At 58.6% G+C, this 46,797-nt stretch carries 38 protein-coding genes and 6 pseudogenes; 25 read left to right on the top strand and 19 right to left on the bottom strand.

The window, feature by feature from the left end; genetic code table 11:
- The first annotated feature begins 1,009 nt into the window (after window positions 1–1,009).
- The 9 genes and pseudogenes from CO667_RS36285 (at window position 1,010) to fni (ending at window position 10,810) form a co-directional block, all read left to right on the top strand.
- Window positions 1,010–1,141, top strand: a complete 132-nt coding sequence (locus CO667_RS36285; protein WP_275593058.1) for a hypothetical protein — start codon at window positions 1,010–1,012, stop codon at window positions 1,139–1,141.
- A 200-nt stretch (window positions 1,142–1,341) separates the two neighbouring features.
- Entirely contained in the window at window positions 1,342–2,622 is a 1,281-nt protein-coding gene (locus tag CO667_RS31405; protein ID WP_097622047.1) for a cytochrome P450, read from the top strand.
- 5 nt (window positions 2,623–2,627) lie between these two features.
- A pseudogene (locus CO667_RS36420) lies at window positions 2,628–3,908 on the top strand (cytochrome P450); the annotation flags it as partial.
- Window positions 3,891–4,046 (top strand): annotated as a pseudogene (locus CO667_RS36415) (ferredoxin); the annotation flags it as partial. The pseudogenes CO667_RS36420 and CO667_RS36415, both read left to right, overlap by 18 nt.
- A gap of 168 nt (window positions 4,047–4,214) precedes the next feature.
- Window positions 4,215–5,057 (top strand): SDR family oxidoreductase, encoded by an 843-nt coding sequence (locus CO667_RS36410; protein ID WP_054186146.1) that lies wholly within the window; start codon window positions 4,215–4,217, stop codon window positions 5,055–5,057.
- The gene (locus CO667_RS31395) at window positions 5,057–6,400 is read left to right on the top strand and encodes a cytochrome P450 (protein ID WP_097622046.1); all 1,344 of its coding nucleotides are present in this window, start codon (window positions 5,057–5,059) and stop codon (window positions 6,398–6,400) included. Before CO667_RS36410 ends, CO667_RS31395 begins: the two co-directional genes overlap by 1 nt.
- Window positions 6,401–7,222: 822 nt before the next feature.
- Window positions 7,223–8,776, top strand: coding sequence for a hypothetical protein (locus tag CO667_RS31385; protein WP_054186143.1), 1,554 nt, complete (start codon window positions 7,223–7,225; stop codon window positions 8,774–8,776).
- Complete coding sequence (locus CO667_RS31380) at window positions 8,773–9,675, top strand: hypothetical protein (RefSeq protein ID WP_097622045.1); 903 nt, start codon at window positions 8,773–8,775, stop codon at window positions 9,673–9,675. The genes CO667_RS31385 and CO667_RS31380 overlap by 4 nt, the downstream gene beginning before the upstream one ends.
- Window positions 9,676–9,760: 85 nt before the next feature.
- Window positions 9,761–10,810, top strand: coding sequence for a type 2 isopentenyl-diphosphate Delta-isomerase (fni, locus tag CO667_RS31375; protein WP_097622044.1), 1,050 nt, complete (start codon window positions 9,761–9,763; stop codon window positions 10,808–10,810).
- A gap of 191 nt (window positions 10,811–11,001) precedes the next feature.
- Here fni and CO667_RS31370 read toward each other — a convergent pair whose 3' ends face one another.
- Window positions 11,002–11,931 (bottom strand): polyprenyl synthetase family protein, encoded by a 930-nt coding sequence (locus CO667_RS31370; protein ID WP_097622043.1) that lies wholly within the window; start codon window positions 11,929–11,931, stop codon window positions 11,002–11,004.
- A 1,551-nt stretch (window positions 11,932–13,482) separates the two neighbouring features.
- On the opposite strand from CO667_RS31370, the gene CO667_RS31360 reads away from it, so the two are divergent.
- Together CO667_RS31360 and CO667_RS31355 are read left to right on the top strand one after the other, a co-directional pair.
- Entirely contained in the window at window positions 13,483–13,962 is a 480-nt protein-coding gene (locus tag CO667_RS31360; RefSeq protein ID WP_097622041.1) for a helix-turn-helix transcriptional regulator, read from the top strand.
- A 947-nt stretch (window positions 13,963–14,909) separates the two neighbouring features.
- Window positions 14,910–15,416, top strand: coding sequence for a helix-turn-helix transcriptional regulator (locus CO667_RS31355; RefSeq protein WP_063856477.1), 507 nt, complete (start codon window positions 14,910–14,912; stop codon window positions 15,414–15,416).
- A gap of 251 nt (window positions 15,417–15,667) precedes the next feature.
- Here CO667_RS31355 and CO667_RS35110 read toward each other — a convergent pair whose 3' ends face one another.
- Window positions 15,668–15,889, bottom strand: coding sequence for a hypothetical protein (locus CO667_RS35110; protein WP_143540776.1), 222 nt, complete (start codon window positions 15,887–15,889; stop codon window positions 15,668–15,670).
- Window positions 15,890–15,939: 50 nt separating this feature from the next.
- On the opposite strand from CO667_RS35110, the pseudogene CO667_RS36055 reads away from it, so the two are divergent.
- The 6 genes and pseudogenes from CO667_RS36055 to ectB all read left to right on the top strand — a co-directional run.
- Window positions 15,940–16,080, top strand: a pseudogene (locus tag CO667_RS36055) (adenylyl-sulfate kinase); the annotation flags it as partial.
- A 6-nt stretch (window positions 16,081–16,086) separates the two neighbouring features.
- A pseudogene (cysC, locus tag CO667_RS31350) lies at window positions 16,087–16,701 on the top strand (adenylyl-sulfate kinase); the annotation flags it as partial.
- Window positions 16,702–16,885: 184 nt separating this feature from the next.
- The gene (hisC, locus tag CO667_RS31345) at window positions 16,886–17,989 is read left to right on the top strand and encodes a histidinol-phosphate transaminase (RefSeq protein ID WP_088396963.1); all 1,104 of its coding nucleotides are present in this window, start codon (window positions 16,886–16,888) and stop codon (window positions 17,987–17,989) included.
- A gap of 232 nt (window positions 17,990–18,221) precedes the next feature.
- Window positions 18,222–18,528, top strand: a pseudogene (locus CO667_RS31340) (transposase); the annotation flags it as partial.
- Window positions 18,529–18,928: 400 nt separating this feature from the next.
- A complete protein-coding gene (locus CO667_RS31335; protein WP_097622039.1) occupies window positions 18,929–19,747 on the top strand; it encodes a LuxR family transcriptional regulator in 819 nt (272 codons plus the stop codon).
- A gap of 327 nt (window positions 19,748–20,074) precedes the next feature.
- Window positions 20,075–21,349: a diaminobutyrate--2-oxoglutarate transaminase gene (ectB, locus tag CO667_RS31330; RefSeq protein WP_097622038.1), complete on the top strand. Its 1,275-nt coding sequence runs from the start codon at window positions 20,075–20,077 to the stop codon at window positions 21,347–21,349.
- Window positions 21,350–21,677: 328 nt separating this feature from the next.
- Here ectB and CO667_RS31325 read toward each other — a convergent pair whose 3' ends face one another.
- The 15 genes from CO667_RS31325 to CO667_RS31245 all read right to left on the bottom strand — a co-directional run bounded on the left by CO667_RS31325 (window position 21,678) and on the right by CO667_RS31245 (window position 36,678).
- Window positions 21,678–22,616, bottom strand: coding sequence for an SIR2 family protein (locus tag CO667_RS31325; RefSeq protein WP_088396960.1), 939 nt, complete (start codon window positions 22,614–22,616; stop codon window positions 21,678–21,680).
- A 29-nt stretch (window positions 22,617–22,645) separates the two neighbouring features.
- Window positions 22,646–22,858 carry a putative nitrogen fixation protein NifT gene (gene nifT / locus CO667_RS31320; protein ID WP_007636888.1) on the bottom strand — a complete coding sequence of 71 codons (213 nt, stop codon included), beginning with the start codon at window positions 22,856–22,858 and terminating at the stop codon, window positions 22,646–22,648.
- A gap of 4 nt (window positions 22,859–22,862) precedes the next feature.
- Window positions 22,863–23,180: a nitrogen fixation protein NifZ gene (locus CO667_RS31315; RefSeq protein ID WP_007636887.1), complete on the bottom strand. Its 318-nt coding sequence runs from the start codon at window positions 23,178–23,180 to the stop codon at window positions 22,863–22,865.
- Between the two features lie 77 nt (window positions 23,181–23,257).
- Entirely contained in the window at window positions 23,258–23,464 is a 207-nt protein-coding gene (locus CO667_RS31310; protein ID WP_082366400.1) for a 4Fe-4S binding protein, read from the bottom strand.
- A gap of 34 nt (window positions 23,465–23,498) precedes the next feature.
- Complete coding sequence (nifB, locus tag CO667_RS31305; protein WP_097622037.1) at window positions 23,499–24,977, bottom strand: nitrogenase cofactor biosynthesis protein NifB; 1,479 nt, start codon at window positions 24,975–24,977, stop codon at window positions 23,499–23,501.
- Between the two features lie 216 nt (window positions 24,978–25,193).
- Window positions 25,194–26,876, bottom strand: coding sequence for a nif-specific transcriptional activator NifA (gene nifA / locus CO667_RS31300; RefSeq protein ID WP_097622036.1), 1,683 nt, complete (start codon window positions 26,874–26,876; stop codon window positions 25,194–25,196).
- 218 nt (window positions 26,877–27,094) lie between these two features.
- Entirely contained in the window at window positions 27,095–27,394 is a 300-nt protein-coding gene (locus tag CO667_RS31295) for a ferredoxin family protein (protein ID WP_007636883.1), read from the bottom strand.
- 12 nt (window positions 27,395–27,406) lie between these two features.
- On the bottom strand, window positions 27,407–28,714 hold the full coding sequence (locus CO667_RS31290; protein ID WP_097622035.1) for an FAD-binding protein: 1,308 nt from the start codon (window positions 28,712–28,714) through the stop codon (window positions 27,407–27,409).
- A 9-nt stretch (window positions 28,715–28,723) separates the two neighbouring features.
- Window positions 28,724–29,833: an electron transfer flavoprotein subunit alpha/FixB family protein gene (locus CO667_RS31285; protein ID WP_097622034.1), complete on the bottom strand. Its 1,110-nt coding sequence runs from the start codon at window positions 29,831–29,833 to the stop codon at window positions 28,724–28,726.
- Window positions 29,834–29,848: 15 nt separating this feature from the next.
- Window positions 29,849–30,700 (bottom strand): electron transfer flavoprotein subunit beta/FixA family protein, encoded by an 852-nt coding sequence (locus tag CO667_RS31280; protein WP_097622033.1) that lies wholly within the window; start codon window positions 30,698–30,700, stop codon window positions 29,849–29,851.
- A gap of 176 nt (window positions 30,701–30,876) precedes the next feature.
- Complete coding sequence (gene nifW, locus CO667_RS31275; RefSeq protein WP_007636875.1) at window positions 30,877–31,260, bottom strand: nitrogenase stabilizing/protective protein NifW; 384 nt, start codon at window positions 31,258–31,260, stop codon at window positions 30,877–30,879.
- A 348-nt stretch (window positions 31,261–31,608) separates the two neighbouring features.
- Window positions 31,609–32,805, bottom strand: a complete 1,197-nt coding sequence (nifS, locus tag CO667_RS31270) for a cysteine desulfurase NifS (RefSeq protein WP_097622032.1) — start codon at window positions 32,803–32,805, stop codon at window positions 31,609–31,611.
- A gap of 961 nt (window positions 32,806–33,766) precedes the next feature.
- Complete coding sequence (locus tag CO667_RS31260; RefSeq protein ID WP_097622030.1) at window positions 33,767–34,084, bottom strand: iron-sulfur cluster assembly accessory protein; 318 nt, start codon at window positions 34,082–34,084, stop codon at window positions 33,767–33,769.
- 525 nt (window positions 34,085–34,609) lie between these two features.
- Window positions 34,610–36,064, bottom strand: coding sequence for an RNA polymerase factor sigma-54 (gene rpoN, locus CO667_RS31250; RefSeq protein ID WP_097622029.1), 1,455 nt, complete (start codon window positions 36,062–36,064; stop codon window positions 34,610–34,612).
- A gap of 74 nt (window positions 36,065–36,138) precedes the next feature.
- Entirely contained in the window at window positions 36,139–36,678 is a 540-nt protein-coding gene (locus CO667_RS31245) for a peroxiredoxin (RefSeq protein ID WP_037080445.1), read from the bottom strand.
- A gap of 521 nt (window positions 36,679–37,199) precedes the next feature.
- Here CO667_RS31245 and CO667_RS36050 point away from each other — a divergent pair.
- Window positions 37,200–37,484, top strand: a pseudogene (locus tag CO667_RS36050) (cobyrinic acid a,c-diamide synthase); the annotation flags it as partial.
- A gap of 79 nt (window positions 37,485–37,563) precedes the next feature.
- Here the strand turns inward: CO667_RS36050 and CO667_RS31235 are convergent.
- Window positions 37,564–38,286 carry a Crp/Fnr family transcriptional regulator gene (locus CO667_RS31235; RefSeq protein WP_097622028.1) on the bottom strand — a complete coding sequence of 241 codons (723 nt, stop codon included), beginning with the start codon at window positions 38,284–38,286 and terminating at the stop codon, window positions 37,564–37,566.
- 1,095 nt (window positions 38,287–39,381) lie between these two features.
- On the opposite strand from CO667_RS31235, the gene CO667_RS31230 reads away from it, so the two are divergent.
- The 7 genes from CO667_RS31230 to CO667_RS36405 all read left to right on the top strand — a co-directional run bounded on the left by CO667_RS31230 (window position 39,382) and on the right by CO667_RS36405 (window position 45,959).
- Window positions 39,382–40,560, top strand: coding sequence for a cytochrome P450 (locus tag CO667_RS31230; RefSeq protein ID WP_179874258.1), 1,179 nt, complete (start codon window positions 39,382–39,384; stop codon window positions 40,558–40,560).
- 20 nt (window positions 40,561–40,580) lie between these two features.
- The gene (locus CO667_RS31225) at window positions 40,581–40,835 is read left to right on the top strand and encodes a ferredoxin (RefSeq protein WP_007636857.1); all 255 of its coding nucleotides are present in this window, start codon (window positions 40,581–40,583) and stop codon (window positions 40,833–40,835) included.
- Between the two features lie 203 nt (window positions 40,836–41,038).
- Window positions 41,039–41,593: a nuclear transport factor 2 family protein gene (locus CO667_RS31220; protein ID WP_097622026.1), complete on the top strand. Its 555-nt coding sequence runs from the start codon at window positions 41,039–41,041 to the stop codon at window positions 41,591–41,593.
- Window positions 41,532–43,124, top strand: a complete 1,593-nt coding sequence (locus tag CO667_RS31215; protein ID WP_245433383.1) for an SDR family oxidoreductase — start codon at window positions 41,532–41,534, stop codon at window positions 43,122–43,124. The genes CO667_RS31220 and CO667_RS31215 overlap by 62 nt, the downstream gene beginning before the upstream one ends.
- Window positions 43,121–43,207, top strand: a complete 87-nt coding sequence (locus CO667_RS36280) for a hypothetical protein (protein ID WP_275593060.1) — start codon at window positions 43,121–43,123, stop codon at window positions 43,205–43,207. Before CO667_RS31215 ends, CO667_RS36280 begins: the two co-directional genes overlap by 4 nt.
- 268 nt (window positions 43,208–43,475) lie before the next feature.
- A complete protein-coding gene (locus tag CO667_RS31210) occupies window positions 43,476–44,540 on the top strand; it encodes an LLM class flavin-dependent oxidoreductase (RefSeq protein ID WP_097622025.1) in 1,065 nt (354 codons plus the stop codon).
- Window positions 44,541–45,623: 1,083 nt separating this feature from the next.
- Window positions 45,624–45,959, top strand: a complete 336-nt coding sequence (locus CO667_RS36405) for a hypothetical protein (RefSeq protein WP_097622024.1) — start codon at window positions 45,624–45,626, stop codon at window positions 45,957–45,959.
- A gap of 474 nt (window positions 45,960–46,433) precedes the next feature.
- Here the strand turns inward: CO667_RS36405 and CO667_RS35675 are convergent.
- Window positions 46,434–46,797, bottom strand: a 364-nt coding sequence (locus tag CO667_RS35675; protein WP_210421756.1) for a hypothetical protein, incomplete at its 5' end; no start/stop codon positions are given.

Raw genomic sequence — 46,797 nt, 5'->3', positions numbered from 1 at the left:
AGGGATTATCGACAGCCAAAGCGTCAAGACCACGGAAAGCGGCGGAATATCCGGCTATGATGCAGGCAAGAAGATTAGTTGAGGCGAGCAATGTGCGGCCATGGTGACTGGACGATCGAAATCGTCAAGCAGGAGGCTTCTGGGGGCATCGTCTGGTTTAGAAAGCACCTCCGACTAAGGCGACTGTTGCCGACCGCCGCTTCTGATTAGATGACATGTTTCCGGAAGAGAACATGCCTCGAAAATTTGAGCGTTTCCCGTTTGCCTTTTGGACCTACGCCGATCGAGAAGCTCGACCGTCTCGGTAAGCGCGGGGGTGGAAACATTGAGAACAACGTCAAAACGAGATGACTGCAAGTTCGCAACTTGCATTTGGCGGAAATAAGCTCCGCAAACTTTATTGCAGTGTTCCGGACGGTGAGTCGAGGCGGGTCCAGTGAGATTTGCCCAGGGCCGGCGCTTTTAACGCGGCGGCCTCGGCGCAGTCGACGACGTTCCCGCCCATCGGACGAAAACTGGCGGGGCAACTTCGACGTCGAAGATGGCGCGGATTGTTGCACGAAAGCCCGCCGCGGGGACATCCCAATGCAGGTCGCCGACTATCGGACGCAGACCGGCGTTAGAGCAGGCTTTTGTCAGACATGTACTCAGCGGTTGTCGGCATTGAGACTGAATGGCGGGAGCTTGACACTACGCGCTGCTACGAAATGCCTGCTGAGCCCACGAATTCACCCCGGCACGCGATTTGCTCTGGTCACGGTATGTCGCCAATCGCAGCGCGATGGTCTTCGGGCGGTGCGTCGCTGTTCGCGTCTCGTGAGGTCCCGATGGTTTGCTGTGGCAATGATAGTGGCTCCGTTGTGACCGGGAAAATCTCAGGAGTGTTGGATGCGATCTAGAGTTCTTCATTTGCGAGCCACAACGATCGCCCACGTCGCGGGCGGTACAGCCAAAGCGGCAGACCTTGAGCCAGGAGGGAAGCCGGGGGTGTGGGACTGGTCTGGAAGTTATGTTTGCGGACGGGTCGGTAGGTGGGTGCGGTCGAACCTGCTGCGCCAATTCCTACGGTCGGGCGACCTATGGCGATACCGACATGTTCGATTTCAACCGGCTGCACAACCCGCACCTGCCGCTCGGCTAAGGGCTGTATCTGTGCCTGGGCGCTGCGCTGGCGCGCCCGGAATTGGGAAGTGCCTTCCCCCCGCCGTTCGTGCGGTCGGAGGATCTGGCGCTGGTAATCGCCGCAGAGGACGTCGTCTACGCGCTGTCTTAGCTCATTTGCTGCCCGCAGTCTGCCCATCATCTTCCGCCCCTTCCAGGCTCAGAGAGTAAAGCGTCACCATGTCCGAACAATCCTTGCCGGCGCTGCCGATGTGGCGGGTCGATCACATCGAGCCCTCGCCCGAGATGTTGGCGCTACGTGCCAAAGGTCCGATCCACCGCGTGCGCCTTCCGTCCGGGCACGAATGCTGGTGGGTGACAGGCTATGACGAGGCCAAGGCGGTGCTGTCTGACGCGGCATTCCGGCCCGCGGGAATGCCTCCGACGGATTTCACCCCGGATTCGGTCATTCTCGGTTCGCCGGGATGGCTGGTCTCGCACGAAGGGGACGAGCATGCTCGGTTACGCACGATCGTGGCGCCGGCCTTCAGCAACAGCAGGGTGAAGCTGCTTACGCAGCAGGTCGAGGCGATCACTGTGCAGTTGTTCGATACGCTGGCGGTTCAGCCCCAGCCCGCAGACTTGCGACGCCATGTCTCCTTTCCGCTTCCGGCCAAGGTAATCAGCGCGCTGATGGGCGTGCCCTTCGAGGAACACGCCTTTTTCGCAGGACTCTCCGACGAGGTGATGACGCACCAGCATGAAAGCGGCCCGCGCAGCGCGTCGGGCCTGGCCTGGGAAGAGCTCCGCGCCTACATTCACGGCAAAATACGGGGCAAGCGACAGGAGCCGGGCGATAACCTGCTGACGGATCTGCTCGCCGCGGTCGACCAGGGCAAAGCGACCGAGGAAGAGGCGATCGGCCTCGCGGCGGGCGTGCTGGTGGCGGGGCACGAGAGCACCGTTGCGCAGATCGAATTCGGCCTGCTGGCCATGTTTCGCCATCCGCAACAGCGCGAACGCCTGGTCCGCGATCCGTCCCTGGTGGACAAGGCGGTGGAGGAGATACTGCGCATGTATTCGCCTGGTGCGGGCTGGGACGGCATCATGCGCTATCCCCGGACCGACGTGACCATCGCAGGCGTGCATATACCCGCGGAGAGCAAAGTACTGGTCGGCCTGCCGGCGACCTCGTTTGATCCGCGCCATTTCAAAGACCCGGAAGTCTTCGACATCGGACGCGACGCAAATCCCCACCTGGCGTTCTCCTACGGGCAGCACAATTGCATCGGGGCGGCGCTGGCCAGGCTGGAACTGAAGGCCGTATTCGGTTCGATCTTCCAGCGCTTTCCCGCGTTGCGCCTGGCCGTGGCGCCCGAAGAACTGAAGTTGCGCAAGGAGATCATCACCGGCGGGTTCGAGGAGATGCCGGTGATCTGGTGCGGACGCCGCCCGGTATCGCAATTTTCTCATTTGACGGCGCCTGGCGCGCGCCGGTCAGATCAGCCACCCGACAGGTAACCAAGATGGACGTGCAAGGAACCAAGGCAGCATGCCACGACGCCTTCGCCGAGCTGGCGTCGCCAGCATGCATCCAAGACCCGTACCCGTTCATGCGGTGGTTGCAAGAGCACGATCCGGTGCACCGCGCGGCGTCGGGCATCTTTCTGTTGAGCCGCCACGCCGACATCTACTGGGCGTTCAAGGCCACGGGCGATGCGTTTCGGGGACCGGCGCCATCCGAACTGGCGCGCTATTTCCCGCGTGCGGCGAGCAGCCTGTCGCTCAATCTGCTGGCGTCCACGCTAGCCATGAAGGAACCACCGACGCATACGCGTCTGCGCCGGCTGATTTCGCGCGATTTCACCGTGGGCCATATCGACAACCTGCGGCCGAGCATCGCGCGCATCGTCGCAGCCCGCCTGGATGGCATGGCGCCCGCACTGGAGCGAGGAGAGGCGGTGGACCTGCATCGGGAATTCGCACTGGCCTTGCCCATGCTTGTCTTCGCTGAATTGTTCGGCATGCCCCAAGACGACATTTTCGAGCTCTCAGCGATCGTCAGCGCCATTCTAGAAGGCCTGAGCCCGCACGCCAGCGATCCACAGCTCGCCGCGGCGGACGTGGCCAGCGCCAGGGTGAAGGCCTATTTCGGCGACCTCATATTGCGCAAGCGCGCCGATCCCTGCCGCGACATCGTGTCGACACTGGTCGGCGCACACAGCGACGATGCCGACACGCTTTCGGACGCGGAGTTGATCAGCATGCTGTGGGGCATGTTGCTGGGCGGCTTCGCCACCACTGCTGCGACTATCGACCATGCGGTGCTGGCGATGCTGGCCTACCCCGAGGAGCGGCACTGGCTGCAGGGAGACGCCGCAGGGGTGGAGGCATTCGTGGAAGAAGTACTGCGCTGCGAGGCGCCCGCCATGTTCAGCTCCATTCCGCGTATCGCCCAGCGCGACATCGAATTGCGTGGCGTGGTGATCCCGAAGGACGCGGACGTGCGCGTGCTGATCGCGGCCGGCAATCGCGACCCGGACGCTTTCGCTGATCCCGACCGATTCGATCCGGTGCGGTTCTACGGCACCAGGCCTGGCATGTCGAACGACGGAAAGATTATGCTGAGCTTCGGCCATGGCATCCACTTCTGCCTAGGTGCGCAACTCGCCAGGGTGCAGCTGGCCGAGAGCCTGCCGCAGATCCAGGCGCGCTTCCCCACGTTGGCCTTGGCCGAGCAGCCGACCCGGGAGCCCTCAGCGTTCCTTAGGACGTTCCGCGCGCTGCCGGTGCGGCTGCACGCGCAGGCGGCGGCTGAGGTTCGCGTCGTGGTCGACCAGGACCTGTGCGGAACCACTGGTCAGTGCGTGTTGACGCTGCCGGGCGCCTTTCGTCAGCGCGAACCGGACGGCGTGGCCGAAGTGTGCATGGCGACGGTCCCGCAGGCGCTGCACGCCGCCGTGCGGCAAGCAGAAAGCCAGTGCCCGGTCGCGGCCATTCGGGTGATCGAAAGCGAAGCCGGCGATAACCACTGCACCAACCCCGGCCCTACGCCCTCTCAGGCAGACGCTGAGCGACATGCAGCGAAGACCTACGCAATCCAGGAGAACATGATGGAACGATTTAAAGGCAAGGTGGCCGTGGTGACCGGCGCCGGCGCCGGGATCGGCAAGGCATGCGCCCTCGCCATCGCACGCGAGGGCGGAAGAGTGGTGGTGGCCGACATTGATGGCCCCGCTGCCATCGCCTGCACCGCACAGATCGCAGCCGAAGCGGGCCAAGCGCTGGCCGTGGCCATGGACATCGCAGATGCGCAGGCGGTGGCAGAGCTTTTCCAAACGGCGAAGCGGCGCTTCGGTGGGGTAGACGTGCTTGTGAACAATGCGAGCGCCATGCATTTGACCCCGCACGACCGCGCGATCCTCGACCTGGACGTGGCGGTCTGGGACAAGACCATGGCGACCAATTTGCGCGGCACGCTCCTCTGCTGCCGGCAGGCCATCCCACAAATGATCACCCGCGGTGGTGGCGCGATCGTGAACATGTCATCGTGCCAAGGGCTCAGCGGCGACACCGCACTGACGTCCTACGCCGCGTCGAAGGCCGCAATGAACATGCTGTCGGCCTCGCTTGCCACGCAGTATGGACACGCGAAGATCCGCTGCAACGCGGTTGCGCCAGGTCTTATCATGACGGAACGCCTCTTCGCCAAGCTGGACGAGTGCATGCAACGGCATCTACACCGGCACCAGCTCCTGCCGCACGTCGGCCGCCCCGAGGACGTAGCCGCGCTGGTCGCATTCCTGCTCTCCGACGAGGCTGCGTTCATCACCGGCCAGGTGTTGTGTATCGACGGCGGCATGTTGTCGCATGTTCCAACCTACGCCGACGGTGGCAACAGCGCGGCTCTGCCGGCCGGTGACGCCGCCGAAGCAGCCGCAACGTCGCACTGGTGATGGACATGCTGCTCAACCCGCTGAACCGCTGGCACCGGCTACGGGACGACATCCCGGTCATGCCTGGCGCTTTCCCCCTGGTCGGGCATCTTCCCGCCATCGTCTGCGATCTGCCGCGCCTGCTGCGGCGCGCCGAAAGGACGCTAGGCAGCCACTTCTGGCTGGATTTCGGCCCGGCCGGACACCTGATGACATGCCTGGATCCGGATGCGCTCGCATTGCTCCGGCACAAGGAAGTGTCCTCGGCACTGATCGAAGAGATGGCGCCCGACATCCTTGGCGGAACGTTGGTCACTTTGGACGGTAGCGCGCACCGGCAGGCGCGCGATGGGATAAATGCGGCGTTTCTGCCCAGGGGTCTGACCGAGGCCGGCATTGGCGAGCTGTTCGAACCAATTATTCGGGCTCAGGTCAGGGCGTGGCGCGACCGCGGTGAAGTCGCTATCCTGCCAGACACCCGCAACCTGATGCTTAAACTCACCTTCAGTCTCATGGGCATCCCCGCCCAAGACCTGTCGGAGTGGCATCGCAAGTACCGGCAACTGCTACAATTGATGGTCGCGCCCCCGATCGACCTGCCGGGGATGCCATTGCGGCGCGGCCGCGCCGCCCGCGATTGGATCGACGCGCAGTCGCGCCAGTTCATCCGGGACGCGCGCGCGCGCGCCGCGCGCACCGGGTTGATCAACGACATGGTGAGCGCCTTCGATCGCAGCGACGGCGCACTCTCCGATGACGTCCTGGTCGCCAATATCCGCTTGCTGCTGCTTGCCGGCCACGAGACCTCCGCCTCAACGATGGCCTGGATGGTGATTGAGCTGGCGCAGCAGCCAGAGCTGTGGGACGCCCTGGTCGAAGAGGCGCAACGCGTGGGCGCGGTGCCGACCGGGCACGAGGACCTGGCGCAATGTCCGGTCGCAGAGGCACTGTTTCGGGAGACGCTACGAATGCATCCGGCTTCCTCGCTCGTACCGCGTCGCGCGATGCAGGAATTACAACTCGGCCAGCGGCACATTCCTGCGGGCACTCATTTGTGCATCCCACTGCTGCATTTCTCGACCTCGGCGCTGCTGCACGAAGCGCCTGATCAGTTCCGTCTGGGACGATGGCTGCAACGCACGGAGCCGATCCGGCCGGTGGACATGCTGCAGTTCGGTGCCGGCCCACACGTCTGCATGGGCTATCATCTAGTATGGCTGGAGCTGGTGCAGTTCAGCATCGCCTTGGCATTGACCATGCAGGAGGCCGGGGTGCGGCCGCGGTTGATGAGCGGCGTCGAAAATGGCCGGCGCTATTACCCGACCGCACATCCGTCCATGACAATCCGCATCGGATTCTCATGAGCTGGGATCGTCTGCCCCGTGTCAGGAGGCAGCGGCGCCGGCGATGGGCGGCATTGCTGCACTCGGCGCGCGCGCCCGGTGCGACGCCGGCAACACCGCGGCTCGCCGCTCGCCGCGGCATTCTCTGTCACGTACAAGGAGATGAACAACATGCAGACGGGTTCCATGCTAAACGACGACCGAACTGGCGTTTCCCCGTTCGGCGGATTGGGCGCGCAGGCGTGCGGCGGAGTGCCGGTGCGCGCGTCCGTACGCATGGTCGCGCTATGCGCCGTCGCGGAGGATGCCGCGCGTTACGCTGTTCCGCGCGCTGGATCGCTATCGCGCCTGTTTCGGATCGTAGGTGGTCGAGGATGACACGCCAGCGGATGACACGACGCTGGGCAAGCCCCCGGCAAGCATGTGGCGGAGAAGAATGCAACCGGCGTGCCGATCACGGAGCTGCATGCAGCGCGCCAGTCAATGCCGGGCCTATGGCCCGAGGCCGAGGAAGCCATCACCCCACTGCGGCCGCGTGCGGAGCGGTTGGCGCAGGCCGTGCAGCGGGCCAAAAGGGTATCTGTTCAAGCACGCGCCGTGCGCATGGGCGCCGGTCGGCACGGAGGCGCCGCCGTACCGCTGCGATCCGCCGGCGGCAGCGCTAGATGCTACATTGTGTCCGATTCCACGGCGCAGATCGCAGCGGTTGCCCACCGCGGTCCGCCGCGCTGTCCGGCGGACCGCCGCCAGCATAGGTGCGCTTCGCCGCGACGGGCCCGCGGCGGTGCCCGGCGTCCGCCCCATCCTGCTTCTCGTCAACTGCCTGCAGAGGGAACATCCCGCATGAATGCGCTGTCCGAACAGATCCTTTCTGAATTGCGCCACCTGCTGAACGAGACGCGCGATGGCGGCAGCGTCAGTCCCTCCGTTTACGACACGGCGCGCGTTTTGCACTTCCGCGGCAACGTCACCGGTCGGCAGAACGCATACGCGTGGCTCATGGCGCAGCAACAGGCTGATGGCGGGTGGGGAAGTGCTGACTTCCCACTGTTCCGCCATGCACCCACGTGGGCGGCGTTGCTTGCATTGCAGCGTGCCGATCCTCTTCCCGGCGCTGCGGACGCAGTTCAGGCTGCAACGCGGTTCCTCGAGCGCCAGCCGGATCCCTACGCAGATGCGGTGCCGGAAGACGCGCCGGTAGGCGCGGAGCTGATCCTGCCGCAGATCTCCGGCGAGGCCGCATCCTTGGTGGACGACGTGGTGTTTCCGCGCTACCCGGCGCTGTTGCCGTTGCGGCAGGCGTGCCTGGCCAAGTTGGGGACGGTGGGACCGCTGCCGAGCGGCCATCCGTTGTTGCACTCCTGGGAAGCCTGGGGCACGTCGCCGACCACGGCATGCCTGGACGACGACGGCAGCATCGGCATCAGCCCGGCGGCAACCGCCGCCTGGCGTGCGCACGCCCTCACACAGGCGAGCGCGCCACAGGTCGGGCGTGCCGACAGGTATCTTCAGGCCGCATCGCGCGCGGCGCGTAGCGGCATCGAAGGTGTCGTTCCTAGCGTCTGGCCGATCAACGTATTCGAGCCATGCTGGTCGCTGTACACCCTGCATCTGGCCGGGTTGTTTTCGCATCCCGCGCTCGCCGAGGCGGTAGGCGTGATCGTCGCGCAGCTCGATGCCTGTCTGGGCGTGCGCGGTCTGGGTCCGGCCTTGCACTTCGCGGCCGATGCGGACGACACCGCCGTTGCGTTGTGCATCCTGCGCCTAGCAGGACGCAACCCGGCTGCCGACGCGTTGCGCCATTTCGAAATCGGCGGGCTGTTCGTTACCTTCCCCGGCGAGCGCAATGCCTCGGTGTCGACCAACATCCACGCCCTGCATGCGTTCAGACTGTTGGGAAAGCCCACCGCCGGCACCAGCGCTTACCTTGAGGCCAATCGCAACCCGGACGGTCTATGGGACAATGAAAAATGGCACGTTTCGTGGCTGTATCCCACCGCGCATGCAATTGCTGCGCTCGCGCAAGGCGTGCCCCAGTGGCGCGACGAGCGCGCGCTGGCGGCGCTGTTGCAGGCGCAGTGCGACGACGGCGGCTGGGGCGCCGGTCGCGCGTCAACATTTGAGGAAACCGCCTATGCGCTGTTCGCCTTGCACGTGATGGATGGGCGCGAAGAGCCGACAGGGCGCGCCCGCATCGCGCTGGCGGTCGCGCACGCGTTGGAGTGGATGCTCGCTCGCCATGAGGCGCATGAATTGCCGCAGACGCCGCTGTGGATCGGCAAGGAATTGTATTGCCCGACCCGGGTCGTGCGCGTGATCGAACTCGCCGGCTTGTGGCTGGCTCTTCGTTGGGGGCGGCGCATCCCGGCCGAGGGAGCAGGAGGAATAGCGCAATGATCCCGACCGAAAGCGCGCTGCAGCAAGTACTGGAGTGGGGGCGTTCTCTAACCGGATTCGCCGACGAGCATGCCGTGGAAGCAGTTAGGGGCGGACAGTACATCCTGCAGCGTATCCAACCGAGCCTGCACGATACCAGCGCCCGCACCGGCCGGGATCCGCAGGACGAAAAGCTGATCGTGGCGTTTTATCGCGAGTTGGCGCTACTGTTTTGGCTCGACGATTGCAACGACCTTGGCCTGATCGCGCCAGAGCAGCTGGCCGCGGTGGAGCAGGCGCTGGGGCAGGGCGGCCCATGCGCGATCCCCGGGTTCGAGGGCTGCGCTGTGCTGCGCGCTTCCCTGGCCGCGCTCGCCTACGATAGGCGCGACTATACTCAGCTTCTTAACGATACCCAGTGCTACTGCGCGGCGCTTCGCGCCGGACACGCGCAGGCGGCGGGGGCGCAACGCTGGTCTTACGCCGAATACTTGCACAATTCCATCGATTCGATCGCCTACGCGAACGTGTTCTGTTGCCTGTCGTTGCTTTGGGGGCTGGACATGGCGACCCTGCGCGCGCGTCCGGCGTTTCGCCAGGTACTGCGGCTCATCTCCACGATAGGGCGCCTGCAGAACGATCTGCATGGACGCGCCAAGGATAGGTCGGCGGGAGAGGCCGACAACGCTGCCATCCTGCTCCTGCAGCGTTATCCGGCTATGCCTGTGGAGGATTTCCTCAACGACGAGCTGGCCGGCCATGAGCGCATGCTGCACCGAGTGATGGTGGAGGAACGCTTTCCTGCGCCATGGGGACCGTTAATCGAGGCCATGGCGGCCATTCGCGCGAAGTACTACGAGACCTCGATCAGCCGCTACGGCAACGATGCTGCGGGGAGAGGCCAGCGTGCGCCGGCGTGAACGCGCGGGAGGCGGCGGCGTGCGCGCAGCGCCCTCGGTCCGATCCGACGCAACGCCAACGCCCAATACGGCGGATCGAGCGAGCATGTGCGACGACGCCCTGACCCGGCGCAAGGACGACCATCTGGACCTCGTGCTTAATCGGCGAACGGCGCCAGCCACGGTCGCCGCCGGCTGGGAGCAAATCCGGTTCGAACACTGCGCACTACCCGAGCTGGACCTGACGCAGATCGGACTGCGCACCTCGCTGTTAGGCAAGCCCATGCGTGCGCCGCTGCTGATCAGTTCCATGACCGGCGGAATGCCACGCGCCGAGGCCATCAATCGGCATCTGAGCGAGGCGGCGCAAGCCTTGGGGATCGCCATGTGCGTCGGTTCGCAGCGCGTGAGCCTGCAATCGCGCAATTCCCAGGGACTGACGCGCGCGCTTCGCCGCCTGGCGCCTGACATTCCCTTGCTGGCCAATATCGGCGCCGCGCAACTGCGTGAGGCCGACGGCCTTGATCTGGCGCGCCGGGCTGTCGATGCGCTGGAGGCTGATGGGCTGATCGTCCATCTCAATCCGCTGCAGGAAGCGCTACAGCCGGATGGCGACCGCGACTGGCGCGGCGTCCTGGAGCAGATGGCTCGCGCCGCGCGTAGCGTGGGCGTGCCGATCGTGGCCAAAGAAGTGGGGTCGGGCCTGTCCGCCTCGGTGGCCTGCGCGCTCGTCGAGGCGGGTGTTGCGGTGATTGATGTCGCCGGAGCCGGCGGCACCAGTTGGGCCGCGGTGGAGGGCGAGCGCGCCCGCGATGCCGCCGGCCGTGCAGTGGCGATGGCGTTCGCCGATTGGGGGATCCCGACACCGGCCAGTTTGCAGGCGGTACGTCGGGCGCTGCCAACGGTGAAGCTTATCGCTTCCGGCGGGATCCGCGATGGCGTCGACGTGGCCAAGGCCATTCGCCTGGGCGCGGACATCGCCGGGCAGGCAGCCGGCGTGCTGCCAGCGGCTACGGTATCGACCGAAGCGGTCGTCGCGCATTTCGAGGTCGTCATCCGCCAGTTGGCCGTCGCCTGCTTTTGCACCGGCTCACCTAATCTGGCGACGTTGCGCCAGGCGCGCTTGTTGCCCTCCGCGCATCCGCCAGCTGGATGATGCCGGCGTCGCTCGCTCGTGTCGGCCGGCGCCTAGCTGGTTGCAAAAACCGTTAACGCTAAAGCTAGACCTCTAATCCACCTGGCCCACGGGTTCGATACAGGGAACGAAGTGTTCATGAGGCAGCTGTTGACGATGAAGCGGTAATGATGCCGCCGGTTAGCTAGGTTATGCGTAACGGAATTCGGAGCTCATAAAGGTGCGCAATCCAGCGCCGCTTGTTGAATTAGCCCGGCTTTTCCCGGTCCCGCCACGCCTTTGCAAAGTGCATGATTCAGCCAGTTAACGAAGGACCGTTTGTGAGGGCTGGCAGGAACGGTGTCACCTATCTGTTCGAGATACGCGTAAAATCTGGCGGCTGCGCTGTCCAATCCTTCGCCGCGAACGATACTGGGCCGCTTCAGCTGCGTGTCCACGGCAGGCAATTTGCCAAGCACTTCGGCGCGACCGACTGTATCTGCGATGTCGTCGGCGATCTGATACGCATGCCCGAGCAATTCCCCCACCTTAGACCATGGGGCCGGATCAACATCACTTGCCAGGGCACCGCACGTGGCCGCTGCGACAAAGAGGGAGCCGGTCTTGTAATGGTGATAGCGGTCGATTGGGACGTGCGTCATTGCCTCCATCGACTGTCCGGCGATCAGTCCGTGACTGGGGCCGACCGCCTCCGCAACCACCTCGATCATGCGCGCGCCCAACTCAGGTGTTAGCGCAGCCTGCAGGCTGAGGTATTTGAAAGCCATCACAATCAAGGCATCGCCAGCCAAAACGGCGATAGGCTCTCCGAAAAGCCGGTGCACCGTCGGTCTGCCGCGGCGTAGCGCGGCGTTATCGAAGCAAGGCAAGTCGTCATGCACCAACGAGGCACAGTGTAGCAATTCAATTGCTGCCGCGGCTCTTGTCGCCAGCTCAGGATGTCTTTCGCCGCACACATAGGAGACTTTCAAGCAGAGCTTGGGGCGCATCCGGGAGCCACCTGGAAACACTGCCGCGTCTAGCGCTCCACGCAGGTGAGCCGGCGCAGCCGGACTTAGAGCACTATCCATGGCAGCTCGCAGCGCATGCTCGATGAGCTTGTCGCTATCGCCAACGACGTCGGCTTGGTGATTCGAAATCATATCGCATCTCCACTTTTGAGACGAAAACGAACATCGGGCCTAGTCCAACCGGTGCCAAACAAAAGGCCAATTTCGCTGTGTCTCTTCAGGTTCCAGGGCGCCGTTAAGTTTAGCGGGGTGCGGCGGCCAACATGCGGCACCGGCGTCACCAATGAACCCGCGTGCCAGTGGGAGCCCTAACTCGGCAAGGCGATCTCCCGCTGGAATCCCTCGAAGCAGTCCCATTCGCGGCGACATGACATCTGGACGAATTCGGTTATTTCGATCGCGTGCGAAAAACATTGGCTCTGGCGGCGCTGTCGGCCAGAATGGCATTGCTCTCGACGTCTTGATCCAAAGCCGAAGAGGCTCCCGCGCTGAGCAGTGGCTCGTGACAAAGCTCTTTGGATCGGCTGCACGCCGCCGCGCGTGATGATCGCTGACGAGCTCCGTTCGTAGGGTACGACATGGGCGAAGATGGGCCTTACATCTAAAAGTGTTGGTCATCGTCGATAGTAACCACTGGAGCTTGGACCGGAACCATTGCCGGCAGAGATCTGGGCTCTTACAAGCAATTGATGTGCCACCAGAGCATTGTTAGTGAATGGTTCAATGGCGGCAGAAGGCGCCTTCCGGTGCTCACCGTGTGTCGGGAGTCGTAGATTGTGCCACTCCGCCTAGTATGTGAACGCCGTCAACCTTGCGAGCGATCCGTCCGAAGGCCGACCCAGCATTGGGAGTGAATTGGGTCGAGCTCACAATGCACGTCGGCACTTGCATCATGCCAACCTGTCAATGTGCGCGATCGCACGCGACTGTTATCTTTGCGTCAATTGCGATCGAACCAATGCTTTTGACGCTTCACGAGGTTACGCTGCCGATAGACCCAGCGGAGAAGAGGACTGAGCCCTTCCTGTTGCTCTTCGGCGCGATGTTGCCGAAGCCTTAGACTCGACCGGCTTGGCGAGGATTTCGGCGCTGCCGTAGCCCTAGTCGGCCGGCAGGAAACCGCTTCGAGAAGTCGGTCCCCGACCGCCTTTTGCTAGCGGACTAAAAGGTCGGAGCAGGTGGATATGCAGCGCTCTCCTTCGATAGCTTGGTTGAAGGAGGCGGAATTTCGAACCTACACGCTTGCGGGAGCGGTAACCGATATGGGTTCTTGGCTGGGTGATCTCCAGCACGGCGGAGCTTTCCCAGCTAGCCAAATGGGATATCCTGGGACGGGGAAATGGATCGGTTTTCGAGATTATTTTTTATCGTCCTCAACGATGACGGCTTAGAAGATGTTGAGCATTGAATGTGAATTTTCGCTCAAATTCGACGCTAACCTAGATGATTCAGTGGCGGGTGCGGCCATAGCAACAGATCTTTCACGGAACTGGGCGACCGGTCTCAGCGCCTGTTTTGCATGCATTCCTGAAGCAATTTGGCTAAACCCTCAAATATTTGCTATAACGCAAAAAATGCCCAAAATGGGTATTTAAAACGGTTGTAGTGTGGCGATGACAAGTGGTTCAAATCCGCTCAGTTGGCGCACGCCTACAACGAGTGGCAGGAAAACAGGGACGTGCGGTGACGGAAGATCTAACAAGCTACAGAAGTTCGAGAGGCCTCGTCAGCACCGCCGATCCGGAGGTTGACAAGCCGATCTGTCGAAAGCCAGGTTTCGACGGCAAAATTACATCCCTGGGACACATGGAGGAATTGATCAGCGCGTTCCTGAAAAAGACACGCGAAGCGCAAGGCCTGTCTCGTGCGGACGTTGCTCCAATGCTTGGTCTGTCCATCCCTGTATACGGACGCTACGAGCGGGCATTTTCCAAAATGACTGTTACCCGGATGATCCATCTGTGTGAGATTCTTGGCTTTATGCCTATCGATATGATCTTTGAAGCTGCGCCACATCTTTGGGGCCGTACATCGGAGGAGGCCGAGGATTGTCTCACACTGGCTCGGGTTCTCAGGAGACTTCCGAACGGCACGACGCGCGATCTTATTCGGCTCCTGCAGCGAATGATCCCCGATGACGACGATAGCGACAGGGGTCAGTGATGTAGCGGAGACCGTGAAGTGAGCTGGGTTTGTCTATGACGCCCCCGACCAGTTGCAGTATTGGTGATAGCCGGGTGTCGCAGCCGACGCGCTGTCGTCGGTGTGCAGACACCCACAATCTCACAACTTAGCTTTTCACTCGCATTTCCGTCTGAACACAATACGTGCCGATTGCGCAATATTCGATCGTTGGTTGGCGTCGATCTTGCTCGATGCTCGAGCGGTTCGTCGACGAGCGACGCCAAGTCTATTTGCATGCGCTTTGCTTGTATCCATTCGGTGGAGACCCCGCCGGATGGATACCTTTGCTTCGACAGTAGGGTCTGTGATTAACTCCCACATTGGGTTCTCCTGCTCAATGCCATGTGGGTATTCGAGCTGCCGGCGCGCATGCTTTTTTCAATTACTAAATCGAAGCCTGTCCTCTCCGCGCCTCTGTTTCATCGCGCGATCCCTTTGTGCCATTCGGCTCGGAAATAGCCTTTCGACATCACGGATCAGGTTCCGCGAAAAGGGGTCGAGTCGCCGAGACGGGAAACGCAGCTAGACAAACCTCGCTGTTCATGGCTGCCGCCCTTCAGAGGTACTATGAGGGCATCGCCTAGGGCAGCCAACACGCGCAGCCGTGATTGGTTGGCCGTGAGCCGAGAGTCTCCACGTGCAGGACAAAAGACCACCATGCCCGCACACGACGTCCCGGAAGGTGTTCATAGCCAATTTGGCGCAATTGTATAATCCTTGCGTGAAGCGATTTCGGTGTTGGCTAGATCTATGTACTTGCGCTCACTGATATATTTGAGTGAACGATAGCAAGCGGGTGAGGTTCGCGTGGACAAAATTGCGCCAAATGAGACCGAAATTCAAACATTGGTGGTTCCAAGCACATCACTTTCCGGGTAAAGAGCTCTGGCGCATTTACCTCAGTCGGAGCAATGTCAGGACCATCATTGAAGCAATGGATTAATGAACTCGGTTTGCAACAAGTCGATGATCCAGGCATAGACAAGCCGGTCTATCGAAAACCTTTTGACGGACGGATTGCACTTAGCGCCGAACTCGAAAACTTGATCAGCATCAGCCTTCGCGAAGCCCGCGATAAGCGAAAACTCCCGCGCTCGAAACTGGCGCCCTTGCTTGGCATCACTAAGCAGGTCTACGGCCGGTACGAAAATGGAGTATCCCGCTTGACCGTGAGCCGACTGATTCATCTGTGTGAGGTTTTGGATGCGACTCCGGAAGAGATTATCGCCCCGGCGGCACCTTATCTTTGGGGCGAAACTGAAACCAAAGCGGTTCTGCTGTTGGCTACTATCGTGAAGTTGCGGACTTTCGATGAAGAGATTTTGCAAGATATTTACAGCTTACTAAGCCGCATAGACGAGACCGGTAGCGATAGCGGCGATGGTGCTGTGAAAGTCGCGTCTACCAGCGCCACTGCAGACGATCGCGAATAAGGTGTAGATCGCTCGCGTCAAGAAACAGAACGTGCGTCCGTCCCTGATGAAGTTCTATCAGAAGCCGCGACCAAACGCTCGCGCCGTTGCTGGTTGCCGAAGCGAGCTTTGCGCAGGCGGTTAGGACTAGCTGCCGACCAATTATCGCCACAGCTCTGCGGGGCATAGGTGGGTAAACGGGGAGGCGCATGTTGGGTCAACTGGTCCAACTCATCCCTGCTCTCGGCCGCTGAAGGGGTTGCGCGGTCGTCTTACGCGGCAAGGAGGAAGGTCACGTCAAAGCCTAAGAAACCCGTATATTCATCATCCAAAGCATCGATGATTTCATTGACACAATTAATTTTACCAATCTCCCATGATGATGCATTAGGAATCTTGATCTCAGACGCGAGTGACGGCGAAACCTTCGACGGTCCGGACTGGCTATAGCGCGAAGAGCCGACATGCAGCGGGGTGACCGCTGCTTCAATCAAACAATGCGTGCTTCAAAATAGCAGCAAGAAATACCAAAGGAGGTCTTTGCATGCGTTCTGAGCTGCGGTGGAAGCTGTGCTGGGAAAACGAGCTGGACATCATCGACCATGTCGATCCTCCCGAGTTCTTTCGCAAAGCTTATGGGCCGACCGGGGTCTTCAATACAAAGCTTTTCAGCGGTAGCCAAAGCTGGGCAAGGCGCGCCGACAACGTGCATTGGCAGGCGACGGGCGTTGACAAAGGCGCACGCGCGGCGATGAAGAGCCAGCGGCCAGCCGTCCTGTGGTTCACCGGACTTTCCGGCTCCGGCAAGTCCACAATCGCCAATGCGCTCGACCGGTTGCTGCATGCCCGCGGTAAGCACACCTACATCCTCGACGGCGACAACGTGCGCCACGGGCTCAATCGCGACCTAGGCTTCAACCAGTCTGATCGCGTCGAGAACATCCGCCGCGTCGCCGAGGTCGCTAAGCTGATGGCCGATGCCGGGCTGATCGTGCTCGTATCCTTGATCTCGCCGTTCCGCGGCGAACGCCGGATGGCTCGCGAACTGATGGAGGAGGGGGAGTTCATCGAAATCTTCGTCGACACGCCGCTCGAAGAATGCGCGCGGCGCGATCCGAAGGGGCTTTATCGGAAGGCGTTCGCTGGCAAGATAGCCAATTTCACCGGCGTTTCCTCACCGTACGAGATCCCTGAGAGCCCTGAGAGCCCTGAGTTGCATCTCGAAACGGTTGGCCACGACCCTGCGGCGTTGGCGTTTGAGATCGAACAGTTCCTCGAAAGGCGAATGGAGCAAAGTGACGCATGATTGTGAGAGTGCGGAGGCTTAAGCATTGGCGGCTTGAGGCGGCCGCGGCGGTCCTTGGCTATTAACTACGCGGTGGTCGTTGCAGCCCCAGGCGGGCCGCGCCAACGTCCGATGCTATTGTTGGCTTCAGCATGAGACAGCCGATCACGCGCTCACGGCCGGCTTACTGAAACGGAGAAAAGATATGTCTGATGCAAAGCTGCAGGGCGTGCTTTCGGCTCTTTCGCCGGTGGCGAGACAGCTAAATGCGCTACCCTCCAATCAACCGGGGCGAGATGCAAACTGCGTTAAACTAAACACGAATGAGAATCCATTTCCGTTGCCGATGATGGTGATGCAAAGTGCGCTGGCGGCCCTCGAACGGCATTATCTGTATCCCGAAGATGACAATCTGAGTTTGCGCGACGCAGCCGCCAATGCGTATGGCCTCTCCCAGGATCAGGTGATCGCCGGGAATGGCTCGTCTGAGCTGCTCGGGCTCATCTACAGAGCATTCCTAGACCCGGGAGATAGCGTGGCGATGATATCGCCAGGTTTTTCCTTTAACCGCAAACTTGCCATGTTGCAGGGTGCTCGACTTCTCGAAATCGAATGGGGCGAGTCTTATTCTCTGCCGATCGAGCAGCTGCTTCTTGGTCCAGCAAGAGATGCAAAATTCATACTGCTGGCCAATCCGAACAATCCGACCGGAACATTCGTTCCCGTGGACGAAATCGACCGCCTCGTCGCGCAATCTGACCAATTGATAGTGGTGGACGAAGCGTATGTCGACTTTGCGCCCGATGATGCCCTGCGCCTCGTCGATCGCCATTCAAACCTTCTGATATTGAGAACATTTTCGAAAGGCTTTGCAGCCGCTGGAATACGTGTTGGTTTTGGCTTTGGTCATCCTGAGCTTATTGAGAGGCTCCGCAACCTCCAAAATGTCTTCAATATGAACGTAATCGGCCATGCGGTGGGCATTAGTATCCTTTCGCACCGCGCCGACTACCACGAGAACCACAAATATATTAAACATGAAAGACACAGAACGACGACTGCCTTGTCTCAATTGGGCTTTTCTGTGATCCCGTCCCACACAAACTTTTTGCTTGCTCGGGTGCCCCCCGCACAAGATGGCAAATGGTGGCAAGCGTCTTTGGCTAGGCAGAACGTACTTGTAGCCGTCTTTCCCGATTCCGGATTGGAAAATTATATTCGCGTCAGCATCGGCACCAGAACCCAAATGGATGCGTTCCTTTCAGCTGCCAGGGACATCATTTCTGGAAGCATGAAGACGCAGAGCTAGCCGGTTCGAACTATTGCTCACTGCTTGTCACGTGGCAATAAGATCACAAATAGGCGCAACACAGTAAGGCATGCGCAGTCTCGATTCCCTTGATTACGCGTGTTGTTAGCGCACGAGTGGAGCACCCGGTCACAGACGACATGGCCAATTGGACGGCTCTATGTAGATAAGACCACGGCTCCATTGTTTGGATGGGGCGCGGCAGGACGAAAATAGCTATCTCTGGGGCTGCGACCGCGGCTGGAACGGATCTTTGCCGTCCGGCGGGGTGCTCGGCCTGGGCGTAACGGCGAATATGCTGCAGAAATTAAGACGGATTCAACGGCGCGATCCAAGTCGATGCCTACGGGGGCTACTCTCACCTGGTTACGCCAGACCGCATGCGCGGTAATCCGCTGAGGCTCGCTTTCTGGTGGGTTCATGGCGCCAGAAAGCTGATCAAGGCAAAGCCGAAGAAGGGCTCGCCTATCGTCGACGAGGCGTTGCTGCGTATCGCGGCTCTTTACAGGATCGAAGATGGCATCCGCGGTTCTGATCCCAAAATCGTAAGCGTACTCGGAAATGAGCACGTGGGGATACGCCACCACCATCCCCTTGCGTGGATGACTGGAGAGGCGATGGGTCAAACATGGTTGTTAGTGATGGGCCGCTCAATGGCTATTTTTGTCGGGTTTCATCGACTTACGACAAAACTTGGTATGTCCAGCCGTGCACCCAAGCGGTCGAATCGTTGATTAACATCGGCAATTGCTCCGGGATCTAAATTGGCACAGCTCTTGATACTCCTCGAATCAAGTCCAAGAGCAACACACGTGGTCAGAGCAAGTTGTGTAGCCCTTCCGGCAGTAACGCCGGAGTTTCTGCATCGAAAACTCTGTAACGACGGTGACGATGTTTGGAGGCAAAGGATGCGGCGGCAGAGCTACAGAACTTGGGTGAATGCATTCTGTCGAGGCCGCGGAGCCGACAGGTACCTATCCTTTCAGCTTTCTTTTGGTTCCGCTCATGCAATTCCCTAAATCAATCGAAGAAGCGCATGCAGCTGAATTTTACCAATTCCTCGAAAAAACTCAGGGCTTAATTCGATCCCCGAAGCTTTTCGAATTGTTGTGTTCATTTGCTCGGATTCTCGAATTCCCATGGGTCGCCTATCATCGTCAATCGGGCGATGAAATCCTAAAGATGGTCCGCTGCAATCCGCCTGCCGTCAGCTATCCTGATGAGTGGCAGGATCATTATGCCAAGATGGGCTATGACAGAATTGATCCCATCATCAAAAAGAGCCGAAAGCAGGCGGACGCTTTCCGTTGGAGTGAAGCGCACAATGACATGATCAAAACGGAACTGGAACGGCGATTTTTCGAGGAGGCTGCAGCGTTCGGTTTGAGGTCAGGGGTCAGTGTTCCATTGCACGGTCCCGGAGGTAGTTTTGCGATTATGAGCTTTGCTCGGCCCTCGTCCTGCGAGCCCGAGAATAAAATGGTTACATATCTGAAATTTGCGGCTGTGCACTTCCATCTGAGTGTCGCGGATTTTGCGAAGCGGGTTGCGGGAAAATGCCCCGAACTTACTCCAAGAGAAAGAGAGTGTATTCTCTGGGTAGCAAGGGGGAAGTCTTCATGGGATATAGGGCGGATACTTGATATTTCTGAGAATACTGTAAATTTTCACATAAAAAATATAACGCGGAAGTTGGATGTCAGTAGCCGAACGGTCGCGGCTTTGAAAGCAGCAAGCCTTGGAATTATCGAATTGTAGGACCAACTCGGGGTGTGGTCCTGCGTCCGGCCGTTGCGGGGCGGCCATCGGAACCTGTCTTCGGTCATATCGCAACTGCTGATGTTGGACTGGGCACAACGCTGCCGTCCGGCAGTAACGGCAGCCAAACGTGTATCCGGCACGCGCTGAGCCTGTAACCAAGAAACGGTCTATGACGATACTCCCTTTGCAGGTAGGTGCAATGGGTCGCCGTTGTCGGCTAGGATGCCAGCCTACAATTGTAAAGGGTTAGTGAAGGCAGACCGGGAGCGGTTCGACTAGTTCACGACCAGATGAGACTCTGCAAGTTTCTTATGGAGGAAGATCATGCCTCAAGAGAGTAGTTCTAACTCGCTACTGGAATTTGAAACCCTCGAGTCAAATGTGAGGTCATATTCACGATCCTTCCCTGTGGTGTTCAGAAAGGCGGCAGGAGCCATCCTCGAAGACGAGAATGGTTTTGAGTTCATTGATTTTCTTTCCGGCGCGAGTGCCCTTAACTACGGTCACAACGACCCCTACATCCGAAATGCTGCAGTGGAATACCTGCAATCGAATCGGATCGTCCACGCGTTAGACATGGCAACATCAGCGAAACGAGAATTTATCAAAAATTTTGACCATATAATTTTGCGCCCGCGCGGGCTGGCGTACAAATTTCAGTTTACCGGCCCCACGGGTGCCAACGCTGTTGAAGCTGCTTTGAAACTCGCACGTAAGGCAACCGGCCGGCACAACGTAATCTCGTTCACAAACGGCTATCACGGAGGGAGTTTGGGGGCCCTTGCCGTAACCGGCAATCGCTATTTCCGAAATGCAGCAGGTCTTACCCCTGCCGGCGCAGTTTTCATGCCCTACGACGGCTACTGGGGAGCCGACAACGATACGTCCGACTACTTGGATAAGGTGCTTGCTGATAGTAGTAGCGGAGTCGACTTGCCGGCAGCTATTATTCTGGAAACTGTTCAAGGCGAGGGAGGTATCAACCCTGCAAGCACAGACTGGCTGCAGTCAGTTGAGCGGCTCTGCAGAAAGAACGACGTCCTACTGATTGTTGACGACATTCAGGCTGGCTGCGGCCGAACTGGCGAATTTTTCAGTTTTGAGTCTGCGGGTATATCCCCAGACATCGTGCTTTTATCCAAATCCCTCAGCGGTTATGGGTTACCTCTATCGCTTCTGCTGCTCAAATCCGAATTGGACGTTTGGCAGCCAGGTGAACACACTGGGACTTTCAGAGGCAATAACCTTGCACTCGTGACGGCAAGTGCTGCTTTGCAAAAATACTGGACAAATGAAAACTTATCTAAGGGCGTTATCGAAACAGGACGCCAGCTCATGGAGCGCCTTCGGGAAGTTGCTCAAAGCAACCAACGTTCTGAACTTGCCGTGCGGGGAAGAGGCATGATGTTGGGGCTCGACTGCCGTACGGGGAAACTAGCGGAGAAAATCGTCCGCCAAGCCTTCGAACAAGGACTGGTGGTAGAGCGATGCGGCGCGGAAGACCAGGTAATCAAGCTTCTTCCTCCCTTGACTATCGACAGTCAAACTGCCCAACGCGGTTTGGACATCCTGGAGAAGTCGGTGCGGGTGAGCGTTTAAAGACAAACCTTGGTCTCTCGTTTCGGCCGATCAGCGTACAACTTGATTATGGTGGCCGATGCGAGGGCTTATCTTTGGCGATTCCGGCCGCGGTTCTGCCGCGTAGTGGGAATTGTTTAGGTTTTTTTTTGATAACCATCGGTCCTCCGCATGGCATTGAGCGAACAGTAAATCTGCGGTCGTCCCCGATCTTGCCGTCGATCACCTGCGACAGAGCCTCGATCCGCTGCAGAGATCACGCGCGCTCATCGCCACCACGTCAGCAAACCTGGGCAGTATGACATTCGAACTTAGCAGAAACAGAGCACTTTCTATTTGCGGCTACACCCTAGCCGCTACGGAAATTCGAACCGGAAGCCGTGTGGCCTTCCTCACCATCCGTCTTAATGCCAAATGGGACAAGCAGAGCCGCGGCTTCGCCGGTCGGCAGGTCGACAACCGTGATTGCGCTCGCTGCAAGGAAACGCCGCTCGTTTTTGGTAAGGCCTTCCGCATCAAGTACTGCAAAGTGGGGGCCGTGGGAGCGCTTGATGATCTGTCGAGCGTAGATCCGGAGCATTTGATCGTTGAAGCGGCAGCCAATGAAAAGAAAACCGCGATCTGTACGCCGTTCTTTCACCATTTCAGGAATTGGCGTCTGGATATCAATTTCGGTTAGGACTTCCACGTAATCGGAATCGGACACTAGAAAGTTCGAGGCTGGCATAACACTGCCGTGCGGCGCATAGAGGACCGTCTTTGGCGCTGAGACGCGTTCGACGTCTCTCCCGGAGAGATCGTAAGTTTTTGTCCAAATGTCGCCGCCGCCGTTCGCACGCGTGACGCCTTGCATCTCGACGACATCCGTTCGACCGGTCTTCGCGAAAGCCGCACGCATTGTCCCGTCGTACCAGCCGTCGACGATAAGGGAGATCGGCAACGTCGCGAGCCAGTCGTGGAGGGCCGTCGGCGCCACGGGTGCTCCAAATATTTCTGCCATCCAGGTCTGAAGCGTCCGGCGATGCCGTCGCTGTTCAATGAACTGCGCGACTGACCACATATTGCTGCGTATCCTGGAGGGAGCAAGTGTGCGTTTGTTGAGTGCCGCGGAGACGGCTTCCGGGGTGTCCGGTACAGGTGGTTCCGTGGATTGCAGCCGAAGGAGATCCGGACCGAGATAGGGAATGATCCGATCCGCAGCGAGCGCTTCCTGAAGCAGCTTAAGTCTTTTTTCCGCGTCACCGTTGCGAACGATTAGGAGACGGTCCGAGGTCAAGATTGTGTTCATGCTGGTTTCTCTTGTCTGTCGTTGCAGCATCAGTCCTCGTCAGGAATCTTCCTTGCTTGGACGGTGATCGGCAGAGGCGTATCCCGCGATAGCTTGGGCAGGACGAGCCTCCAGCCGTTCCTGAGTGTGACCGTGCCGCCCCACAAGTCATCAGTCTCGACGTCTACGATCGGCTCTTCGAGATCTTTCTTTGGTACGTAAGCCGACAAGCCGGCGCTCGTTCTGCGAATCATTATCTTCATGTCGCTATTCCTTCGTTGGGGGCCCCGCGATTTCAGCAGCGCCGCAAGCAGCGGCGTTGTCTAGGCTCGTCAGTTCACGCGCACGCATGCCGACGATAGTGCCATGTTCGACCCATTCGACGGCATAGATGTAAAACTGCTGGAGAAAGGTGCCGATGTCGCGCACATAGCCTTCGTCGCCCTTCCGCACCAAATTTTCGCCGATGTTTTTGCCAGCATAGGTGCCGTCATTCTTTACGTGAAGTCTGGCCCTCACCCGCTCGCCGGGTATAAATCGTGGAGGCTTGTGGATTTCGACCTCCTGTTCACGTCCAAGGCCCATCGGCGTTCCTCCTTCTGGGAGCTGCAGGATGTCATTGCAGGCGGCTTCTCCGCAGGAGCCCCGACCCATGCTGAAGGTCAAATCGCAGGTGCGGCGGCGACGCAGGTCTTCGGCACGGGACAAACCTCCGCGCATTGCTGCGTTTCAAAGGTGCCCTTGCATTCGGTGCATTTTTCCGCGTCGATAACGTAGATCTCTCCTTTAAACCTGATCGCGCCGGAGGGGCATTCGAACTCGCAGGCACCGCACTGGGTGCATTGGGACGCTATGATCCTGAAGGCCATTTTAAAACTCCTGAAGATGTTGGATTAAGAGCGCTCACGCCGTCGCTGCTTGTGGTTCGACGCCAAACTTGGCGGCGTAGAGGGTGCCGATGGCGGTCTCGATGTAGTCATAGCAATAAGCATCCGTTGCCCGAACCCCGGCCTCCGTGAGCCGATTCTTAGGGCACTCCCCGATCTTGGCGCATAGCACGACGTCAATGCCCTCCAGCGCAGTTATGATGGCGTCGAGGGTGGCTTCCTCGCCCATGCCTCCGAGGCAATACTGTTCAATCCTGCGATGCCCGACGTAGGTGATGCCTCTCGACGAAGCTTCGTATACTTGGAATTCCTTCGCATGGCCGAAGTGCTCGTTGATGCGACCGCCACCCTTTGTCGCGACCGCGACGTGGAGGGACCCGTCGCCGGCTGCTTTGACTGTCTCGATTGCCTCGCTCTTGGCGGTCGCGTGATCGCCGCGTTCGCGCGCGACCACTTCCCGATAGGCCTCGCGCTTATGGGCGTCATAGGTGATCTCTTCTGGAATCGGGTCGAGTGCGAACTCCTGGCCGCGATCATCCCCAAGCAGGCCGACGGCGTCGGCCCTGCACTGCCGACAATGGCGCATCAGCTTTGCGCCGCCTTCGAGACGATCCTGGAGCGCCTTCAATTCGAGCGCCCGCGGGCCGCGCTGTCCGGTCAAGCCGTAGTAGGTGCCATGGGCCGGATCGGAAATAAGCGGCATGACGTTGTGCAGGAACGCCCCCCGCTCCTTGACCCATTTGTTTACCTCGACCAGGTGTTCGTCGTTGACGCCAGGGATCATCACCGAATTGACCTTAGTGAGGATGCCGCGCGCGGTCAGCATCTCCAGGCCCAACATCTGCCGCTCGTGCAGGATTCTGGCGCCTTCGATGCCGGTGTAACGACGGTTGTGGTAAAAGATCCAGGGATAGATCTTTGCGCCGATTTCAGGGTCAACCATGTTGATCGTGATTGTCACATGATCGACATTCATGTCGACAAGTTCGACGACGTGATCCGGCAGCGCAAGCCCGTTGGTGGAGATGCACAGCTTGATGTCGTGGATCTCGCCCGCGACTCGTTCGAACGTTTCCTTTGTCTTCTTCCAGTCGTAACAGGCATCGCCCGGTCCGGCGACACCCAGCACGGAAAGCTGCGGCACTTCGTTGGCGACGGCAATGACCTTGCGCCGCGCTTGGTCTGGCGTCAACTTTTCCGAGACTACCCCAGGCCGGCTTTCGTTGGCGCAGTCATATTTACGGTTGCAATAGTTGCACTGGATATTGCAGGCTGGTGCGACCGCGACATGCATGCGCGCGAAATAATGGTGAGCTTCTTCTGAATAGCAGGGGTGGTTTTTGATCTTCGCCCAGATAGCCTGGTCCATGTCGGCCGGCTTTGTGGACACGCCACATGACGAGGATGTGCAGCCACTCGGTTTCGCGGTCACCAGCAATTGATCCGAGGATGTCGTGCTGGTCACACTCTCAAGCGAAATCATCGGTGCGGACATTGAATGCTCCGTTGCTAGTTGACGTCGCGTTTCAAAACGCAAAAGCCATGCCATCCCAAGCATTGGATTTCGCTTCAATAATTTGCTTATTGTTGTTCGATTCCGACCGTGTTCTGACACAGATTTGTCGAGCTTTCGACAGTCGACAAAGGAGTTGGCCGAAGCCATAAAACCAGGCATTGAAAATGCGAGAAGGTCCAAACGTCACTTGGACGCTTAAAGCTTTTTCACCTCGATGCGATGCTGGCGTAAAGCATAGCCGACCTGACGTGGCGTAAGGCCGAGGATACGAGCCGCCTTGGCCTGAACCCACCCGGCCTTTTCCATCGCCTCGATCAGCCGGTCCCGTTGCGTGAGGCGCGAGTCCATTGCGGGACAACCGGAACCGTTCGGATCACAGGCCTTGACGGAAGACACCTCGTCCGACGCACCGACGTTCCCGCTCGAGCGCGGCGATGCAGCCGGCATCACATTGCTCCGGGCACGCCCATCGATGGTATTGCCGCTGGGCGACCCGTCGGTTCCTTTCCAGAGGAGCGACGAAAGGCACTGACTGTTCTTGCAGGCAAAATCAGACGAAACGATCGAGCTTGAACGTGCAAGGGTAGCAGTCCTTCGCACGCAGTTTTCGAGTTCCCGGACGTTGCCTGGGAAATAGCATTGCGACATCACCTCGATCGCCGACGGCGAAAACGTAAGCTCGCTTTCGTTCTCCTTGTTGAATCGGTCAAGAAGAGCTTTCGCAAGGCGTGGAATATCGCCGGGTCGCTCTCGAAGCGGCGGCAGGACAATTGGAACTACGCTGATGCGGTAATACAGGTCGGCCCTGAATTCCGCGTTTGCAACAGCCATTTCGAGGTTTTTATTCGTGGCGCATATGAGCCGGACGTCGACCGCAAGCGTCTTGGTCCCGCCCACTCGCTCCAGCTCGCCTTCCTGCAGGACGCGCAGCAGCTTGGCTTGAAAGGCGGGCGAAATCTCGCCAATCTCGTCAAGCAGAAGCGTTCCGCCATTTGCCAGTTCGAAGCGTCCGGCACGCTGCGCGATGGCCCCGGTGAAAGCGCCCTTTTCATGCCCAAACAACTCCGATTCCAGGACGCCTTCAGGCAGCGCGGCGCAGTTCAATTTGACGAACGGCTTGTTTCTACGAGGGGAAAGCTCATGGATCGCCTGAGCAAAAAATTCCTTGCCGGTGCCGCTTTCGCCCCGCAGAAGCACGGTGGAATTCGTCCTTGCCACCACCGAGACTGTTTCAACCACCTGCTGGAGAGCCGGGCTATCCCCGACAATCCCGTCGATTTTGACGGGTGGATGTCGGCCCGGGGCGCCCCTTTGCGTGTTGATCGGCTTCTCCGGTCTCTCTTGTTCGCCGATAAGTCGCCGACTCTCCAGGTTCAGGAAGCGATGAAGCCGGATCGTCCGGCTGACCAGATTGGCGACCATGGTCAGAAAGCGAACGTCCTCGTCGGCGGGGAAGGGGGCGGCGTCGTTCCTGACGCGATCGACCGATATTGTGCCAATTATTTTGTTATCGGCTTTTACCGGAACGCCAACAAAAGAAATCGGGACGGTGCCGCTGCTCCAAGGCGGTTGCGGATCAGCCTGAAACAATTCGGACTTGCCAACATCCTTTACAATAAAGGGCATACCGGTTGTCACGATATGGTCGATTACGGCCTTCGGTATAACGCCTCGAGCGGCTGATTGAGAGGGTGGGGGGATGTCGCCAGTTGCGGCAATCTCGGGATGACCTCCAGCGTCCAGAACAACGATTGCTCCCTGTCGAATCTGCAGAAAGGAAGAGAGGACGTTCACGACGTTGGCAAGCGTGATCTCTAGCCGGGCGGGGGCAGTTAGGACCTTTGATATCTCGTAGATTCCGCTGCCCGCTTGGCGCATGGGTCCAGCAGGTAGCGCAGATAGGGGCTCCACTCCATCGACCGATCGCGCGGGCATGTGGGTCATTATATAGCCTCGGGTTGTCTAATTTTCTTATAACCCTTGCTTGCATGTATTTATAGTAATTTCTAATGCCAATCCGCAACGCGCACCTCTGCAAGTTTCCGATGCGCCTGTCTGCAAACCCAGTTGGTTCTGAGTCGTTGAGTTGCAAACCTTTATCCGAACTTGAAGAGAACGCCGAAACCGCCTCTCGGATAGTTCCACTCGATATCTCCACTTGCCTCACAGAGTACGCGGCACGTGCCGCACTCCATGCACCCGTCGGCGATAACCTCCACTTGGCCCTGGTCATTCAATTCGTAGCACTTGGCCGGACAGACACCTGTCAGGGCATACAGATTTACGCTCGGCCACTCGTGTGGACGCACCCTAATATGCGGACGTCCGGCATCGACCACATATCGATTTTGGTAAAGCTTGTCCTCTACGCGTATGTTCGTCACTGCAACCGTCATCTCATCTTTCCTTTATCGCCACGCGCGCGCCAAGCGGACCGCATCACCAAACAGCCCCCAGCGCGAGCGTGCCTTGATGAAGGTGGCCGTGGTCGCCCGTTCCTTGTCGATCTTCGGGGTGCCGTCCACTCGCACAAAGTTCTGTGCGGCCTGCGACAGCAATTTTGGATAAGTCGTGAAGAAATTGCGGGAATTGGTGTGCAGCAGGGCAGGCATGTCCTTGTACTTCCGCAAGTCTTTGATGACGAATGAATTTTCAAGCATCGACTTGTAAAGGGAGAGGTGCTCCTTGACCATCGGCTTCTTGCGGTTCTTGATCTGGACGATTGCTTCGCCGGCGATGCGCCCCGACGTCATGGCGAGGTTGGACCCCTCGCGGTGCACCGCATTATTAAGCTGTGCCGCGTCGCCGACGACGACCCAGCCGTCACCAAAAAGCTGCGGAATTGCCTTGTAACCACCTTCTGGAATGAGATGAGCCGCATATTCCTTGACTTCCGATCCTGCGATCAGCGGCTTGACCGAGGGATGGGTTTTGAATTTTTCGAGCAGGTCATAAGGACTTTCCATTGTTGCCGCGAATTCGGAGACAAGGCAGCCAATCCCGATCGAGATCGATTCTTTGTTGGTGTAGAGGAAGGCAAGCCCGGCCATGTTGCGAGAGATCGTGCCAACTGCCTCGATGACGCAGCCTTCATTGGCCTTGAGGCCGAACCGCTGGTCAATCACCTCTTCGGCCAGGAAATGCATTTCCTTGACGGCGAGCGCGACAGTTTCCGGCTTTGGCGTGTCACGCAATCCAGCCCGCGTGCCGAGCAGTCCATTGACGCCCTCTGCGAGAACGACCACGTCAGCAAGGATCACGTCGCCGGCGCGGTCGGTGCGAACGCCAATCACCCTGCCCTTTGGATCTCGAACGAGTTCCGTCACGGTCGTCTCGCATAGAAGAGTAGCTCCGGCCTCGCGCACCTTGCGTGAAAACCATTTGTCGAATTGGGCGCGAATGACCGTGTAGCGATTGGGTCTTGACTCGTTGAAGTCGTCCGACCGGTATTGCATACCGATGTGGGATGAGTCGTCCATCATCCAGAAGCGCTGCTCGACCAAGTGCCGCTCCAGTGGCGCATCATCCCGGAAGTCCGGCAGGATTTTCTCCAGCATGTCCGCGTACATGATGGCGCCCTGCACATTCTTGGAGCCCGGATACTCGCCGCGCTCCAATTGCAGCACCTTCATGCCGCGGCTCGACATCGTGTAAGCAGCTGCGTTTCCGGCCATGCCGGCCCCGATAACTATGGCGTCGAAGTTTTCCTCGGTCATGGGGCGCCCTCAGTTTGCAAGCTTATCGCGACTGTGCGGCGACAGTCGATGGGTGAATAGTTCCGTCAATGACGGCAGTAAACGGATCGCATCGGTGACCACGCCAAGGTGAGCGAAATCAAAAATCGGCGCGTTAGGATCGGTGTTAATGGCTAAAATAAGATCAGCTCCCTCGACGCCAACGCGATGCTGGATGGCGCCGGAAATGCCGGCCGCTATGTAGAGCTTCGGCCGGATAGTTTTGCCAGTTTGGCCGATCTGCCGATCAGCAGGCATCCAGCCCTTTTGGACGAGGGGGCGCGAACAGCCATAATCGGCCCCGATCGTCCGCGCGAGTTTCTTCATAAGCTTCACGTTCTCCATCGCGCCGAGACCGAGGCCTCCAGCAACCACGACATCCGCATAGGCGAGATTCGCCGTCTCCGACTGACCATCAGACAAGAAACCGAGGACCTTAGTGACGATCTCTTCCTCGATCATCGACACTTTGTGTCGAATGACGCGTCCGATCTTATTATTTCCGCGCGGCGGCATGGCCATGACCCTCGGACGAACCGTTGCCATCTGCGGCCGGCAGTTGAGCGTGTAGATCGTGCACAGCAAGGAGCCGCCGAAAGTTGGCCGGGTCGCCGCAAGCGAGCCGTCCGCATCCACATCAAGTTCGGTGCAATCCGCCGTGAGCCCTGTCAACAAGGTCGTCGCCACGGAACCGGCAAGGTCGCGCCCGAGCGTCGTTGCCCCTAAAAGAAGGATTTCCGGTTTGTAGTTAGTAACCAGATCCGTCAATGCTTTGGTGAAGGGCTCGTTTCGATAGTCGGCGAGCAGTGGGGCCTCGATGAGGTAGGCAAGGTCGGCGCCATATGCAAAAGCCTCGGCGACGGCAAACCACGTGGCCTCTTCCGGCGGTCCGAGAACGACGCCGGCAAGCTGGACGCCCAGCTTGTCGGCGAGTTTGCGGCCTTCGCCGAGCAGCTCGAAGGAGACGGGATGGACCTGGTCGCGCTCCAGCTCGATGAAGACCCAAACGTGCCGATGGTCCTTAAACTGATCGGGCAGCTCTTTTTTCATGGCGGCACGGCCAACGGCTGGAGGAGGGCTCTCTCGATTCGTGCTCAACATCGTCGCTCCTTGCCTTTACGCTTCGCCGTCAAAGGCGAGTTCGCTTTCGAGCGCCGGCTGGCGCAAAAAGATCCCAGCGATCAACTCCTCCGCGAGATCGCGCGGCGTTTTTTCCGCGGTATCGATCTGCTCCGCCTTTTCCGGCCGCTCAGGAGGGGCAAAGACCCTCTTAACGACGGTTGGCGAGCCACGCAGGCCGCACTTGGTGAGGTCCTCTATGCCAGCGTCGGCCGCATTCCACTTCACGATCTGGCTGCGCGCGGCCCGTAGCGCGTCATCGAACGAGCCGCGGCGGATTTCGTTTGTGCCTTCGAGCATTGTAATCAGGCAAGGGAGCTTGCTCAACAGCGTCTGCGTGCCCCCTTCCGAGCGGCGCTCCACCGTAATCTCGCGCCCATTGATGTCGACAGAGACGATTTTCGCCACGTAGGTGAGCTGCAGGAGGTCCAGGCGCTTGGCGATGCCAGGCCCAACCTGGGCGGTATCGCCGTCGATGGTCTGTTTGCCCGTAAAGACGATATCGGGCGTACCGAAGGCCTCTCCGATCTTCGCGATGGCTTGCGAAAGAGCAAACGAGGTTGCCAGAGTGTCGGAGCCGGCAAAATGACGGTCGGTCAAGAGTACGGCGCGGTCGGCGCCGTAAGTGAGCGCCTTGCGCAACGCGTCCTCTGCCATGGGCGGCCCCATGGTGAGCACGGTCACCTCGCCTCCATGGCGGTCGCGCAACTGGAGTGCCTCCTCAAGGGCGAACAGATCATAGGGGTTGATGATGGTTGGCACCCCCTGACGCATGATTGTGTTCGTCACCGGATGCACTCGTATTTGTGCGGAGTCCGGTACCTGTTTGATACAGATAACTATGTGCATGGCGGTTTCTTACTCCCTCCCTCTATGGGTGGCCGGCTTGTCAGTACATATGCTTGCGTGCATCATTCGTGCCAACCGTTTGGCATTCGCTATCCCCTTGAAACGGCTTTAATTCCGGCGTTGCTAGCATATGACTGAATTGTAGGCTTCCCGACATTGTCGTGTCGCAACCGTGCTCATTCCTTTTCGAACGGCTTCAGGAAGGAGTCCAACGGGATAATGGTGCGGCCGGGTGTGACAGGTCTGTCCGGATTGTGGTCCCTGAGCACCTTGAAGACCCGGTGCGTGAGCGGCGCGGAGGTGGCGAAATCACAGTAGGCCCTTTCCAGTATGGCACGGGCACGAGCAGCGATTACCTGGTCAGGGAGATGGGAGAAGTCCTCTGCCGCGAGGTATTGGCCCATACGCTTCATGATATGGAGTCGTGAGACATCGAGAACCTTCGGGTCATAGCGGACCCCGAGGGCTGCGAAGAACTCCTCCGCAGCTGAGAGACATTTCAGCCGATTGAGGATATCCTCGACATTGATGGGACTGCTGTCAGCGGAGCAACGGCACATAAGATTTCCCCTTGTCGTGAGCGGTGATCTCGAGACCGTTCTCCCGTAGCTTAAACTGCAACATACGGAATGCGCGGTTCGACGCGGTTTCCCGCAAGGCAGTCGCGTTGCTACTGGAATCGGCATAGGCTGGTGGTCGAAATCGATCCACCGATGGTGTCGAGAGATCCAATAAGATGATGTGGCGCGGGACGCCCTCATGAACACGCATTGGCGGTGAACCGGCGATCTGTGTGACTGAACGAGCCCCAGCTTTTCTCTGATCATTCATACGATGCCGGTGAAGGTTCGCCGTAATGCAGGTCGTATCGGTGAGAAGGAATTGCCGTTTCATGAGCGTGCCTGCTACTACTCCCCTGAACGAACCCGGCTGCTCGTGTCGGCCACGTGGCCGGAACGGGATTGGCTCCGCAGCTTCTCAACGATGCCAGGTAAAACTTCGAGCACCCGGTCGACATCCTCCTCACAGTTATCGCGCGAGAACGAGAAGCGGATTGTTCCGTGCGCCACGGCATGAGGGATGTCCATTGCCCTCAAGACATGGCTCGGCTCCAGCGAACCGGAGGAGCAGGCAGACCCGGAAGAGCAGGCGATGCCATAGCGATTGAGAAGAAGGAGCATACTGTCGCCTTCGACACGTTGAAAGGCGATGTTCGCCGTGTTTGGCAACCTCTTAAGCCGATCGCCGGTTACGAAGGCGCCTGGAACACGCTGGACGATGCCGTTCTCCAATCGATCTCGGAGCGACCTTAATCGGGTCGTCTCGTCGTCCATTGATTTCAAGGCGAGTTCGGCAGCCTTGCCTAAACCTACAATCCCGGCCGTATTTTCTGTCCCTGCGCGTCGGTCGCGCTCCTGATGACCTCCCTTGACCAGTGAGGAGAAAGATACGCCCCGTCTAAGATAGAGTGCGCCGATTCCTTTTGGTCCATGGAATTTGTGTCCGGACAACGACAGCATGTCGATTGCAGTAGGTTGGAGGTTCATTGGAACCTTACCGACCGCCTGGACCGCGTCCGTGTGGAAAAGTGCACCGATCCTCTTGGCCATGTCGGCAAGCTTAGCGACCGGAAAAATGGTTCCCGTCTCGTTGTTCGCCCACATGATCGAAACAATCGCTACGCGATGAGTGAGGGCGTTCTCGTAGGCGTCAAGATCGAGACGTCCATGCCGATCCACTGGGATCCTGTGTACCTTCACGCCGCGCGTCTTCTCCAGATGGCCGCAGAGTGTCAGCACCGCTGAATGCTCGACTGCGGAGGTCACGATCTCTGTGCGCTCAGGCATCACCTCCAGCGCCGAAATGATCGCTGTATTGTCGCTTTCCGTCCCCCCCGAGGTGAACACGATCTCATAATCGAACTCGGCGCCGATCAGCGCTTGCAATTGCCGGCGCGCCTTCCTCACCGCCTCGCGGATGGAGGAGCCAAAAGCGTGTGCCGACGAAGGGTTTCCAAACTGATCCGCAAAGAACGGCAGCATGGCTTCAACCACTTCAGGATCGACCCTGGTCGTTGCATTATTGTCGAGATAGATCGCTCTCATGGGTCAATCTCGACTGAGGGGACGCGGTGATAATGCTTCAGCGTCTTGTACATGCTGTTGTTTTCTGGCCTCGGGCAGCCAGCGCGGGCTGGAAGGCGCGTCTCGCGATCTCGTTGGCGTCGATAATGTCGCATCGCCGCTATCAGCAGAAAGGGAGGAACGCTTTGCGCTCGCGCCGTTTCCAATGGCTGGATTCGCCGCGGCGGCTTAACTAGGTGGGTCGTCAGCCTAGCTTGTCGCTGAGAACTGAACTGTTGCAGGCGGCGGCGATTTTTTGCTCCTGCCCGACGCGATTGTCGGCTACAACATCGAGTTCGACCCTGCCAACTTCTCAAGGCCTCAGATTTCTGTTGTGGCGGTCTGATGGTCCTCTTCTGCCGGAACGAGGCTTTCGACGACCAGTACAGTATAAACCCCTGACACGTCTTCGACGGCTTGGACGAGTGTCGTCCGGCTACAGCCAAACCTAGCGAAGTGAGCGACTTGGTCATGAAATCGAGCTTCTTGACACGCACGCTTCTTCGCTCACCCTTCATCGGCACGGAACTGTTTGAAGATGGGGCGTCACCTTCGTAATCCTTGCCCGGATGTCCGCCACGAAATTTTGCTGCCTCAGGATAATCCGTGGATGAGCAGACGTTTTTCTCCGGCAGCAAACAGTCTAAAAAGCCTGCTGTCTCCTGACGGACGGTCCGAGGCGCTCTATCAGCGGGCTTTCGGGTTATGAGTTCGGCCAGCGCTGACGAGGAGGCGGTCGCTGGGTTGCCACGCAAGGACGACGGTGTCACCGAAAACGCTTCCACCTTTGGGTCGACTCCGATGATCAATTCAGGCCCTCTACGATCGGCTGCCCCGGTCTCAATGACGGGATTTTCCTGCATGCCGTCGTTCTTCTGATTGAACAAGGAAATCATGACCGTTTCGCTATAATTCCACATGGGCTCTCTCCCTTTCCCGGTGATCAGCCGAAAGATTTGCCGCATGTGCACTTTTGTTGCGCATTGGGATTGTCGAAGACAAAACCGGAGGATTCAGGCCCCGTCACAAAGTCGATCGTCATGCCCTTGATGTGTGCTTGGGAGCCGGCGTCAACGAACACCTTGACCCCATCTGTTTCGATCACCGCGTCGCCCTGGCCCTGGACGCTCTCCAGCCCCACCAGGTATTTGTAGCCGGCGCACCCACCTGCCTCGACCGCGATGCGAAAGCCTTCCGCCTGCTCGGCTCGGGAAAGCGCGACGTTCATGATGGCAGCGGCATTCTCTGTGAGCTTGATCATGGGATGATTCCTTTCTGTTCGATGGCGCATTTCGGATTACCGTGCATGCACCGTGCCAAGCGGTGAGGAAGACCAAGAGCTCCACCGGCCCGTGTGTTGTATTCCTGCGTCGTCGAACATCGGACATCCCGAAAACGCGTCAACTCCAGAACGTCTGCCCGCGTCTCTCCGTTTGTCATTTCCGGTTGAGGCTCTCGTTGCCGCCGCACCGAAATTTTAGCGGTTCGGCGGAAAATGAATGGGAGCCGACAACTACTTTCAGATTTGTCGATTGCGCGACATCAAAATTCGACACGAGCTTCGTGATTAACCGCTTAGCCGCCAAAGCGCTTGAGCTATGGAACAGACATCTAGTCTTTTCTAGAATTTCTTAAGCAGCCGGCACAACTTTTGAAGCTCCCCGTGACGAGGCTGCGGTCGCCAGCCCATATCAAATCGATCTATGGAGAAGGACCAGAGCATGATGTCACATGTGCCTCAGGTTTGCGGATTGTGGGAAGGGCGTGACCCATGGTACGAAGGCCGTTATCCCTCCGCGGCCGCTAGTACAAACCGTTTCTCCCGCCGGCGTTGCGCGGACGAGGGGATGTTCATCGCCTCGCGATATTTGGCGACTGTGCGGCGAGCAATGTCGACGCCAGTTTCCTTGAGCCTCGCAACGATGCCATCGTCGGACAGCACATTATCGAGCGTTTCTGCGGCAATAATTGCCCTAATCTGATGGCGCACAGCTTCGGCCGAGTGCGCGTCACCGCCTTGTGAGGAGGGGATCGCAACTGTGAAAAAATATTTGAGTTCGAACACGCCGCGGGGCGTGAGAATATATTTGTTCGACGTCACCCGACTTACAGTGGACTCGTGCATGTCGATCGCGTCAGCGATGGTCTTAAGATTGAGAGGCCGAAGATGGGCAATGCCATCTTCCAGAAAGACATCCTGGTGGCGCACGATTTCGGTTGCCACCTTGAGGATTGTCGTGGCGCGCTGATCGAGACTCCGAACCAACCAGCTCGCGTTCTGGAAGCATTCGTTGAGGAACGACTGATCTTTCGAACTTTGGGCGGTTAGGCGAGTAACTTGCGCAAAATAGGTTTGGTTGATCAGTACCTTGGGCAGAACCTCCCGATTAAGTTCGACTTGCCATCCGCCTCCCGGCGAGGGCAGGACGAAGACGTCGGGTATGATGGATTCCGACCCTGCGGACTGGAACTGGTTCCCAGGCTTTGGGTCAAGGGCACGGATTTCGTTCAACATATCGAGAAGATCGTCTTCATCGACCCGGCAACGTCGCTTCAGTGCTCGAAAATCGCGTCGCGCAAGCAACTCGAGATTTGCGACCAGAGCTGCCATGGCCGGGTCGAACCGGTCTCGCTGGCGCAGCTGAATCTCGAGGCATTCGCTCAGACTTCGCGCAAAAATGCCCGGTGGGTCAAATAGCTGCAAAGCCTCAAGAACCAGTTTCACTCTAGCCTCAGGGCTATTTAGCCTCTCTGCTAGCTCCAGAAGGTTCACTTGCAGATACCCAGTGTCATTCAGATGATCGGCAAGCGCGCCAGCAATCAGCCGCTCCTGGGGTGTGAAGGCGGTGAGGGCGATCTGATGGGCGACATGTTCGTGCAATGTCTCAGTCGAGGCGGCGAACTCATCCAGAGAAGGCCTTTCCCCCGGCGAAAGGTTGCCTGTGTCGCGGATTGATTTCCAGGGACTCGACAGCTCAGGCATGTCCGTCCTGGCCGGCCCATCAACGTGGTCTTCGCGCGCGCTGATATTTTGATTATCCGCCACAGTCGGCGATACGTCGCCAGAAGCCCCGCTGTCATTCGACGCTAGGTCGAGAAATGGGTTCTTCTCGATTTCCTGTTCCACGAATTGATTCAGTTCGGTGTGCGCTAGCTGCAGCATGCGAATAGACTCGATGAGCTGGGGCGTAATAACCAGCGATTGCTGCTGACGCTGATGAAGGCTTGTAAAGGACTTCATGGTTCGAGCAAACTCCTATCGTTCGGCGCAGGTGTGCGCGACAAGTGGTAGCTGCTGGCCGTTGGCTTCTCTGCTCATGCGAAGGCTGGGGTCTTGAGGCATTTCAAAATGTTTTGCGGTGAAGAGACGCCATACGGATCGGTTGCGCAGTTGTCGCCAAAGCCTTCCTCCTCGAACCACTCCTCCACGACGCCATTATTGATCACGGCAGCGTAGCGCCAGGAGCGCAGACCGAATCCGAGATTGTCCTTGGCGACGAGCATACCCATTTTGCGAGTGAATTCTCCCGAGCCGTCCGGGATAAGCTTGACATTTTTCAGCCCCTGGGCCTTGCCCCAAGCATTCATGACGAAGGCATCGTTGACGGAGAGACAGTAGATTTCGTCAATGCCCTTCTTCTTAAACTCGACATAGAGACTTTCGAAATCGGGCAGTTGGAAAGTGGAGCAGGTGGGGGTGAAGGCGCCTGGCAGGGAAAAAAGGATTACCCGCTTACCGCTGAAATAGTCGTCGGTTGTCTTGTCTTCCCAGCGGTAGGGGTTGGGACCGGATATAGACTCGTCGCGAACCCGCGTGCGAAAGGTGACAATAGGGACCTGCTTTTCCATGGTCATCAATGAAGCTCCTCTAGGAAGATTTATGTGCGGCCTCTCGGTCACGGCTAACAAATCCGACCTCGGCCCACACGCCGGGGGAGCAAGCGTCATGCCATTTGACCTGAAGGAACTGGACTTGCGGTCAGCACAGAGCCTTCGTCGCCGTATTCGAGCGCTTGCCTATGCGGGCAAGGTGAATTGTGAAGCCTTTGTCCCGCGCTGACGGCAGGGCGCTGTGTTGGCTACTTCCGACCGCATCTCGATCAGGGTCTCTGCCGCCTACCAGAACTTTAGCATGCTGCCCGCCGATCCGGTCGCGGCGGGAAACGAAGCCGGCGCGGGTCACGGTGTTTGAGGTTCTGCTCGTGCGTGTGTCTACCCGCGCACCTTTTCTTGTCTGAAACTGGACAAGAATGTTTGAGGCCCGACAAAAAGGGGTCGCCAGGCTCGGACCGTGCATCGAAAATGGTGAAACGCAAACGGTGCATAGGCACGCGACTTGCTCCGATGATTTCGTCACGCAGACGGCGATGGCCAATATCGCAGGGCGCGGCGTGAAGAGCTCGCAGCCGCCAATATCGATCGGCTGATGCCGATCGGCACCCGGGTCGCCGTGGCGCGCGATGTAGTCTTTGGCCTACGAGCATATGTTGCTCGGCTGGCGGCGCCGCGGGGCTGAGATTTTGCTCCTCTCACCGCTCGCTGGCGACGCCGGCCGCCGATGGCGATGCCATCTACCTGCCCGGCGGCTATCCCGAGTTGCAAGCCGGCGGCTCCGGGACTAAAAGTTTTGTGCCGGAATGCTCGATGTGGCGGCGCGCGGCACGTCCGTCTGCATCCCGACAATGCGGCCCAGTTCTTTACACTGGCGCCAAGCCGGCCCTGCCAATATGCGGGTGGTAATTACCCGCTGATTTTCTTTGCGAGCGCATCCATGTCGGGCACGGTGATATGCCGGATGTTCTCGATGCGGATGACGCCGCTTTTGCGCAGCCGGGTCAGCTGGCGGCTGACGGTTTCGATCGTCAGCCCGAGGAAATCGGCGATTTCGGCGCGCGATAGCGACAGGTCGAAGGCGGTGCTCGTCGCCGTCGCCGTCTCGGCGTGGGCGGCAATGAGGTGGAGCAGGCTTGCGACCTTCTCCTCGGCGGTCCGCCGGCCGAGCGTCAGCATCCATTCGCGCGCGGCATCCAGCTCGATCAGCGCCTGAGCGTGCAGGCTACGCTGCAATTCCCTGGTCTCCAATATCATGCGTTCGAGCAAATTGCGGGGGAACACGCAGATCTCCGCGTCGGTCGCGGCCTCGGCCGACAGCGTGCTTTCACGCACGAAGGGCCGGCCGACGAAATCGGGGGCGAATTGCAGGCCAACGATCTGCTGGCGCCCGTCCGGCATCACCTTGCAGAGCTTCACCACGCCGCGCATGATGTTCGAATAGAAAGAGTTTTCCGACCCTTGTGCGATGATCTCGCAGCCCGCATCGACCTTGCGGCGCAGCGAGTGGCGGCCGAGTTCGCTAAGCTGGCCAGCCGACAAGGCGCCGCAAACGACGCCGTGCCGCGCCTGGCAGGAACGGCAAGCGACGGAAGTGCCAATCTCGAGAACCTCACTGCGTGCGACGTCCATGTCCTGATCCCTTCGAAAACCGCATATGCCGGGCATGCCGAGACGACTACGCGGTCGTTGCGACTTCGGCTATCCCGATTTCTTCCAGCGCGTCTTTGATGCCTATCAATTTCATTGGGATTGCGATTTGATCCAGATCAAGTCTTCATACCTACGCTCTTGCCGTGCGAGGCAGGGCCGCTTGTGCATTTTATTCGGACGGCATCTTCGCCCCGCCGGCTGGGCGGGCTTTCTGCGGCATCGCCTCCCGTTTCGGCTGACGGCAAAGGCCACCATTCCATTGCTGTTGGGCAACACCCAATCGGCAAATTGCCGCCGCGATGTCCTCTCAGGGTGGCGTCGTCGGGGCTGGTAGAACTGATATCCTAGGACAGAGGAGTTGCACGCGTCGAGCTGTTCCCCGGAATTCGGCCGCTTAGCTCGATGCCGCAATTCAAAGCTACCACACCCTCAAGCTATCCCACTGCATCGCTGTACATCAGCGCATCGTTATGCATCGCGCTGCAGGTCTCTGACTGCCGGCTGTGGTGGCCGGAAAATTAGTCGCGCTTGAATAAATGGTATCCGACACCTGATGTCGGATTTTGTTAGATACGCGACACGGGCCTGAGCAGCCAATCTTTGTTCTGGCTCAAGCTAAATAGCTGGGAAAGCAATCAAAAAAACTTTTTGCCGGCCAAATCAATCAAATTGGCACGAACCTTGGAAGTTCTTGCGGGGCGGCAAGAGCTGTCGGCCGGTACTCATTCTTTGGTGGCCGCCATGGAGCGAATGAAATCAAAATGTATGTTTTGCTCAGATCGCATTCCACCGAAAGAGAGGAACCTCGTGAAATTCGGATGTCGACCGGCAAGCCGGGCGAGACATCTAAGAATTTCGACTTCGGCCAAAACCCAGCGTGAGTTTCGAGCCGCACGACGATCTGATCGCTGCATCGCATGTTATCGGCGCGTCACGCTGCGGAAGTTGGTAGTCTGGCGCTCCACGATTTTTCTCGTTTCCTCTGCGAGGAAAATTCGTTTTCGGCGAAGGGTCTTTGACGGCAGGAGAAAAGCAGTGGTTACCATTCGGGTTCCAGAACATGTCCCTCCCGAAATGGTGAAGGACTTCAGCCTGTTCACGTCGCCCGGCATGGAGCGCATGCCAAACGGGGATCCGCACGCAGCTGTCGCTTGCCTCCATAATGGGCCGCGGATCTTTTATTCTCCCTGCAATACGCGCGATGGACGAGGTACTTGGGTCATTACGCGCGCCCAGGACCAACGCAAATTGCTGCAGGACACCGGAACCTTTTCCAGCCATCGGAGCCTTTTCGCGTCGGCCCTTGGCGAAAACTGGCCGTTGATCCCGCTTGAACTCGACCCACCGGCTCACAGCGTGTTTCGCTCGCTACTCAATCCGCTGCTTTCGCCCAAGCGGATAATGGAGCTTGAACCGGCTGTCCGTGATCGGGCGATTGCGCTGATTTCCAAGATTTCCGCGTCGAGCACAAGCTGCGACGTCTTGACCGACTTCGCCTTTCCTTTTGCGGTTAGTATCTCCCTCCGTTTGCTCGGCTTATCCGATGAGCGCCTCGATACATTTGTGGGCTGGGGGAGGGACCTGCTTCACGGCGACGGCATCAAACGAACCGCAGCCGCCCGGACGATTCTGGCGTTCATCGATGAACTCGCAGCCATGCGCCGCAAAGAACCGACCGACGATTTCATGACCTTGGTCGTGCAGGCAAAGGTCGATGGCCGCGCGTTGAGAGACGAGGAAATCCATGGTATTGGCGTGCTCCTATTCGTCGCCGGACTGGACACGGTCGCAACGGCGATAGGCTTTGACCTCGCCTATCTCGCGCGCAATCCCAAAGAACAGGAATTGCTGCGGAGTAAACCGGATCGAATCGTGCTCGCAGCCGAAGAATTGCTTCGCGCCTATTCGACCGTGCAGATGATCCGTGTGGCAACGAAAGATATCAATTTCGAAGGCGCGCCGATCCGTAAGGGGGACTTCGTTTCCTGCGCCACAATGATTGCCAATCGTGATCCGGCGGAATTCGAGCATCCGAACACGATCGATTTGGCACGAGAAGACAATCGCCACACCGCTTTTGCGTACGGTCCCCATCGTTGTCTTGGATCACACCTTGCCCGGCAGGAGATCGTCATCGCCCTGGAGGAGTGGCTGTCCCGCATTCCTGACTTCCGTATCAAGGATGGTACCGCGCCCATCACCTATGGTGGCCACGTGTTTGGAATGGAGAATCTGATCCTGGACTGGTCCTGATAATTGAGAGGAGGAAAGACATGGAGTACCGCATGCGCATCATAGTACACACTGCCAAATGCCAAGGTCATGCAAGATGTTGGGCCCAAGCGCCCGAAATATTCAATCTTGACGACGAGGGATACATACTCCCCGGTGCAATCGATGTTGAGGAGAAGGACGAATTGTTCGCATCGCGAGGCGCTCGATCCTGCCCCGAACGTGCGCTGGAGATAGATTGCACTTCCGATGCGTTGCTTGATCGCCTTTTGTTCAACCAACATTGTGGGGGTTGAAACGCAACGTAACTGGTGCATGACGGCGCCGTCGCTGTCCAAACACCTTACCCGCAGCTCTCCCAGTGGTGTCTACTTCTAGGGCAGTTGTTTACATGCATGCCCAAGCAGAGAGAGGGTTTTCCTTACGTCAGCCGAGCAGTTGAAAGCTGGCTGCGTCACCGGATTGGTAAGCGCCCCCGATATCAGATGTGCGATAAGCGATGAAACACAAAAAAAAAATTACCGAATTGCTCGACCGCGAGGCGATCCGCGACTGCCTCTATCGGTATTGCCGCGGGATAGACCGCGCCGATGAAGGGGCGCTGCGCAGTTCCTACTGGCCCGATGCACGTGACAATCACGGGGCCTATTCCGGTTCGGCCGAGGGCTTCATCGAGTTCGCCCTCGGTATCTTTAAGACGGGACCGCGCAACATCCATCAAATCACGAACATTCTGATTGAGTTCAGCAGCCCGGAAAAAGCCGCCGTCGAAAGTTACTTCGCCGCACTGCAACGCGCACCGGACAAGGCCGGGACGCTAAGTCAGGCCCTGATCTGCGGCCGCTATTGCGATCTGTTCCTGAAAAAGGGAGGGGATTGGAGAATTGCCGAACGGACGGTGGTCTATGATCTGGTCGAGGAGCAGATCTTGGCCGCGGCATCCGAGACTGAGCAGTTCGGCCGCCGGCAGCCGATCGGAGCATCATGTCCCGATGACCCCGTCTACGCATTTAGGAAGACTGCATTCCTTCAAGAAGATGAAAGTGAGGCTTGATCGATTAGGATTCATGCCTCGAGATCGTCAACGTTGGTCAGGGAACTTTTATCTCATGAAACAAGCCGGACGTATCGTCATCATCACAGGCGCTGCAGGCGGGATAGGCCATGCCCTGGTGGACACTCTTGCCGCAGGCGGGGATACTGTCGTCGCCGTGGACCTGCCTGGCAGCGGCGTGCTTGAACTGGCCCGTGGTCTCGGGCCCGCCCATCTTGGGCTAGAGTTCGATGTCTCGCGAGAGGAGGATATCCCTGCGCTTTATGATCGGATCGAACGACAATTCGGGCATATCGGTGTGCTCGTCAACAACGCGGCCATAGGCCCTACTATGGCTGCGACCGTTGATACGACTATCGACGGCTTCCGACGCATCTTGGCAGTAAATCTGATTGGGCCCATTGCAATGGCCCGCGAAGTAGCGGGACGGATAGGCTCAGGCGCTGTCATCGTCAATGTCGCCTCGCTGGCAGGCGTGCTCGGCAATCCCAAACGCAACGCCTACGCTGCCTCGAAGGCAGGCCTGATCTCGTTCACGAAATCGCTGTCATGGCAGTTTGCATCGTGCGGCATCCGCGTTGCGGCGGTAGCACCTGGGTACGTACGCACGCCGATGGTTTCGGAACTTGAACGCGCGGGCAAGATAGACCTCGCCGCGGTGCGCAGCCGGGTGCCAATGGGTCGCGTGGTGCGTCCAGACGAAATTGCCCGGGCGGTGCGCTTTCTCGCCAGCGCGCAAGCGAGTTACATCACCGGGTCGGTGCTGACCGTCGACGGTGGCTGGAGATCGTCTAATCAACCGGGCGAGGCGCACCCGCCAGTGCCCGGGACGCCACGAGCCGAACTCTTCCCTCCTGCCGAGCACTCCACCGCGCGAATTGCGCTTGTCATCGGCGGGGCGGACTGCATAGGCGCTGCCGTTGCGCGCCGCTTTGCGGAAAACGGCGACGCTTGTAATTGCCGACAAAGATGGCGCTGCAGCGGCAGAGCTTGCCGATTTCCTCGGTGGCAAGCATATCGCGAGGTCCGTGGACATCGCCGTCGAAACGTGGTGGCGCTGTTCGAGGAATTGCGAAGGCACTTCGGCCGGCTAGACGTCCTCGTCAATAATGCGGCCAACTATCATGTGTTAGAGGTCGAACAAATGCCGACAGAGATCGAGCCCGCACTCACCGGCGCCTTCACCTGCGCGCGCGAGGCGATCAAGGTAATGCGTCGGGGAAACCTTATCTTAAATCTGGGACCAAACAACACATTACTGCCCTTTGCACCGCGCCACGCCTACGATGCTTTCGGAGCGGGCATGGAAATCCTGACGCGACGCATGGCGGCCGAACTTGGTCCGGTTGGCATTCGCACAGCCACCGTCGCGCCTGGCTACATACACACGCCTGCCGTCGCGAAGATGGAAAAGCTCGGCCACGTCGATCCGAAAGCAATCAGGCGGCGCATCCCGATGGGAAGGATGGGACGGCCGGAAGACGTCGCTGACCAGCGTTCTTCCTTGCATCGTCTGACGCATCGTACGTGACCGGCTCTACCCTTTACGTTGACGGCGGGTGGACCTCGGCCGGGGATGCGGCATTTGCCGGCGAACTTCATCAAAACATTTAGCGGAGGCTGCACAATGATCGTCGACTATCCACCAAACGGCCGGCTGCGGCTCCATCGGAGCCGACAATGTCGTAGGAGAGCAGCTCCGGCGCACGATGCTCCCAAAGCGCTCCCGATCGAGGCACTACATTCATCGAGAAGCAAAACAGACGGCCGCGTTCGAGCTTTCTGAGTTTGCCGTGTCGGCGAGCGGGGTGAGGAGCGGATAACCGACACGCCACTTCTAGTTGGCGAACCCCGATCGCTAATTTGCCGCAAAGGAATCATCATGGAATTTGCAACGTTCCTCCTGGCCGCGCGGCGCGGTTATCATCAATCGTCCGACGAGATCATCCGCAACTCCATCGAACAGGTAGTTCTTTCAGAGCAAGCTGGCTTCCAGACTGCATGGTTTGCCGAGCATCACTTCAACAATTACAGCCTGGTTCCGTCGCCCTTGATGATGGTGGCGCACTGCGCCGCCCTGACGAGCATCATTCGCCTCGGCACCGCCGTCTGTGTGTTGCCGCTCTATCAACCGCTTCGCCTGCTCTCCGAGATTGGATTGGCCGATATCGTTTCCAACGGCCGGCTCGAGCTCGGCGTCGGCTCTGGATACCAGCAGTTTGAGTTCGAGCGCTTCGGCGTCAATGTCGAAGAGGCGCCGGCTGTTTTTTCGGAATGTTTGGACATTCTTGTCAAGGGTCTCAATCAGAGGATCTTTGAGCACGACGGACGGTTCGAAAAGATACCCCCGACAGCGATTTCCGTCCGCTCGGTCCAGAGGCCAATGCTGCCAATCTGGATCGCTACGGCGTCCGGAAACAGCATGGGGCGGGCCTATCGTGAGGGACACAATCTGTTGATCACAGCATTCCACGACGGCTTGGACAGTTTGAGCGTGTTGCGCGAACGCATCGAAGAAGCCGCAATTTCTAAAGGGAAGAATGTTTCGGACGCGAAGATATCACTGCTGCGCTGCTGCTATGCCAGCGATGAGGAGGCGGAGATCAACAGCTATCTCGATAATGCCCGCTTCCAACGGCGGCTTTCCGAAGTATTGCTTCTGCGCCGCCAGCAAAGCCTGGATGGCTATCTGCTGCATGAAACACCGACGCGCCAGGACCTCTCCTTCGAGACGATGCGCGAGAACCTGCCGGTTGGTAGCGTCAATCGCGTCATCGATCGGCTACTGGAAGAGATAGATATCTTGAAACCAACCCAGATCGCGATCCAGACCCAAATGGGAGATTTCGACCAGAAGACGATGCTGCGGCAGATCGAGCTCTGGGGAGACAAGATCATCCCGGAGGTGAACAAATCGCTTGGGCATCGGCCTGACGTGGCAGAATAACCGCTTTTCGGACGCTGTAATCTGCGATCAAATTACGAAGGTGATAACCGCAATAGATCCCTGCTCGAGGCCAGATGACCCTGAGATCCTTCTCTTCGACCCGAAGACATCGACCGCAAGGGCCCTTGCCCGGGCACCCACCGATCGAAGAGACCTCTGGTCGGTCTTCATGGGCCGGCCTTCCGCTGCAACCGTAACACGCTTGGCAGTCACTGGCAGGCTTCTCGATTACCCGCTGCGGTCGACACGTCCACCGTTTCCGGCGAGATTCGCCAAAACAGAATATGAATAGAAGAACGCTGCCTACGTGCATGGCGGCAGGGCCCAAAAGGTCGTTCTCGGCTTATTCCCGTTGCGGCACGCCGAGAAGACGAAATGATGGACATCGCGTCAATCGAATCGAGAAATGCGGAAGTGCCGACCTCCGCTCGCGTTTGGCGGCGGACCGCGGTCGCACATTGCAACACTGTGTCATTCGCAGGCCGGCCGGCGCTATGGTCCCGACCAAACTGCATTTAATCGATTTCCGACATTCGTCATGCGCGGCTGCTCATTGTGAATTTCTCCAATGTTATAGATCAATTGCAACAGCGAGGAGCCAGAACCGCCCGTCCTGCTTGGGCCTGCCTGAAGGTGCGCAAGTACCAGAACACCGCCGGAGCTGCTCGGAGTTTTCTCCCTCGTCTGCGGTTGATTGGCGCGCATGCGGCGCTGCCGATTTGTTGAAACGCGACGATATTGTTCGGGCGCTGTTGATGCAGTTGCATTTAAGCCCCGAGCAAATAGGAAAACTTTTCCTAGGCTCTTTTCGCAGCTGGCACGATTTTTGGATCTCCCACATGCCGAGGGATTGGAGTTTTGTTTGTCAGCAATTGGTCGCGGAGTCGACCGTAAGGTGAAGTGGGCTTCATACGACCGTATGGGCCTCCCGAAGCCGCCTTAAGGGATGAAAATCGCCAGCGATGGGTTGGGCCAATGAAAGGCTCGAAGAGGAGGAAAAGAGCATGAACGGCATTATGTTTCGGACCGTCCACCGCGTTCTGCCATTGGCGAAGAAGTCGCCAAACTGCAACAAGGGCGACGGTGTGTCTGTCCCGGCTGCAAATTCAGTTGCGATGTCGCCCCTCGTACCGAGTGAGGTCCCTCGTGCACTACTTTAAGCCGTTATTAAAGCGTTCTCATCAGGTGTTTGTAGCCGAGGACGGGAGTATCTGGATCGGGAAGGAATCCCAGAAATCAAGAAAGATCATCCAATCTCCTCCGCCTTGGGTCGCCGGTTTGGTTTCGAAACTGGACGGCGAGCATACACTACCAAGGATACTGAGCGAGCTTAAATCAGAACGGTATGACGTCACCAAATGCGACGTTCACGATTTCGTCTCTGCCCTTGCCAGCTGTGGGCTCATTGAAGAGAGCTGAGCCACTTAAGTTGGAGATGGGGTCAATCGGGCAATGGTTGCCCCATGTCCGGCCGCGGCGTTGGAACTGGCAAAAGGGTTTTTCATCAAGGGCGATCACGCAACGAGCGTTCGACGAAATGATACTCGTCCTCGAATGCGGCCGTCGTCGGTCAAGCTGGTGACTCGAGCAAGCGCCAGAGTGGGTGTCGCAGATTCCTCAATGCGAACAAAAGATTCAGCAGTTCGCAGTCAGTTGATCGAGTCCCTGTAGCCCGGGCGACCGGCTTTGTTTCTTTTGTCCACGCCGGCTGGGCAGCCGCGCAACACTTCCGCGCCATTCCTGAGCGGTTTGGGGCCGAGCAATATTGCGGAAGGTTTGTCGTTCCCTGGCGGGCTTACCGTTCGTGGGCGACCTGGAAGGGGCGGAAACTGCCCGATGATCAAGTCGCGAGGCGTCTTCCACTCAAGAAAGAAGCTCGGGCGAAAGACGGGCCTATTCAATACTGTTCGCGATTTGATCGCCCTCGACGTTTTGCGGGATCGAAAGCTTCACCATTTCTCTCTTGGCTACAGGGATGTGCGAATGTCTCCAGTTTTCGGAGCTTCGTTTGATCCTGCTGATAGTCGCGGTCTCCCTGCCGCGCGGTCGACCGAGCGGTGCAAGTGATGCCCTTACGACACCGTCTGTCGGCTTTGTCCGGTCGGCGACATTAGGGTTGGTTGGCCAGTTTCCTGTGCTGGCTCGGGCTAACTTCCTGAAACCCAACAAAAAGACCTTTGCTTCGGCTCGATCGGCCCACATGGCACGGGTTTTGAAGACTGCCCTGGGAGGCGGCGCGAGCTGCCGGCCTTTTACT

This window comes from Rhizobium sp. L43, assembly GCF_002531725.1.
GTDB lineage: Bacteria > Pseudomonadota > Alphaproteobacteria > Rhizobiales > Rhizobiaceae > Rhizobium.
Note: the sequence above shows the minus strand (reverse complement) of the source record. Positions and strands in the feature narration are given on the sequence as shown.

Excerpts from the sequence above, each read along its gene's own strand:
- CO667_RS36285 (WP_275593058.1), top strand. The coding sequence starts at position 1,010 with ATGTTTGCGGACGGGTCGGTAGGTGGGTGCGGTCGAACCTGCTGCGCC.
- CO667_RS31405 (WP_097622047.1), top strand. The coding sequence starts at position 1,342 with ATGTCCGAACAATCCTTGCCGGCGCTGCCGATGTGGCGGGTCGATCAC.
- CO667_RS36410 (WP_054186146.1), top strand. The coding sequence starts at position 4,215 with ATGGAACGATTTAAAGGCAAGGTGGCCGTGGTGACCGGCGCCGGCGCC.
- CO667_RS31395 (WP_097622046.1), top strand. The coding sequence starts at position 5,057 with ATGGACATGCTGCTCAACCCGCTGAACCGCTGGCACCGGCTACGGGAC.
- CO667_RS31385 (WP_054186143.1), top strand. The coding sequence starts at position 7,223 with ATGAATGCGCTGTCCGAACAGATCCTTTCTGAATTGCGCCACCTGCTG.
- CO667_RS31380 (WP_097622045.1), top strand. The coding sequence starts at position 8,773 with ATGATCCCGACCGAAAGCGCGCTGCAGCAAGTACTGGAGTGGGGGCGT.
- fni (WP_097622044.1), top strand. The coding sequence starts at position 9,761 with ATGTGCGACGACGCCCTGACCCGGCGCAAGGACGACCATCTGGACCTC.
- CO667_RS31370 (WP_097622043.1), bottom strand. The coding sequence starts at position 11,931 with ATGATTTCGAATCACCAAGCCGACGTCGTTGGCGATAGCGACAAGCTC.
- hisC (WP_088396963.1), top strand. The coding sequence starts at position 16,886 with ATGTCTGATGCAAAGCTGCAGGGCGTGCTTTCGGCTCTTTCGCCGGTG.
- CO667_RS31335 (WP_097622039.1), top strand. The coding sequence starts at position 18,929 with ATGCATTCTGTCGAGGCCGCGGAGCCGACAGGTACCTATCCTTTCAGC.
- ectB (WP_097622038.1), top strand. The coding sequence starts at position 20,075 with ATGCCTCAAGAGAGTAGTTCTAACTCGCTACTGGAATTTGAAACCCTC.
- CO667_RS31325 (WP_088396960.1), bottom strand. The coding sequence starts at position 22,616 with ATGAACACAATCTTGACCTCGGACCGTCTCCTAATCGTTCGCAACGGT.
- nifT (WP_007636888.1), bottom strand. The coding sequence starts at position 22,858 with ATGAAGATAATGATTCGCAGAACGAGCGCCGGCTTGTCGGCTTACGTA.
- CO667_RS31315 (WP_007636887.1), bottom strand. The coding sequence starts at position 23,180 with ATGGGCCTTGGACGTGAACAGGAGGTCGAAATCCACAAGCCTCCACGA.
- CO667_RS31310 (WP_082366400.1), bottom strand. The coding sequence starts at position 23,464 with ATGGCCTTCAGGATCATAGCGTCCCAATGCACCCAGTGCGGTGCCTGC.
- nifB (WP_097622037.1), bottom strand. The coding sequence starts at position 24,977 with ATGTCCGCACCGATGATTTCGCTTGAGAGTGTGACCAGCACGACATCC.
- nifA (WP_097622036.1), bottom strand. The coding sequence starts at position 26,876 with ATGCGCCAAGCGGGCAGCGGAATCTACGAGATATCAAAGGTCCTAACT.
- CO667_RS31295 (WP_007636883.1), bottom strand. The coding sequence starts at position 27,394 with ATGACGGTTGCAGTGACGAACATACGCGTAGAGGACAAGCTTTACCAA.
- CO667_RS31290 (WP_097622035.1), bottom strand. The coding sequence starts at position 28,714 with ATGACCGAGGAAAACTTCGACGCCATAGTTATCGGGGCCGGCATGGCC.
- CO667_RS31285 (WP_097622034.1), bottom strand. The coding sequence starts at position 29,833 with ATGTTGAGCACGAATCGAGAGAGCCCTCCTCCAGCCGTTGGCCGTGCC.
- CO667_RS31280 (WP_097622033.1), bottom strand. The coding sequence starts at position 30,700 with ATGCACATAGTTATCTGTATCAAACAGGTACCGGACTCCGCACAAATA.
- nifW (WP_007636875.1), bottom strand. The coding sequence starts at position 31,260 with ATGTGCCGTTGCTCCGCTGACAGCAGTCCCATCAATGTCGAGGATATC.
- nifS (WP_097622032.1), bottom strand. The coding sequence starts at position 32,805 with ATGAGAGCGATCTATCTCGACAATAATGCAACGACCAGGGTCGATCCT.
- CO667_RS31260 (WP_097622030.1), bottom strand. The coding sequence starts at position 34,084 with ATGATCAAGCTCACAGAGAATGCCGCTGCCATCATGAACGTCGCGCTT.
- rpoN (WP_097622029.1), bottom strand. The coding sequence starts at position 36,064 with ATGAAGTCCTTTACAAGCCTTCATCAGCGTCAGCAGCAATCGCTGGTT.
- CO667_RS31245 (WP_037080445.1), bottom strand. The coding sequence starts at position 36,678 with ATGACCATGGAAAAGCAGGTCCCTATTGTCACCTTTCGCACGCGGGTT.
- CO667_RS31235 (WP_097622028.1), bottom strand. The coding sequence starts at position 38,286 with ATGGACGTCGCACGCAGTGAGGTTCTCGAGATTGGCACTTCCGTCGCT.
- CO667_RS31230 (WP_179874258.1), top strand. The coding sequence starts at position 39,382 with ATGGTGAAGGACTTCAGCCTGTTCACGTCGCCCGGCATGGAGCGCATG.
- CO667_RS31225 (WP_007636857.1), top strand. The coding sequence starts at position 40,581 with ATGGAGTACCGCATGCGCATCATAGTACACACTGCCAAATGCCAAGGT.
- CO667_RS31220 (WP_097622026.1), top strand. The coding sequence starts at position 41,039 with ATGAAACACAAAAAAAAAATTACCGAATTGCTCGACCGCGAGGCGATC.
- CO667_RS31215 (WP_245433383.1), top strand. The coding sequence starts at position 41,532 with ATGACCCCGTCTACGCATTTAGGAAGACTGCATTCCTTCAAGAAGATG.
- CO667_RS31210 (WP_097622025.1), top strand. The coding sequence starts at position 43,476 with ATGGAATTTGCAACGTTCCTCCTGGCCGCGCGGCGCGGTTATCATCAA.